The sequence below is a fragment of the Chengkuizengella marina genome (genome assembly GCF_009910845.1).
Taxonomy (GTDB): domain Bacteria; phylum Bacillota; class Bacilli; order Paenibacillales; family KCTC-33759; genus Chengkuizengella; species Chengkuizengella marina.
Map to the genome: position 1 here is coordinate 115,343 of NZ_SIJB01000027.1, position 57,665 is coordinate 173,007.

Sequence of the window (57,665 nt, forward strand, 5' to 3'; positions counted from 1 at the left end):
TAAGCTTCTTTAATCAGTTCAAGATCAGGTTCTTTTAAGTATGCAGATGCCTTTTCAATTAATTGCTCGATGCCCATTAACTTACCTTCCTATTCTCAAGGATTTTCTATCATTATGCCTCTCAATCTTGCTTACGTCAACTATTCTCCATTATGTTTCATAAGAAATAGTTATAATTACAAGAACAAGTTTTACTAATACTTTAATAAAAATAGGTTACAAAATATGGATAATAGATATATGAGAATTATCTTTGTAAGCATAGTAGGCAATTTTTAAATTTTTTTGTAAAATATAATTCATATGAAAAAGTTAATTTTGGAAATACTTATTTTAATCCAATTTAACATTAGACTTAACTTTAAAAATGAGGTGCATTATGGAACATCAGTTTGAACTAGTATTACTATTGCTCGCTATTGCAGCAGGGATCACTGCATTAGCAAAAAAATTAAAAGCTCCTTATCCTATTGCTTTAGTTATTGTGGGAGCTATTTTAGGTTTGGTACATATTCCAGGATTAGAAGAACTAAAAGGTTTTATTGTTGAAGACGAGATTTTTACTTTTGTTATTGTATCAATATTTTTACCTACTTTATTAGGGGAAGCTACATTAAAATTGCCTTTTTCACATCTGAGAGAAAATAAAACGCCAATATTAGCTATGGCATTATTCGGTACATTAGTTACATATACAGTAATCGGATTTTTAGCCGTTTATATACTGGGATTGGAACTAAAAGTGGCCTTTATATTTGCAGCACTTATGGCAGCAACAGACCCTGTCAGTGTACTTTCTATTTTTAAAAGTATGGGGGTAAACCATCGGTTAGCAACGATTATTGAAGGTGAGAGTTTAATTAACGATGGTGTAGCCTATGTTCTATTTAAAATCAGTTTGACAACATTTATTTTTGCTGGATTTACAGAACTGGGGCAAGGATTAATAGAGTTTTTCAAAACTTCACTAGGAGGATTAGCCATTGGTCTACTCTTAGCCTATTTATTTTCAAAAATACTTCGCTACTTTGATGATTATCCACTGGAAATTGTTTTTTCTATGATTTTATTTTATAGTTCATTTTTCATTGCAGAAATTTTCCATTTTTCTGGAGTAATTTCCGTTGTTGCTGCTGGACTTGTGTTTGGAAATTACGGAGCAAAGATTGGAATGAGCCCTACCACAAAATTGAATATTAAAACATTTTGGGATGTACTTGCGCTTATTGCCAACTCTTTAGTTTTTTTAATGGTTGGTTTAGAAATTGCCAACATTGATATAACAGAGAAATGGATGATGATTTTATTAGCCATTCTTATCGTTTTAATTGGGAGAAGTATTGCAATTTATGGAAGCCTGGCTTTCACTCGTCATATCCCACTTGCATGGAAACATGTATTTAACTGGGGTGGTTTGAAAGGTTCATTATCCATCGCTCTAGCTTTGAGTTTACCTGTTTCCTTTGCAGGTCGAGAAGACATCTTAGTCCTCACCTTTGGAGTTGTATTGTTTTCACTTGTAGTACAAGGTTTAACAATAAAACCACTAGTGAATGTTTTAGGAGTAACAAAAACAAAAGAAAGCAGCCTCTCCTATGAAAAAACACTATCTGAAATCCATCAAGCAACAGCTGGAAGAAGAGCCATAGAAGAAATGAAAGATGAAGCAACTATTTCTCCACTGATCTTTAATAAGTTAGATGATGATTATCAAAAAAAATTAAATAAATTGCATAAAGAGCTTGAAAACCTATATAACAAATTCCCAAGATTACAAGAAGATCAACTGGTCAGCGCAAGAAAAAAATCTCTGTATGCTGAATATGAGGCTGTTGAAGAGCTAGCTAAGCAGCATCTCATTTCTTCTGAAACAGCTGAAGAAGAATACAAGAAAATTATTGACCTTTTGGAACAAGATAAAGAGGAAACAGATTAATTCTAATTAGAAAACATATAATTAAAAACCCGTCCAATATTATAGTGCTAATTTTGGACGGGTTCTATTTTTTGCACCAGTTCATCCATGAACTGGGAAACTTTAAGTATACAGTTCACTTTTTGGGGCATTCATATTAATATTGCATCAAAGAGAACATATCAATATCTTTTAATTTATCTTTTCCATTTAAATAAGTCAGTTCTATCATAAACGCTGCACCAACCACTTTTCCCCCCAATTGTTCCACTAAATCGATGGAAGTGGCAATAGTCCCACCTGTAGCCAATAAATCGTCAGCGATTAAAACCTTTTGGCCGGGTTGTATAGCATCATTGTGCATAGCTAACTTATCATTACCATATTCTAAACTATAATTTGCTTCAATCGTTTCACCAGGTAATTTACCACTTTTTCTTATCGGTATAAAACCAACTCCCATTGCATACGCCAATGGTGCGCCTACTACAAAGCCACGTGCTTCTGGACCTGCTATTAAATCAATTTCAAGATGTTTTACCATGTCTCTTATAGAATCAATCACTTGATGATATACTTGACCATTTTTTAATATTGTAGTTATGTCTTTAAAACGAATGCCTTCCTGAGGAAAATTCTCAATCACTCGAACATGTTCTTTAAAATCCATTTTACTTCCTCCTAAATTGTTCACTCACGTTTGTATTTGATTTAAAATCCACTGTGTCATTTCATAAGTTGTAGAGTATTCAAAAATTTTTTCGATTTCAGACTGATGCCACCTTTGTTTGTATAAACTGGATGAGTCAAGACTACTTTTTTGTGGTGATTTTAAACAACGATAGGAAGCACCTTCCTTTCGAATGAAAGATAATTCTTCAAATACACCAATCATAAATTGTATCATATCTTTTGATAAACTTGAACGTTTGCTTAAATTTTCCAAGAATAGCCGGTCATTAATCTCCCAACTATTTTTATTTAGTAACGAAACATATATATTTTTAAAAGCTTCTCTTGATGGCAGTCCTTTTAAGGCACTATTATTTCTATTTTTATGAACTACATATATTCGTTGAATAGATTGATATTTTTTGAACACAGATTCAATTAAATGAATTTGATTTGGGATAGAATATACAACAAAATCTGTCACCTGAATATTTGTATTCAACCTTGTTAAATTACTTTTTAACTGAACTAAATTTCCATCATCATTTAAAGTATAAAAGAACTCCGCAGCTTGCATATGCTCATCAAAATCTGCTATGTGATCTTCAGTATCTAACAATACGGCCAGCTGCACATTGTCCTTACTTTTTAATTGCCGGATGCTCTTCGTAAATTTATCAACTTGATGATTTCTCCAATCAAAAACTTGACGATTTGGGATACGGATATCTTTTATAAATAATTGCGGTTTTCTCATTCCATTCCATTCATTAATAGATAATTCTCCAATTACATCTACTTTTGCTTCCGTAGATATATATTGATCCAAATCTCCTTTTCCAAATCCTATAGCTTCCATTGAACAACTAACTTCGTTAAACACTTGAGATAAAACTAACTTTAAGTGTTGCTTTTCTTTGCCAAGTCTATTTTTTTGAAGAATGTGTAAATCTTTTAAAACTAAATTTGGAGATGGATTACCTGATCCATATGGTGCAAACATAGACTCCATTTTTTCGATTAATGGAATTGTAATCTCTTGTAATTCACTTTCTATATCAGCTTGAATCTCAGGTATAAAATCTTCCTCTGTCAACCAGTTCACCGCTAATTCATTCAGTTGAGTCCTTAATTGTAATATATTTTTTTCTTGCATGGACAAACCAGCTGCTGCTTCATGTCCGCCAAAATGATCTAACAATGGTTCACAACTAGATAAAGCTTTATATATATTAAATCCAGCAATCGAACGTGCAGATCCTTTTGCTATACCTGTTTCTTTATCAACATGAAGTACTATAACAGGTCGATAGTATTTTTCTAATATTTTAGAGGCAACAATACCAATTACACCGATATTCCATCCCTCATTTGCCACTACAATAACATTTTGAGAATTAGATTCCAGTGTTTTTTCTATTTTATTTAGTGCTTCAGCTGTTATTTGATTTACTAATGATTGGCGTTCTTTATTTAAAATATCTAACTCATATGCTAAATTCTGTGCTTCATCTTCACTACTAGCCGTTAAAAGCTTTACAACGTCCTCAGCGTGCTGTAATCTGCCGCCTGCATTAATTCGAGGACCAAGTGCAAAACCGATGTGCATACTAGATAGATTTGACGAATCTACCTCTGCAACATCTAATAATGCTCTTAATCCAACAATAGATGTATTTTTCATTTTTTCTATACCAAGTTTTACGATTAAACGATTCTCATCTGCTAATGGCATTAAATCAGCTACGGTACCAATTGAAGCTATTTCTAAAAATTCATCAGGTATATGTCCAAGCAAAGCATGCCCTAATTTTAAAGCCACACCTACACCAGCCAATTGTTTAAATGGGTATTGGCAATGAGATATTTTTGGGTTAATAATCGCAAGAGCATCAGGTAATATTTCAGGAGGTTCATGATGATCTGTAACAAGCACATCCAACCCCAGTTCATTTGCGTAGTGAATTTGATCCACTGCACTTATTCCGTTATCTACTGTAATAACTAGAGATATACCTTCTTTGTGGGCCTTTTGAATAGCCTCCACATTTAACCCATACCCCTCACTGAATCGATCAGGTATATAGTAATCAAAGTCAGCATTCAATTTTGAAAGTAAAAAGTACATTAAAGTTGTACTACTCACTCCATCGGCATCATAATCACCATAGATTCTAATCTTTTCGCCTGCTTGAATTGCTTTTTTTATTCTTGCCGTTGTTTCTTTCATCCCAGTCATTAAAAAGGGATCATGAAACATTTGATTATCTGTTTTTAAAAAGTTTTCTGCTTGTTGTTTACTTTGAATTCCTCTCACAACAAGTAGTTTTGCTATAAGCAGTGGAATAGCTAAATCTGAGCTTAGCTGATCAATTAATTCTTGATTTGTATCTTCTGGTAATATCCATTTAGACTTTGATTGAAGCATGTTATTCTCCTAACAATTGTATAGGGTATCATTACATTACAAATAAAATTACACTATTAATGTAATATGTTTGAGAAACCGTTTGGATCAGAATCCACATTATTTTTGTAAGGGTACCCAGGATCATAAGGATTCACATGTACAAACACATCTGATACATTACTATGTTGCTTTATCAGCCTTTTCTTTACCATTTTACCTATTTTGTGACCATCAAGAACAGATATTTTTGGATTTACACTGAGTTTCACATCAACAATAACATAATAACCATGTTCTCTTGCTCTAAGTTCATTAATAGCAAGTACACCAGGTACAGCTTCGATTGTTTTGTGTAATCCCTCTGTATCTTCTTGATGAAGCACATGGTCCATTGTATTATGTATGGATTCTTTTATCAATCTGTATCCCATAATAAATACTAAAATAGCAACAAAAATCCCAGCAATTGGATCTAAATAATACATCCACGAGTAATTAAAATAATCACCGATAAGAGCTCCTGATATTCCGATTAAAACAGCAATGGATGAAAATACGTCTGAACGATGCTCCCATGCATTTGCAATCAATGCCTGACTAGAAAGCTTTTTTCCTAAACGATATTTATATTGAAACATCAACTCTTTTAATAAAATGGAAAATAGTATGGCATATATTGCATACGTTGCTGGAGCTGTCTCAACTCCATTATAAATGGATTTCACTGCGCTAATACCAACTTCAATGCTAACTAAAATTAATAAAAGTGAAACTATAATCGCAGCGATAGGCTCCGCTTTGCCATGTCCATATGGATGGTCTTTATCAGGTGGTAATTTTGCAGCTTTTAATCCAACTAAGACGGCGAAAGAACCTGCAATATCGGATGCAGAATGAACTGCATCCGCAATTAATGCTTTACTATTTGCTGTTATACCAATCGTACCTTTAACGATGACTAAGATTAAATTCCCTACGATTCCAACCCAAGCTGCAAATTCAGCTTTATTAAATCGTCGATCTACAGACAATGAGTTCACTCCTCGAATTAATAAATCACATTTGAAATTATATTTAAGAGTTCAATACTTCCGCTTTTTTCTTTTTAAGGGACTTACTTTTTAGAATTAACCATAACTGACTTGCAATAAAAATAGAGGAATATGCCCCACTAATTAAGCCGATTAACATGGCAAGAGAAAATAACTTAATGGACTCACTTCCAAAAATAAATAAACATATGGCTGCAAATACAACCGTTAATGCCGTATTAATTGACCTTGTTAAAGTTTGTCTAATACTAGTGTTTACCATACTTGACAAATCATTAAAGTTTTTGATTTTAAACTTCTGTAAGTTTTCACGAATACGGTCAAAAATAACAATCGTATCATTGATGGAGTAACCAATAATCGTCAAAATTGCAGCGACAAAAGGTAAATTGACTTCCAATTGAAAAATTGAAAAAATACTGATGACAATGAAAGCATCATGAAGTAAGGCTACAACTGCAGTGAGTGCAAACCTCCATTCAAAACGAATACTAACATATATAATAATTCCAATACTTGCAATGGCTACAGCATAAATCGCCTTTAAACCTAATTCTTTAGCAATTTCAGCATCCACTGTGTTTTCTTCGTACGATATCTGATCTTCCCCATATTCCATTTGGAACCCAGAAATGATTTCAATCCTCTCATTTTCTTCCAATACTTCTTCAAAACGGAAATTCACTCGATTATTCGAGTCTCCTGCAACTGTAATTGTCGAAGCCTCTAATCCAGCTTCTTGTATGATCTGCTCTGCTTTTTCTTTTGTAGTGGAGTTGTCACCCAAAAGTACATCTAACGTTGTACCTGATTTGAAATCAACTCCATAATTTAAATTAAATATAAGTAGAGCTAAAAGCCCTAATAACGTAATAGTAATAGAAATACTAAAAAACTTTTTTCTATTCTTCACAAAATCAAAGTCTCTAAAGTTCACTGATATCTGCCTCCTTTACACCGTAATAAACCGGCTTTTTAGCAATGTTGGCACGAATTAATAGATGTAAAAGCAGTCTGGAGAAGAATACATTTGTTATAATACTAACCAAAATACTTAAAATCAGAGTCAATGCAAAACCTTGTATCGACCCAGTTCCGATATAATATAAAACTAATCCAGCTAATATCGTTGTAATGTTTGCATCCATTATCGTACGTAATGAATTTCTAGAACCTGCTCTTAAAGATGACAAGATACTCTTTCCACTTCTAATTTCTTCTCTAATTCTTTCGTATGTAATGATATTGGCATCCACTGCCATACCAATTCCTAATACAAAAGCAGCAATTCCAGGTAATGTTAAAGTTGCATTCATCCAGTAAAAGACAAGCAATAACATCCATGTATAAACGGTTAATGTAACACAAGCAATAATTCCTGGCAATCTATAAAAACCAAGCATAAATATCAGTATAACAACGAAACCAATGATTCCTGCTGTAATCGTTTGCTGCAATGATAATTCCCCTAAGGAAGCTCCTACACTTTGTGTGTATTTTTCTGTTAAGTTCACAGGTAACGCACCTAAGTTAATTATACCTGCTAATTCTTCAGCTTCATCAAAAGTATAAGCACCTTCAATCTGTGCAACACCATTAGAAATTATTACGCCTACACGTGGTGTCGAAATCTCTTCGTCGTCTAAATATATCGCCAATATATTATTTGGATAGCTGTAACTACTTAACCTTTGAGTAATGGATTTAAATTTCTCTGCATCCTTCACCTCAATAGTTACATAAGGCTGCTTAGTGGTTTGTTCAAATGCAACCTTTGCTGCCCCTTCTACAAAGTCGCTTCCATTCATTTCTACTTTACAAAATTCAGATGGATCTTCACAGCCATCATTACTTCTGAACGTTAGTTCAGCAGGTTTTTTCATTATTTGTCTTACTTCTTCTTGATTTTCAACCCCTGCTAAACGCACTCTAATTCGATCTTGACCTTCAGGATAAATCTCAGGTTCACTAATTCCTTGTGCATCTGCACGTAGCTGAAGACTTCTAGCTGCCTCACGTAATAGCTCCTGATCCATAACTTGAGATTCATCAACCGGTTCAGCTGTATACAATATTTCAAAACCGCCTTTTAAATCTAAACCAAGTTTAACATTATTTACGATTCCCGGGCTCGTCCAAACCATGACCACAATTGTGGTGATTACAATCAGTATGAAAGCAATCAGTCTTTTTGTATGTACCACTACCATTTCTCCCTTCAAAACTCAGTAGTCCTATTATACCTACCCCAAATTATTGAGTCAATTCTCCATGGAATTCACTATCTTACATCTTTATATGCATTCATGGTTAACCAATTCATAAAATGGGTTACCTTTAAAGTTAAGATATCATTTACAATTTTATGTAAATTAGGAATTCCTTCTTTTTTGTATTTATTACTAATGCATTCCCATATTTCATGACCAGTTACATGATCGTATCCTATCATTCTAAATTCTTCTGCTTTACTTAAACATAATTCCTCAATCGTTTGACTTAATTCATTCTCATCCAACTCATGTACTTTATTCTTATTGTATGAATCTTCTTTAATTTCAGATTGAAAAGAATTTGATTGTTCACTAAGATCATCTTCAATAATGAAATTTCCTTCATCTTCAGCTTCCCATAATTTTCTATCCATTTGATTCATTCCTCCCCAGTTGTAAGCTTAAGTTATTATTTCGATAAACCCCACCTGAATCCTCCCAAACAAAACTTTTTCATCACAAAATCATATTCTCTGCATGAGCTAGGACATGTTGTGCATATCCATTATATATAACTTTGTCCAAATTACATAATGAAGAAGGAAGAAGGTATCCATTGTGACTAAGCAATCATTTATTAAAGGGACTATGATTCTATTAGCAGCAGGGATGATAAATCGCATATTAGGATTTGTTCCAAGAATTATGTTACCAAGAATTATTGGAGCCGAAGGTATTGGTTTATATCAAATGGGATATCCTTTTCTCATTGTGATTATCACAATTGTAACAGGCGGTATTCCATTAGCCATTGCTAAACTTGTGGCTGAGTCAGAATCTAAAGGAGAAAGAGAGCGCTCAAAAAGTATTTTATTCGTCTCTCTTTGTTTAACAATAACTTTAAGTACATTTTTTACATTATTTTGTTTCATTGCCTCACCATGGATTACAAATAACCTTCTTACAGATGAACGGGTATTTTATACTTTCTTATCGATGAGCCCAATTATTTTATTTGTTAGTATTTCTGCAGTATTTCGAGGATATTTTCAAGGGCTGCATAACATGATACCTACCGCAGTCTCATCCATAACTGAAACCATCGTTCGTTCGATTACAATGCTTTTATTTTCTTATATTGTTTTACCCTATGGTGTAGAATATGCAGCAGCAGCGGCTATGATTGGGGTTGTGCTTGGAGAGTTAGCTGGGATGTGTATTTTACTTGTCAAATATAAAAATAGTCAAAATAGAAGGAGCCATGTTTTTGAAAATAATAAAACCAAATTTAGTAAAAATCAAAAAGATCATTTTGCTAATTTAAAAACAATGGTACGTATTTCTGTACCTGTTACTGCCAGTAAACTTGTAGGCTCTGGAGCATATTTTCTAGAATCTATAATGATCGTGCAAAGTTTAGCTATCGCTGGTATTGCTACAAAAGTTGCTACTGCACAATATGGAATGTTACAAGGGATGGTTATTCCTATCCTATTGCTTCCCAGTGCACTTACCTATTCACTTTCAGTCTCTCTTGTCCCATCACTTTCTGAGGCCGCTGCGAAAGGTGACATGAAAACCATACATAAAAGATTACATCAATCTTTAAGGCTTGCGTTAGTCACAGGTGCTCCTTTTATCATTATCATGTATTTTCTAGCAGATCCTTTATGCGCCTTCTTATACGGTGAAAATAATGAGGTCGGTGCCATGCTTAAAATGATGGCTCCTGCAGCTATATTTATATATTTTCAAGCTCCATTACAAGCTACATTACAGGCATTAAACAAAGCTGGCACTGCATTATTAAATACCTTTATTGGTGCTTCAATAAAATTAACCCTGATATATGTCTTGGCAGCTAAATTAGAAATGGGTATTTTGGGAGCACTTATTGCCATTAGTATAAATATCATGTTAGTTACTTTACTTCATTTAAGAAGTGTGATGAATTATTTAAAATTTTATATGAAATTTTTAGATTTTATAAAAGTAGGTGTAGGTGGTTTCGCAATGAGTATTATGATTTTAATTATGGTGCAACAGCCGTGGATTGAATCAAATCTAGCCCAATTTTTATTGACTTGTACATTGAGCATTCTCACTTATCTGTTAGTTATTATTTGGTTGAAACTCATAGACCGGTATGATTTAGTAAGAATCCCTTGGATTGGCAAATATTTTTCAAAATAAGTTAGTTATTCATCTTTTTCCTTTCTGTCAACAAACAATTCATTACGATGATTAATACTGCAAAAGAAGACTTCTTTGAAATCAAAAACCCCTTGCTCCTGAAGTTTATTTTTAAGCCAAAACCTTGTTTTATTTATTTTTTCTAGATGATCATCCTGCACCTTACCGTCCATAATTAATGGAACCGGCAAACCTTCATATCTAATATTTACAGTATGATCTTTGTTGGAATTAAGATTCTCTTTTTTAATAACACTCAAATTTCCATTTGTTTCTAATATGGCAAACTCAACATCTCTCATATCCGTAATGTTTTTGTGACGTAACTGTAACAATAAATCATCAAGATTATATCTTTGATTTTTCATCGCTTTTCGATTTAATCTTCCATTTTTTATAATCATACTGGGAGTCCCATCTAACCATTGCCTTAATTTTTCACTTTTCAAACTAATGAAGGCAGTTAGTATTTGAATCATCAATAAAATAATCATAGGTAAGATACCTTCTAACATGGGTCTATCCGTATCTTCAATAACTATGACAGCTATTTCTGCAATCATGATGGATACTACTAAGTCAATGACAGATAATTTCCCAATTTCCCTCTTTCCCATGATTCTCATAACGATGACTACGACTATATAAATTAAGGTTGTTCTTATTGTAATCCCCCAAATATCCATTGAACCTGCCTCCTTTAAAAGCAAACTCACAAAAGTGAAGTGAAGCATGGACCCTAAGTCATTATGGAATAGAAAATTTTTCTATATTAATATGTCGGATCTAAATAAGGTTCTTCAATTCAATGGTATTGTAGCCGCTTCATAACTTTGTCATACAGGATAACACTTTATTAATTGTTGGTAGTAATTCCAAAACATTCCCTTGCTCAATAAAATACGCATGGAGGTAACTTTTTTCTTCCCAAAAAGAATTCTTTAATTCAAAAAAATGGTATGTACAGATCTTGGAATATTATGAATTTTTTCAAATAATATCAGTACTAATTTTAAGTGCTTGACCATAAAATGTGTTAAGTGTTTCCATTCTGGAGGTGAATTATTTTGAATAAAACGACACAAATGAAACCATTCTCCCCCATGTTATCTGGTATTTTTTATGCATTTGTGGCACTGGCAATCTTAACATTAATCACATCCATTATTCTTAAATTCAGCAGCATGAAGGAAAGTTCATTAGATACATATGTGTATCTCATTCATGGTCTATCTCTATTTATAGGTGGGTTTATTTCTGGAAGGGGAAAAGGGACTAAAGGTTGGTATTATGGTGGTTTATTAGGAACTGTGTATTGTATTTTAATACTAATGATCAGCTTTTTAGGATTTGACTCTTTAATACTAACTACAAAATCGATGATGTTTTTGGTATTATCTTTCCTCTTAGGAGCTATTGGTGGGATTTTTGGAGTTAATTTCAGAAAGTAAGAACACTTTTTTACATCCTCCTTATTATATGCTATAATTAACAGTTGCTGATTGTGTTTATAACGTATGTAAGGAGGGGGAAAAGTTGACTATTGAATCGATGACAGAAGTATATATATATATCTTTTTAACTATAGTGGTATTATTCGTATATCTCTATCCTAAAAATCCTTTAACTCCCGCTCTTGTATCATTAAAACAATTTTTTACTTCGTGGAAAATGATACTTCACTTTGTTGCAATAGCATTCATTTTGTTTTTAAATAAAATTGAATTGACGATTGAAGAAAAAATGAGATTAAATTATGACCTTACCCCTCTGTTTCATAGATGGGAAGGAGATATAGTATATACAATTCAGAACTTCTTTCACAATGATTTGCTTACTAATGTTGTAGTTTATTTTTACGTTGTGGTATTTACTTCATTAATCATCGCTTCCTTTTTAGTTTATTTAAATGAAAAAGATAATAAACTGTTTTATACTTTTTGTTATGCTATCATGCTTAACTACGGGATTGCGATTCCATTTTACTTATTTTTTCCTATTAATGAAGTTTGGGCACATGAACCTGCAGGCGTACAATTTCTAATGCTAGACGTTTTTCCTACGTTTGAAACTGAATATAGAGCTTTATCGGGATTAAATAACTGTTTCCCAAGTTTGCACACTTCCATTTCCGTAACTCTTTCTTTAATCGCTTTAAAATCAAACAATTTTAGATGGAAGACAATTGTTCTTATCAGTGCAGGTATTATTATATTCTCTATATTTTATTTAGGGATTCATTGGATAACGGATATGATTGGTGGCGTATTACTTGCATTTTTTGCTTCTTATACCGCACAACGTATCGCTGACGGAAGGTTTAAACTCGGAAAAAGTAAAACAGAGCAATATGCTCAAAACAACCGTTCAGATGAAACTGTTGAACAATAAAATAAATAGCCCTATTTTTAATAGTGGTGACATATTATATGTTAAAAAAAGCAAGGACTCGGGAAGAAACCCAATCCTTGCTTTTTTAATTTTTATCATTTAATCCGTTTTTACACCATTAACTGCTGAACGGTCAAATGTCATTTTTGTAGCATCATTTATTTGGAGAACTACCATATCATCTGTAATTTCAAAGATTGTACCATGAATACCACCAATTGTAATAACTTTATCGCCTTTTTTTAAATCTCCCAACATTAAGTTACGAGCTTTTTGCTTTTTTTGTTGTGGTCTAATTAACAAGAAATAAAACACTGCAAACATTAAGACTAATGGTAATACAAAAGTAGTAAATATACTTGGCTCTCCTGCATTTGTTGCTTCTGCTAATAACATATATTACCCTCCCTTCAAAATCCTTTATCATTATTATGTAGGCCATACTGAACAAAAAATTCCTCTTTGAAATCCAACAACCTGTCTTCAGCTATTGCTTGTCTGACATTTTTCATCAATTCAATTAAAAAGTGCAGATTATGATAAGTTGTTAAACGAATTCCAAAGATTTCATTTGCTTTTAACAAATGTCGTATGTATGCACGTGAATAATGAGTGCAGGTGTAACAAGAACAATTTGGATCGAGTGGTCCAAAGTCCTTTTCAAACTTGGCATTTCGTATAACTAATCGGCCTTCACTAGTCATCGTAGTACCATTTCGAGCAATTCTTGTAGGTAAGACACAGTCAAACATATCCATCCCACGAATTGTCCCTTCTAATAAAGCATCTGGAGAACCAACTCCCATTAAGTAACGAGGCTTTTGAGTTGGAAGATGTGGTACTGTAAATTCCAATGCCTCATACATTAAATGTTTGGGTTCACCAACACTTAGTCCACCAATAGCATAACCTAGAAAATCAAAAGAAGTCAACTGTTCTGCACTTTGTTTTCTAAGGTCTTCATACATACCACCTTGAACGATACCAAATAAAGCTTGCTCATCTTTTTTTTGATGAGCTTGAATACAACGTTCTGCCCATCTCGTGGTCCGTTCCAAAGATTTTTTTACATACTCATAATCTGCTGGATAAGGTGGACATTCATCAAATGCCATGATAATGTCTGCTCCAAGCGCATTTTGAATTTCAATCGACTTTTCAGGAGAAATGAACAATTTATCACCGTTAAGATGAGAACGAAACTCAACACCTTCCTCGGTGATTTTTCTCATTTCACTTAAACTAAAAACTTGAAATCCCCCACTATCTGTTAATATGGGGCGATCCCAGTTCATAAAAGTATGTAACCCACCTGCTTCTTTCACAATTTCGTGACCTGGTCTTAAAAATAAATGATATGTATTGCTTAAAATAATTTGAGCCTCCATTTGTTTCAATTCCTCAGGGCTCATTGTTTTTACAGTGGCTAGTGTGCCAACCGGCATAAAAATGGGTGTATCTATTGTTCCATGCGGAGTATGGATTTTACCTAACCGTGCACCAGACTGTTTACATGTTTTTATCAGTTCATATTTTAATGGCATTATTAACTATAGTCCTCTCTTACTTTAATAAATAAACATGGCATCTCCAAAACTAAAAAAACGATACTCTTTTTGAATAGCCTGTTCATATGCTCGCAACACTTTTTTTCTTCCAGCAAATGCACTAATCAACATTAGCAACGTGGATTTAGGCAAATGAAAATTAGTCAACAAAGCATTGACTAACTTCAACTCATATCCAGGGTATATAAATATATCTGTCCAACCGTTACATGCTTTAAATTCTCCTAATTTTTGGTGAATGGCTACAGTTTCTAATGTTCTAACCACAGTAGTACCAACTCCAATAATCCTTCCACCACTTTTTACAGAGTCATTTAACGTTCTTGCACAATCTTCACTCATTTCATAATATTCCGAATGCATTTTATGATCTTGGATCTCCTCTACAGAAACGGGTCTAAAGGTTCCAAGACCAACGTGCAATGTAACATAAGTAATCGTAACACCTTTATCTTTGATTTTGTTTAAATACGATTCGGTAAAATGCAGACCTGCTGTTGGGGCTGCTGCTGAACCTTCTTCTTTGGCAAAAACCGTCTGATAACGATCTCTATCTTCTAATTGTTCCTTTATGTATGGGGGCAGGGGCATATGACCTAGTTGATCTAAGAGTTCAGGAAATATGCCTTTATAAGTAAATTTTAAAACTCTCTGACCCATTTCACTTTCTTCCTGAACTTCAGCAGATAAGAGAGGGTTATCCAATGTACCGAACTCAATAATCGATCCCTTTTTCAATCTTTTTGCTGGTTTAACTAAAGCTTCCCATCGATCATTTGCTAAATTTTTTAACAATAAAACTTCTGCTTTTGCACCCGTATGTTTTTTAATTCCAAAAAGCCTAGCAGGGATTACTTTTGTATTATTCAGCACAAGTGTATCATTCGGCTGTAAAAATTCAATGAAATCTTCAAACTGTTTGTGTTCTACATCTCCTGAAATCTTATCTAATGTTAATAAGCGAGATTTGGTTCTGTTCACTAATGGTGTCTGAGCAATTAAGTGTTCTGGTAAATCAAAATTATATAAATTTACATTCATGATTATTAATCAACCTTTTCGATGTTAACATCCTTATAGTAGTATTTCAGTATTTCTTGGTAATCATACCCTACAAATTCAGCTAGCTGTCTAGCACCCCATTGGGACATACCTAAACCATGACCATATCCATAACCAATTATACGAAACTGTGGTTCTTCTGTTAGCACACGGATATGATTGTCTCCATTTAATACAATAAAATCTGTATCGGTCTTTTCAGAAGTTGATCCTGAATCTATTACATGTAATCTTTCGTCTGAATCAGGAAACTCAATTGTATTCCCATTCACACCTAATACAGTATAATTGTTCGTTTGATCAATTTCAAATCTAGTACTTCTTACACTACTTAAAGCAGTACGATATCGATCTGGATAACTTACTTCTATTACTGTACCATTTGCTTCTATCTCTAAAACTCTCCCTGAAGGTCCTCGATCTGTAATTTCCAATGATTTCAGCTCTCCAGTGATGACGTTGTTTGAAGTATTGTTTATACTCTCAAGTAATTCATCAGCAGAATAAGGTTTAGTTATCCATCTATATGAATTGGACTCTATTACTTGTTCAAGTAAAATTAATTGATCTCCAGTACTTACTTTTGCAATTGGAGCATTGATATCATTATTTACAAAAGGTGCCTGTCTTACATTAATTTGATTATCGGTGACTTTAACAATTGGAAAACCTGCTGAATTCGTTTTGCTCGTTTTACCTGTAAAGTCCGTTCTAATATACCCAATAGTTCCGTCAGCTAAGACAACGTGATCCCACAATAGAAGTCCTTCCTCTGCAATATCATCAGGACTAGGTACGCTCTCCACATAATCAATCGGGGAATACCATATTTCTGAAGGAGCAGCTGTTAAACCACCCGCATTAGAATAATAAAAAGGGATAATCAACTCTCCATTAGAAGCTTTTAAAACGATTCCCTCTGTCTCCTTGACAGCATTTGTTACATGAGTATCTTCTACACTAGATCCTTTATATGCTTGATCGTATGTAGTATCTGAAATGTGTGCGATTTCATATTTCATTCCTAGTTGTAATGCATATGTACGTGCTGCAATGGCCTGAGCTTTTAATGCTTCAGATGGCCACTCTGAACCCATTTCTGTACTTACAACACTATATAAATATTGTTCAAAAGGAAGTTCATTAACGACAGCTAAACGATCTTTATATTGGGTAATCTCTATATGACCTCTATACGAACGATTATATTTTTCTTCTATTTTTATATCTGATAAATCTGATGTAATCCATAATTTTTGTCCATTTGCATTAATAAAATAATGAGGGATGGTTGAATTTTTGTCATTTGGTGATAGTCCATTTCTAACCACTAAATATGGGGAAGCTGCTTCTATAGACTTCAATTCCAATCCAGGGAACGAACTTGTGATCTCATTCCTTATATCGGTTAAATCACTTTGATCTACTGCTTCTCCTACCCATACTGAATACATTAATTCGCCTTTATTATTTTCTTCGTATACTAAATAGCTGTCTATTCCTACTCCAGATAAATCAGAAATGAGGTTCTCTGCATCTTTTTTACGATCGTATGAAGCTGCACTCAAATAGTTTGGACCAGTAATTATAATGTCAGACTGATTTAGAGATTTTTCTAAGGATGACTTGATACTTTTTGCTTCACTTATACTAGCATAGGTACCCGCATACACTTGATATCTCGTATTTCCATCTCTATTCAACTTAAAAATAAACCCTGTACCATCTTCAACTTTTTCACTTAATAAAGCCGCTTCATTAAAATCACTAGTTTCTTTTATTTTAAGCATATACTGGTCTAAACTAACTTTTACTTTTTCAGAAACATCCTCAGAAACCCATTTTTTTATACCAGTAGAAGCCTTAATCCCAACCTCTAACCCACCATTAGCAACTAATGTGGCACTTGGTTTAGTATGTAATGATTGTATCATTAAAGCAACGCGAATATCTTCTTTTATACTTTTGGCTGCATGCGCTTTTCCGGAAAATTGGAATAATATAGTCGAAAAAAACATAACGAAAACAAGCCCAAACTTCATTCCTTTTCCTGTTCGAATAAGTGACATAAATTATACGATCCCCCTGTAAAATGCTAATATTTTTTAAAGTTTCTATTCTATTAATTTAGACTCCCTTTACTATTAAAAGTTTCATATACAAAAATAAAAAATAACAAAAACCTTTCGAATAAAGAATAAGACCCCCTCCAACGTGGGCCTTAAATACTTTCTATTTAGATCATCATCGTTTAATACTCTATTGTCCTGGCATTGCAATCCCCAAATGTTTGTATGCAAGTGGTGTAACTACTCTTCCACGAGGAGTTCGTTGTAAAAAGCCTATTTGCAATAAGTAAGGTTCATAAACATCGTCAATCGTTTGACCTTCTTCTCCAATAGTTGCAGCTATCGTTTCCAAACCTACTGGACCGCCAGCAAAATTTTTTATAATTGTTTTTAAAATTTTATGATCAATATGATCCAACCCTAAATCATCAACTTGAATATTTTTAAGTGCTGTTTGTGCTATATCAATGGTAATGATTCCGTCCCCTTTAACTTGGGCAAAGTCACGTACTCTTTTTAATAAACGATTGGCAATACGGGGTGTACCTCTTGAACGTCTAGCAATCTCATTAGCCGCTTCCCCTATAATATCAACCTCTAATATTTCAGAAGCTCTTGTAACAATATAACTCAATTCATCTATTGTATAAAACTCCAAACGACACATCACACCAAATCGATCTCGTAATGGAGATGACAGCAAACCAGCTCTTGTAGTGGCTCCAATTAGTGTAAATGGAGGCAAGTCTAAACGGACGGAACGAGCACTAGGTCCCTTTCCTATAATAATATCCAATGCAAAATCTTCCATTGCTGGATATAATACTTCCTCCACCTGCCTGTTTAGACGATGAACTTCATCTATAAAAAGCACATCCCCTTCTTGTAAATTTGTTAAAATTGCTGCTAAATCTCCGGGTCTATCAATAGCTGGACCAGATGTTACTCGGATATTAACTCCTAATTCATTGGCAATAATGTTGGAGAGTGTTGTTTTTCCTAATCCAGGAGGACCGTATAATAATACATGATCTAGTGCTTCTTTACGTAATTTAGCTGCTTCAATATATATTTTCAAATTTTCCTTGATATTTTCTTGTCCAATATATTCAGCTAAAAATCGAGGCCTTAAACTTAATTCCGCTTCTTGATCCTCCATCATAAGATTAGCTGAAATTATGCGATCATCATCCATGTTTCCCCTCCTTAACCCTCAAACAAGGATTGTAATGCTCTTTTCATAATCGTTTCTACTGTATCATTTTGATCAATATTAGTTCTTATCACTTCCCAAACTTGATCGACTTCTTTTTCTGAGTAACCTAAACCAATTAATGCTTCTTTAGCTTCCACCCAAGGTGCAGGCATAGAAACATCACTTTGATCTAACGAAACTGCTACATTATAGTCATGTGTTGAATCATTCGATACTATATGATCTAATTTATCCTTCAAATCAAGAATAACCCTTTGAGCTGTTTTTTTACCTATACCAGGAAGCTTAGTTAGAAAAGTAATGTTTTCTTGCTGAATGGAACTAATAATATTTTGAGGAGTAGCTCCGGAAAGAATTCCTACTGCAACACGTGGTCCTATTCCAGAAACATCAATCAATCTTCTAAATAAAGTTTGTTCCTCTCTTGTTTTAAATCCATATAGTAAGATAGCATCTTCTCTAACATGCTGGTGTATTAATACCTGAACCTCCTTATCAACTTGAAAAACATATGGATTTGAGCAAAAAACTCTATATCCAACACCGTTTACATCCAAAACGATGTAATCTGTTTGCATCTGCGCAACAGTTCCTCTTAAAAAATCTAACATTATAATTACATTCCTCTTCTTGTTAAATTATTTTGTAATTTGGTTTGCAAAGTGGATGAATGTGCGTGGCATATAGCAATAGCTAATGCATCGGCAACATCATCTGGTTTTGGTATTTCAGATAAGCTCAAAAACATTTTCACCATATCTTGTACTTGCTTTTTTTCTGCCTTTCCATAGCCAACAGTAGCTTGTTTGATCTGTAATGGGGTATACTCTCCGATTTCCAGCCCCTTTTGTTTACAAGCTAACATTAAAACTCCACGAGCTTGACCTACAGCAATCGCAGTAGTCACATTACGATTAAAATATAATTGTTCAATTGCAGCTGCATCTGGCTTATATTTATCAATTAATTGAATCAATGAATCATAAATATCCATTAAGCGAATGGATGGGTCGGTGTGGGCTTTTGTTTGAATGCATCCATATTGAACTGGCACTAACTGACTACCAATTTTATCCACAAAACCAAAACCTACAATGGCATATCCCGGATCAATTCCTAATATTCGCAACCTTGTCTCCCCTGTCTCTTATTTAAAAATGGTTTACCTTATAAATTACTTATGAAATATGTATGGAAGGGAACATATGTATTGATATTATTATAACAGACTTCTATTCTTGTGACACTCACTTTTCATTTTCGTTTGATTAACCTTCTATTTCAACATTCACAACTCCTTTAATGCTATGAATAACATAATAAACATCTGTTGTATATCGTTTTTCATCTACCATAATCCGAAGATCCATTAGGTATTTTCCTTCTTTTAAATCCTTTACGATCACATTTTTAATATTAATTTTTTTTGATTTGATTTCCTTTATGATTTCAGTCATGTTTTCATTGCTATCTAGGAATATCTTCAATTTCTTTTCTTTGAGTCTAAGTGTCTTTGGACCGATCCATTTTATAAGGCGAGGAACAATTTCAACTCCAAATAAAATAAATGCAACACCGATAAAACTCTCAATATAAAACCCAGCACCTACCGCGATACCTAATCCAGATGCTCCCCATAACATCGCTGCTGTTGTTAATCCACTTATCACATCATTACTTCGTCGCAAAATAACCCCCGCTCCAATAAACCCAACTCCAGTTACAATTTGTGCAGCTAAACGCATGGGATCCATCATAATTCGATCTGGTTTGTCAAAATGATATGCAGATTCAATGGAAACTATTGTTAATAAACAACTACTTACTGCTAAAACAAAACAAGTTTTTAGTCCTAGTGGCTTTCTCCTAATCTCACGTTCAATCCCGATCATAAATCCCATTGCAGATGCTAATCCTAACTTTAACCATATTTCCATCATTTTCATCACTTCTCCCTATCTTTGCAGGAATGATCTAATACATAATGGTTTAGATTAAGTATATTATATGGTAAGAACATTGAATTATCATTTAAATTTTTAATTCATTTGAGAATCATTCTAAAAACACATATAATATTCTTTAGAGAATCATGAAAAAGGGGGAGAACATATGAAAAATGTTGTGATTCATAAGGTAGTCAAATTAGTTTTTACTGAAGACCACCTTAAAGGGTATTGGAATAAACAAAATAGTGACTTAACGTTTAATTCTTTAACAAATGAACAACTGATCAGCCTTGCAAAAAAAATGATGAAAAACACATCACATAGCATGTTAGAGCAACATATTGTGGGACGTGATTGGCGTACTGAAGAAGAAACAAAAGGGAAGTTGTTAGAAGAAGATGATTCAGTAAATGATGAACATATCGAAATTATTGAAACATCTGTACCAGGTTCAAAATCAAAAAAACTGCTAATTGATCGCTTATTAAAAGTAGATTGTAAGCAATGTGAATTTTCATATTTTATTTCAGATTTAAATGCAGACACATCAAAATTAACTTGTCCATCTTGCAGTGGCGAAGTCATTGCAGATAACTAACAATTTATATTCACTAGAGGGAGTTGGGATCGTTGCACGAAGAAGTAATATCAGAAGTAAGTAATTTTCAATATTGGGCTGCCATTGCCATTTTTTTATTTGCATATGCTTTTATAATATCTGAAAAAATCAATCGAGCCGTCATTGCATTATTTGGTGCTGGATTAATGATTGTACTTGGAATTGTAGATTTGGAGCTTGCATTTACTCATCATATTGAATGGGATACGATTACTTTATTAATTGGTATGATGATACTTGTAGGTATCACTAGTAAGTCAGGTGTATTCCAGTATGTGGCTATCAAAACAGCAAAAGTAGCAAAAGGAAATCCAATCACTATCTTACTTTACCTTTCTTTATTAACAGCTGTTGGTTCCGCATTTTTAGATAATGTAACTACTGTTCTTTTAATTGTTCCTGTTACATTCTCAATTACAAGGATTTTAAATGTAAATCCAGTTCCATTCTTAATATCGGAAATTTTGTTTTCCAATATCGGAGGAACAGCAACCCTTGTAGGAGATCCTCCAAACATTATGATTGGTTCAGCCAATCCTCATTTAACTTTCAATAAATTTATCATTAACCTTGCACCTGTTGTATTAGTCATCATGGCTGTTACAATAATCATTATTTACTTTTTATATCGCAAACAAGTTAAAACAAGTCAGGAAATGATTGACAAGTTAATGAGTTTAGATGAAAGAACATATATTAAAGATGCAGTATTAATGAAAAAGTCTGTAGCAGTGCTACTTCTAACCATTCTTGGATTTATGCTTCATAATGTGCTTCATCTTGAAGCTGCTGTTATTGCCATGGCAGGTGCTACACTGCTTATGTTAATTGGAGTAAAAGAACACGACTTAGAAGAGGTTTTTGAATCTGTAGAATGGGTAACCATTTTCTTCTTTGTTGGATTATTTACATTAGTCGGTGGTCTTATTGATATTGGCTTAATTGGATCTTTAGCTCAAAAAGCGTTGGATGTAACTGGTGGAGATATCCCTTTCGCTGCCTATTTAATTCTTTGGATTTCAGGTGTTGCTTCCGCGACAATAGATAATATACCTTTTGTTGCCACGATGATCCCTTTATTGCAGGATATGGCAGTTGGGATGGGTCTGAGCGCAGATTCACCACAGTTTGAGGTGTTATGGTGGTCATTAGCATTAGGAGCTTGTTTAGGAGGAAATGGTACTTTAATAGGAGCATCAGCAAATGTCATTGTAGCTGGTATGGCCTCTCGTGAAGGAAAAGGGTTTAGTTATATAAAGTTTTTATTAATTGGGGCTCCAATTACACTTGTTTCCCTCATAATAGCACACTTATATTTGTTTTTATTCTTCCTATAAAACATAAGCTAACAAAAATAAATCCATGTGGAAGTTTCTAAACAGTCCTAAAAAAAGAGATAGACAATAAATGTCTATCTCTTTTTCAAACTAAATATTTTATCTTTTTATTGATCAACTGCAGTAAACTCACTAAATGTTGAAAGGATGCTGTTATAATCCTCAAAATCTTTAATTCTAATTCCTTCAACTAATTGCTGTACAGTACCTACTGGTAAACTGCTTTCCAAATGTTCAATGTCCAATTGGAAAAAAGTTCTAAGCACGTTGTCATGTATAGGTAAACCATCAAATAATGTTAATTTCCCATCCTCACTGACGCCAAAATAGGCACTTTCCTTGCATTTTGGTGAAAGGTCCTCAATAGATTCTGAAAATACAATGCTGCCTTCTTCAGTAAATTCAAAAGTATATTGCGGGTTATTTTGATACAATTCTAAAATTTCTTGACTATTTAAACTTCCTAGTGATTTCACTTCTTCTCCACAAACATACACTTTTTTAATGATCACTTCTCTTTTTTGAGAATCTGTGATTAAAAGCTCTAATGAACCCTCATTCTGAATTTGATCCATTTTGTCATCATTAGAAAAACCATTCAAAAATGTAGTTTTTATATCTGTTTGTTCCTCATTTAATAAAATGTACACTGATATAGTACCGAACATAATGATAAATGTTGCAAACGTCAGCCATTTTTTCTTCAAACGTAGTTGTTTTTTTAATTGTTTTAGAAATTTAGTAATATTCACATTAATCGCCTTCTTTAACAATTAGAGTTTTTTCCTATTCTAACCATTTAAAGAAGAGTTTATACTACTTATATCGATTACAAGTTTATCCATGGTTTGTTTTTTTTTGATTTTGATATTCGAGAACTGTTTTTTACTGATTTTCGTTTGGTAGATTTTTTAATTTTAGCTTTTGACGGTTCCTTTTGTGCATGTTTTTCATTTGTTAAGCTGTTTGTTGTTCTTACTTTACTTTCCTTTAATTTCTTATCTGCTGACTCTTTATTAGAAGCTTTTTTTTCTGTCAGATTTGCACTTTTATTTGCAGTTTTATTTAAGACATGTTGCTCCATAGGTCTTTGATAATTTGGGTTATTCATTGAGTATTCATGTGCTGGTATGAAATGATGTGTATTTACAAATGACATATATGGATTAATTACTTGTGGTTGTTGTTCTGGATTTGTAACTTGAGAATATGAATTCCACCAAGGATTAGATACTTGTTCATAAGACATTTGGTTCTGCAATTGCTGATGATTCATTGCATCGTAAGGCGTTTGAGGTTGAAATAATTTGTTGTTGTTCTGTTCAAATTGAAATTGTTTATTTTTAAATGATTTTGTTTCTATTTCATTTAATTCTGGAACTGGTGGGACATCGTAAAAATGCCCTACTTCTGTAGCAGGAACGTTAAATTCATCAAATAAATCTTTGTGTTTTCCTGTTGGAACAGTTTGATTAGATGCTTTTTTATTCACCTGACTTGTTTTAACTTCATTTTGATTGTGTCTTTGAAACTTAAGTTGTTTAGTTCTAGAAGGGATTTTTAATTTTTGGCCAGGTTCTAATTCATACCCTCTAGATAAGGATGAATTTATTTGAAGCACTTTATTTATATCAACTTCATACTTTTTACATAACTGTTCCAACGTCTCTCCCTTTTTGATAATGTGAATTTTCACTTTCCGTACCTCCTTCATACAAACATATTAGTACAGTGTATGCAAGAAATAGGCATTTGACATCTAAAACAACCTACAAAAATAAAGAAATCTTTTATAAACAAATAACCATCCGATAAAACCTCATCGAATGGTTATAATAAAATCATTTATAAACCTGAACGCCATCTTTATTTACAATTTTTCTAAATTCCTTTAACAAATGCATCGTAATAGGTCCCGCTTTACCCTCACCAATAATACGACCATCAACCTCTCGTGTAGCGATTACTTCTGCAGCTGTACCGGTTAGAAATACTTCATCTGCAACATATACATCATGAAGTGTGAAAGGTTGCTCTTTAACAACATATCCATGTTGATTACAAATATCAATGATTGCTGCTCGTGTGATGCCTTCAAGAGCACCAATGTAAGATGGTGGGGTTATAATCATTCCATCTTTTACAATAAATATATTATCACCAGAACCCTCTGCAACAAAGCCATCTGAATTCAACATCAGTGCTTCCCCAACACCTGCTAAATTGGCCTGAATCTTTACTAAAACATTGTTTAAATAATTTAAAGACTTTATTTTTGGATTCATAGCATCTGGAATATTTCTACGTGTCGAAACAGAAACAATTTTTAATCCATTTACATAATCTTCTTCAGAATAAATGGATAGTTGTTCCACAATAATAATGACATTTGCAACTGGACATCTGCGAGGATCTAAACCTAAATCGCCAGTACCTCTTGAAATGACTAGTCTGATATATCCATCGATAATTTCATTTTTTTTCACAGCTTCAATCAAAGCTTCCTGCATTTCATCATAAGATAATGGAATTTCCAACATAATGGATTTTGCTCCATCATACAATCGATCCATATGTTCTTTACACTTGAATATATTCCCCTCATAGACACGGATACCTTCAAAAATACCATCACCGTATAAATAACCATGATCATAGACTGATATTTTAGCGTCCTCTTTGTTTACAAATTCCCCATTTAAATAAATCCACTGTGCCATAAATCATACACCTCCAATTAATCGTTCACATATGAAAAACTAGGAAAGCATCCTAATGTACGTACTTTACACCCAATCGCTTCTATTTCTTCAATTGCAGCAGGCAATAAAACAGAATTCAGACTTTCTTCAATCTCAATATAAAAATAATAATTTCCTAATTTTTTTTTAGTCGGTCTGGATTCGATTCTAGATAAGTTAATCCTCCTCCAAGCAAATGCAGATAATACTTGATGTAAAGCACCTGGGTAATCTTCAGGTAATGTAACTAGTATACTTGTTTTTATATGTTTTGTTTTTTTAATTTCAGTTAATGCTTCTTTACCAACTAACATGAATCGAGTAAAATTATGGTCATGTTCATGAATATGTTTTGATAATACATTTAAACCATACTTTTGAGCCGCTAATTCAGTCCCAATGGCTGCATACCCTTTATTAGGGTTGTTTTTTACAATTCTAACCCCCTCAGCTGTACTTACATATTCAAACTCAACATCTGGTAGATGTGATCTAAGGTACTGTTTACATTGAGCAATTGCTACTGGATGGGAGAATACCTTTTTAATATTTGAAAAATCAGATCCCAGTTCCTTTGCATCCCCAATTAAATTTTGTTTTGATGGATAAGTCCACTCTGCTTGAATAGGTAAATCTACTTCATGAACTAGCCAGTCCATATGAAGGCTTACAGAACCTTCAATCGTATTTTCAATAGGAATTACACTATAATTTGTTTTTCCAGATTCAGTGGCTAAAAAAACATCAGATATTAATTTAAACGGTACTAGTTCAACTGTAATATCAGAAAAAAAATACCTAGAACTCTCTTCACTTACGGTACCCTCTGGACCTAAAAATGCAATCTGTTTCATGATTTAGATTCTCCTTTTATAGATGTTTCTTCTTTTAATTTCTCAATACAAAAAGGATAGGAGTTTTGTTGTGTTAAAACCTGAACACCCTCTTGAGATGGATTTAACCACAGTGTTTTAACAGCAATATTCTCACTTTTAAAATGATTGATTACAAACTCTTCTAGGTTTATTTTTTCACTGCTTTTTCTATCTACTAAAACCAACAGCGTTGGTCCTGCACCACTTAAAGCAGCGCCTAGGGCACCATGTTGTACTGCTTGATCCAATATCGTTTTCATACCTGGTATAAGAGAAGCTCGGTGAGGTTGATGCAATTTGTCTTTCATAGCATGCTGAATAAGCTCTAATTTACCTGTACATAATGCTGCAACAAGTAAAGAAGAATGACTTACGTTATAAACAGCATGTTGAAAAGGGATCTGATCTGGTAAAATATTTCTTGATTTTTCTGTGGCTAATTCAAATTCAGGTATAACAGCTAATAATTCTAATCGAGGATTAGGTTCAATACATATATATTCAGCCCTTACCCCATTCCAATTGGAAACAATGATACCACCAAATAGCGAAGCTCCTACATTGTCAGGATGATTTTCAATAGACGTCGCCATTTGAAACAATTCATCTTCTGATAAAGGATTATCAATTAAGGCATTGGCAGAAACTAATGCACCTACAATAGCTGTTGCACTGCTGCCTAAACCTCTTGTTAATGGAATATCACTATACATACTAATTTCTAGATTCTCTTGCTTAACCCCTGCTTTAAGAAAAACTCTTTGCGCAACTTGATAAACCAAATTGCTTTTATCTTTAGCAACACTATTAAGATTCTCGCCATGTAAATGAATTTTTGTTTCATCAGAAAAACCCATTTCAATCCAAGTATACAAATCTAGTGCCATACCAATTGAATCAAAACCTGGACCCAAATTAGCTGTGCTAGCAGGAATTTTCACACATATTTTCTTTTTTTTCATTCTTGTCGAACCTTTTGTTTTGTTAATTTTGATATAGCATCCATCACAGCTTCTTCAGTATCATTCACAATATGTGGTTGAGCATTCACACTATCAATTGCCGTATTTGGATCTTTAAGTCCATTTCCTGTAAGTACACATACAACAGTTTCATCTGTTGAAAAATACCCTAGCTTGTGTAGTTTGATTACACCTGCAACTGATGCTGCAGAAGCTGGTTCACAAAATACACCTTCCTTACCAGCAAGTTGTTTATATGCATCCAAAATCTCATCATCAGTAACATAGTCGATCTGCCCTTTAGATTCTTCAGCTGCATTTACGGCGCCTTTCCAACTAGCTGGATTTCCAATGCGGATTGCTGTTGCAATTGTTTCTGGATCCTTAATCGGCTCACCCTTCACAATGGCCATAGAACCTTCAGCTTCAAATCCAATCATTTTAGGCAATGATTTAGACTTGCCTTTTTCATAGTATTCTTTAAAACCTTTCCAGTAAGCCGTAATATTTCCTGCATTTCCAACCGGAATTGCTAATACATCAGGTGCTTTTTCCAATTGCTTACAAACTTCGAAAGCTGCTGTTTTTTGTCCTTCAATTCGATATGGATTTACTGAATTGACCAGCGTAATTGGATGTTTTGAAGTAATTTCCCTTACTATTTCTAGTGCACGATCAAAATTTCCTTCTATAGCAATAACTTTCGCACCGTAAATTATTGCTTGTGCTAGTTTTCCTAGTGCAATATTATTATTAGGGATGATGACAATGCAATTTAATCCAGCTCTTGCTGCATAGGCTGCAGCGGCTGCAGATGTATTTCCAGTGGATGCACACATAATCGTCTGACTGCCTTCTTCCTTGGCTTTTGCAACTGCCATAACCATCCCACGATCTTTAAATGAACCTGTTGGATTTAATCCTTCGTATTTTAGATATAAGTTTAACCTTAATTCTTTGGATAATTGATCTGCACGAATTAAAGGTGTGTTTCCTTCATGAAGTGTGATCAAAGGTGTATTTTTACTAATAGGTAAAAATTCTTTATGTGTCTTTAGTAATCCCTCATATTTCATTAATATAGCTCCTTTAATTTTTAGAAGTTGTTCATATTTTATCCTTCAACACGGTAGATGCTTTTTATTTCATGTATAACATCCATGTCTTTAAAATCAATCAGTACTTTCTCCATACTTTCCATATTTGCATCGTGTGTGACAATGATAATTTCAGCTGCTTGTAAATCTGGATTTGGCTGCTGCACCACAGATTCTAAACTCACTTCATATTTAGTAAATACCTGCGTGATTTGTGCTAAAACCCCTGCCTTATCTGCAACATAAAGTCGAATAAAGTTTTTATATACAACTTGATCTAGTGGTTTTATCTTTTTTTCTTTATATGAAGAAATAGTGGGTTTAGAGCCATTCACTTGAAGCACTGAATTTTTAGCTACGGCAATCAAATCCGCTACTACAGAAGTGGCTGTTGGCATTTCCCCTGCACCAGGTCCATAAAACATCGTTTCTCCAACCGCTTCTCCATAAACATATACTGCATTATACACGCCATTCACATTTGCCAAGGGGTGTGACTTTTTCACTAGAGTCGGTTGTACACTTAAATAGATTAAATCATCCTTACGTTCTGCGATCCCTAGTAATTTAATCTCGTATCCTAAGTGGGAGCTATAACGAATATCCTCAGCGGAAACATCAGTGATACCTTTAATTTCTACATCTTCTACGGTGATATATGTGTGAAATCCTAACGTACCTAATATCGTCATTTTGTATGCTGCATCAAATCCACCAACATCTGAAGTTGGATCTGCTTCAGCATATCCTAATTCTTGTGCTTCTTTTAACACATCTTCGTATGATGCACCTTCAAGACTCATTTTACTTAATATATAATTCGTTGTGCCATTTACAATTCCCATGATTTTTGTAATTCTATCAGATGATAATCCTTCTACAATCGTTCTTAGTATCGGAATGCCTCCAGCAACACTTGCTTCATAGAATACATCACAACCATGTTCCTCAGCTTTTGCTAATATCTCATGACCGTGTTGTGCCATTAAATCTTTATTCGCTGTAATGACATGTTTACCTTGTTCAAGCGCTGCTATGATATAGTTTTTTGTTAATTCTACTCCACCCATGACTTCAATAATAATATCAATATTTTTATCTTCAAGAACTTCCCAAGGGTCTTCTGTAATTTTATGAGGATCTATATGAATATCTCTCAATTTATTTTTATTTTGAACTAATATTTTCTCTATTTCAATAGAAGAGCCAATCTGTCTTTTAATATCATCTTGATGACCCTCTACAATTCTAACAACACCTGTGCCAACAGTGCCTAATCCTAATAATCCTATTTTAAAAGGTTTCATTATTTTCCCCCTATTATCAATTTCATCCTTGCCCAATCACTTGCACACGTTTAACACCTTCAAACTCCAAAGATTCCAACAAATCAGAAAAATTTTCACCTATAGATGAAGTATCTACCGACATCACTACATTCGCCATACCTTGAAGTGGAATCGTCTGGTTAATGGTTAGCACATTACCTTTAAAATCAGCAACCAAAGCTATTACTTTGGATAAAACACCTGAACGATGATGTAAGTCCATTGATATCGTAACAATGCTTTCAGTTTGTAGTTTATTTAAAGGAAATATACCATCTTTATATTTATAAAATGCACTCCGACTTAAGCCTACTTTTTCTACAGCTTGATGGATGGTTTTTACCTCCCCATTTGCAAGGAGTTCTTTCGTTTGTATTGTTTTTATCAATGATTCAGGCAATATATTTTCTTTTACTAAATAAAACTTCTCCATACGTCCCCCTGTTAAAGACTTATGTTTTTCTATAGTGGACATTATATATGAATACTAGCAATAAAACAATAGTGAATATACCCCAAAATGTGAAATGTAGCATTGATGCATAATCCTATTACTTTTCGAGAGACCCCAGACAAATCAAGGATTCATGGATAAGCTGATCCCAGAAATGGACATGGCGTATCAGCAAAAAAACATCTTAGAATTTTCTAAGATGTTAAGATCATTGTTTATGTATTATTTTTGGATGTATTTGAGTAGGTTACTCTTTTTCTACGAATTCAAATTCATATTCTCCAATGCGAATAGTTTGACCGTCTTTGGCTCCCTTTTCTCGTAAAGCCTGATCTATTCCCATATTACGCAAAGTTCTTGAAAAGCGCATCACTGAGTCATATGTCCCGAATTGTGTTTTCTTCAGCATTTTATTAATACGTTCACCTTCAATAATAAACACATCATTTTCTCTCCGAATCGTAAACGGTTCTTTTTCACTCTGATCCTCAATCGTATATATTTTTCTATCCTCAATTTCAGATACTTCTTCAACGATGGGTTGTTTTGGTATAGCATCTAACACATCTACGGTTTTATATAATAATTCTTGAACACCTTTTCCAGAAACTGCCGAAACCTCAAAAACATCTAGTTCGCCGTGATGTTCATATAATTGTTCACGGAATTTCTTTAAGTTATCCTCAGATTCAGGTATGTCCATTTTATTAGCTACGATAATTTGTGGAAGCTCTTTTAATTTCTCACTATATTGATAAAGTTCTGAATTAATTTTCACCCAATCCTCATAAGGATCTCTACCTTCAGAAGCGGACATATCTACAACATGTAAAATGATTCTAGTTCTTTCAATATGCCTTAAAAATTCATGTCCTAATCCTGTACCTTCATGCGCCCCTTCAATGAGACCAGGAAGATCAGCTAACACAAAACTTTTGCCTTCACCAACATCAACTACACCTAAGTTAGGTGTTAATGTTGTAAAATGATAAGAAGCTATTTTCGGTTTAGCAGAAGTTACTCTAGATAAAAAAGTGGATTTACCTACACTTGGAAATCCTACCAGTCCAACGTCAGCCATGACTTTTAATTCCAATACAATCCAACGCTCTTGTCCTTCTTCCCCATTTTCTGCAATGTATGGAGCAGGATTGCTCGACGTTGCAAAACGAACATTACCGTGACCACCTTTCCCTCCTTTAGCGATAATCACTTCTTGTCCATGAGTCGTTAAGTCTGCTAATACTTCATTTGTATCATCATCATGAACTACTGTACCTGGAGGAACTCTAACGATCATATCATCAGCATTTGCCCCCTGCTGCTTTTTTATCTTCCCTTTTTCTCCACGCTTTGCTTTAAAATGTCGTTGATATTTAAAATCAACTAATGTCCTAAGACCCTCATCTACTTTTAAGATCACATCTCCCCCATTACCACCGTCGCCACCTGCTGGTCCACCTTCAGGAACATATTTTTCACGGCGAAATGAAATCATACCATCTCCACCGTCACCACCTTTCACGTATACTTTTGCTTTATCTACAAACATAAAAACACCTCTATTATGTATTTAATCAAATTGGAGCTCAATTGAAATCCATTTTTCGTTCATTTCTTGTTTTACCTTCACATCTATAAACTTCGTAACAATGAGTTCTAAGTCTTTTTTAAATTGTGGTAACTTGATTTTTCCTACAAATTCAAAAGCAATATGCAGTTTTTGTTTTTCTTCAAAAAAGTCAATCGTCAGTTCATTATCAGTATCATATGTATTTTCTGCATATTTCTCAAACAAATTCAACAAATCAATCAATAAAAAAGCATGATCTTTTAGTTTATCAGTGAACTTTTCAGGAGAGTTCAAGCTTTCCTCAACTTTAAATTGATATGACTTACTTTTGGTTTTCATTTTTAATAAGAAAAATTCTAGATAAGGAACATTTAATTTTGTGATATTTCTTTCATGTTGAATACTATGCTTTAATTTTTCCACAATAAATATTAATTTATCAAACTTTTTGAGTTTGATATATCCAAATATAAGTTGAAGCTCATTCATTAAGTCATGTTGATAATGATGAATAAAATTCAAAGTCTCACTTATCGATTGATTCTTATCATATGACCTCTGCTTTTTTGTAACAAAAAAATGAATGATAATAATTATGACTGTAATCATGATGAGGATTCGAGTTAACCAACCAGTTGATGTAACAAAAATAATGACTAATAATAACAATACCAAAAGCTCAGTAATGAGACTTATTCGTTTCCAATTTCCCATTAGACAATCCCCGTTTATATCATCATTTATTTTCAATCAAACAAAAATCCTAGCGCATTCTATACGCCAGGATTATGTTTAGTGTTATTTATTAAGCTTCTACTGCTGTTGGATATACACTCACTTTTTTACGATCGCGTCCCCAACGTTCAAATTTAACTACTCCATCAACTTTAGAGAATAAAGTATCATCAGAACCAATACCTACATTGTTTCCAGGATGAATTTTTGTCCCACGTTGACGAACAAGGATATTACCAGCTCTAACAGCCTGACCATCAGCACGTTTAGCACCTAAACGCTTTGAAATACTGTCACGACCATTTTTTGTAGAACCTACTCCCTTTTTAGAAGCAAATAACTGAAGATCTAACTTCAACATAGTATCTACCTCCCCTACACGAGTTTATTAATAATGTTTACATAATCTTCATAAGATTCCTGAATAGACTCCAACATGACAACCATGGATTCAAGAAGCAACTGAATTTGTTTAGAGGTTTCCTCATTCTTAATGATTGGTATCTTCACCTCGAGAAAACCACTATTATCCATTGTCGTAGGTGACTTTATTCTTAATAATGACTCCATCGAATTTACAGTTCCAACGGTGACCGTTGATACACCTGCACAAACGATATCTTCGCCTGATTCAGCATATTCAGCATGTCCATCTACAAGATATCTGACAATTTTTTTCTCGTGGTCTCTTTCAATGGTTACCGTAATCATTTGATTCCTCTTATGCTTGAATTTTTTCGATTACTACTTTTGTATAAGGCTGACGATGACCTTGTTTACGATGGTAGTTTTTCTTAGGCTTATATTTGTAAACAGTAATTTTCTTACCTTTACCGTGTCTCTCCACTTTTCCAGTTACACTTGCTCCAGAAACTGTAGGAGTACCTACCACTAATCCTGCATCGTTTGAAACAGCTAATACCGTGTTAAAAGTTACTGATTCTTCTGCATTTGCATCTAACTTCTCAATATAAAGCTCATCGCCTTCTTGAACTTTGTATTGTTTACCACCAGTTTCAATAATTGCGTACATTTGTCGCACCTCCTCATGTCTCAGACTCGCCAAATAAAAGGTGATACAAACGTTGGATTAAGAACCATTATTGTATACTTTCATAACCTTGTTTGAGCGGTTATAACATGTGTCATAAGCACACATCATTCAGATGTTATCATACTTACAGTAATATTGCAACAGGAGACTTTTTTAATAACCTTTATAATATACGATTACATTTAGGGCAAACTTTCACAGGAGAGTTGTTCATATTTCTTGCTTTTTTTCTTGTCATCTCAAATAATCCAAGTTTCGTCCATCCCATTACTGTCGTTTTCGTACGATCATACTGTATAGCATTTTCTAATTTCTTAGTAATTTCATCTCTATGGGTTTGAATTTCCATATCAATAAAATCAATAATAATAATCCCGCCAATATCTCTTAACCTTAATAATCTAACAATTTTCTCCACAGCTTCTAAATTTGTTTCAAACACAGTCTGCTCCAAATCAACCTTACCGGTATATTTTCCAGTATTTACATCAATCACAGTTAAAGCTTCTGTCTCATCAACAACGATGTACCCCCCATTATCTAACCATATTTTTGATTTATAAAATTGTTCGATTTGTTTTTGTATATCAAAAGACTCAAATATAGGATCAGAATTAGACTCATAAAGTTTAACTCGGTCAGAAAGGGATGGTGAAATGTTATGAACAAACTGTTTAATAACTTCGGCTTTTTGAACATCATCAATGATAATTTCCTGCACTTCCGTTGTAAATAGATCTCTAACAATTCGCAACGAAATGCCAAGTTCTTGATATAACTCAGCAGGTGCAGTAGAGGATTCAAATCTGCTCTCAATTTCCTTCCAAATTTCTCTAATCTCAATGATATCTTTATTTAAAGTATCCTTACTGGCATTCTCTGTAACTGTCCGTAATATAAGGCCTTCTTCATTGATTCTAATCGCTTCTCCAATAGACTTCAAACGTTCTCTTTCATCGTTGGATTCAATTTTGCGGGAAACAGCTACGTAGTTACCAGAAGGCACATATACTACATAGCGGCCTGGCATATTATAATGCGTCGTAATTTTAGCACCTTTTTTCCCTAATGGCTCCTTGTAAATTTGAACCATAATTTCTTGTCCAACATGAATCAGTTCTTGAATAGATGGTTTATTTTTAGGTTTTTGTTCTAAATTAATAGGTAATAAATCGTCACGATATAAAAAAGCATTTTTTCCTTTTCCAATATCAACAAATGCCGCCTCCATACCAGGTAAAACATTTACTACCTTGCCTTTATATACGTTTCCAACGGATTGCTTGTCCATTGTCTCTTCAACATAATACTCAATCAATTGCCCGTCTAGTGTATATGCAACTTCAGTTACATCCTTTTCATAGTGAATAACGATTCTCTTCATTATTACACTCCCAAATCGTAAAAACTTTTTTTCTATCTTTTATTTTACACAATTTATCCCTAAAAAGTGAAATGTTAAATGATCAAATAAACTCAACCTTTCAATCTAGGATTTACAAGGTAGGTTTGTATGATATGCTTTTCTGGTATAACTGCTTGAATTTGTCCAAAGTCATTTAATACATAAATAATATGCATTTGATCACGTTTGAAACATCTAACAATTTCTGATATTGAACTTGATGGTTTTGCATAAATTGCCTTTGTTTTTTCATTGCTAACTTTCATTTTTGCAAATGTCAATTCTCGATTAACTAGGAATCGAATAAAGTAATAGGGTATATTACGAAAAGAATACCAGTTTGAATATAATAAAAAAAAGCCAATGATTAATAGATTTAAATGTACACCTGAGTTAAATATGTCCATACAAGCATAAACAATAATTGAAATACTCATGAACAGACTATTCCATGCACAATATTTTAAAGAATTATGGTAACTCATCTTATAACTGAGTAATGCCTGAACAATTTTACCTCCATCCAATGGTAAGATAGGTAATAAATTAAACAAGGCGATCATTAAATTAGCGTGTATAAAATACTCAGCCCATACCAAATCAATCATTTCAGTTCTTTGCATGAAATAAACAAAGCCAATCATCCAACAATTTTGAAGTGGACCAGCAACTGCAACAATGATTTCTTCCTTAGCAGAGGTATTCCGGTGTGTTTCTACTTCAGCTACTCCCCCAAACGGGAGCAGTTGTACAGATTTTACATCCCATCCAAAATTTTTCGCGGCTACTACATGCCCCATTTCATGTATAAAAACAATGGCAAACAAAGTGATTAATTCTCCAATATTACCAGATAAAATTGAAGTTAACATGACTAAAATAAACAACGGGTGGAATCTGTATCGTGTACCATAAATGTTAATCAAAATGAATCACTTCCGCAGGATCAATAAATTGATTATCCTTTCTTAAAGCAAAATATAAAATCCCTGCCTCGTCATTTTGCAATTCTGAAACAACACCAATTTGGTCTCCACCTTCTACCCAATCGTTTACCTGTAGTGAGGAATAAGTAACATATCCATATATGGATTGAAGCTTGTTTATATGCTGAATTACTATGGTTAAACCTGTAAACTCTGTGTTTTCAACAGAAATAACTCTCCCTTGATCTAATGCAATAATAGGTTCGTTTTTCCTCGTTTTAATTGTAACACCTGACTTTGTAGACTCAAAAGCCGAGATAATTTTTCCATTAGCAGGATGGTGTATATTTTTAATTTGAGATGTATTTACTTTTTCTGCTGGTATCGTATTTTTATCAGAGTTAAAGGTTGGGATGAAAGAGGGGTATCCTTCAAATATTTGGTCATAAAATGTTAATAATGCTTTATTATCAAGCGCATCTTCATTCATAACCTGAGTAATGAATACTTTTCCTTTCTCTGCCCATGGTGTTTCTAATTGAAATAATAACCAGATCATAACAAATAACAGAAAACTAATAGAGAAAGTATTCATGAAATATTTTTGAAGGAAACTTTCTTCTCTATCATATTGTTTCAAATGTGCCCATGGATCTTTCCTATTTTTCCACATAAATTCAGGATCATCTAATTTTTGCTCTACGAACTCTTGAGGATATCTCGTATTCATTTCATGATTGTTATTCAGAGGTTTATTATGTTTTTGAATAAGTTCATTTACACGCTGATTTCTTCTTTGTTTTACGCTTTTATTAATTTTCATATTTGTTCACCCCAAAAGGCTAGTCCATTATTTTATGATTAATGTTTATGATTATTATGTAATGGTTAGAACCCACAATAAAAAAACCATATAAAAGCTAATGCCTTCATACGGTTTATTTTAAAAAATGTCTAACATTCAATATTCCTCATCATACATCCATGGGCTATCTTGATGAACCTTAATACTCATCACAATGCCTATACTCATCATGTTTATTAACAATGAACTACCTCCATAACTAATGAAGGGCAGAGTTATTCCAGTTAGTGGCATTAACCCGATTAACATCCCAACGTTTTCAAAAATTTGGAAAATGAACATAGAAGTAATACCAACAATAATATATGCACCTGCTCGATCATTAGAGTGTATAGCAATAATAATCAATCGATAGATTAATAAGAAATATAATAAAAGTAACAATGACGACCCAATAAAACCAAATTCCTCTCCTACAATAGCGAAAATAGAATCTGAGTAATCATAAGGTACTTTAACAATTCCTTTGGAATAGCCTTCTCCCAGTAATCCACCTGATCCAATGGCCATGATCGCTTGGTCTTGATGAAAAGTATCACTAGCTGTTTCTGGAAACAAAATAGCATCTATTCGTTCTGTCCAATGACCTTTGCCATTTTCACTAAAAAATGTGACGATTGGATCGTGAAAAGTTTTGTATATATGATAGGAGGCAAATGTTATTGCAGATATAAGCAAAATACTAATTAGTACATAAGTATATTTTAAATTACCAATCCAAAGCATACCTATAAAAATTACAATATATATAATTGCGTTACCTAAGTCAGGTTGCATGATTACAAAAGTGAAAGGAATTAAAACAATTAAACTAATTGGGACTAAATCATTAACAATAGTTAAAGGTTCGCCATCTCGCTTTTTCAGCAAATATGCAATCATAATAATTAATGTAATTTTAACCAATTCTGCAGGTTGAAAATCAACAATGATTAGGTCATACCAACCTCTTGCTCCATTTTTTATTTTCCCAAAAAAAATAAGTCCAATTAACAAGAGGATGCCAAACCCATAAATATAATATGCTCTTTTAATCAATAGGCGGTAGTCTATTAAAGAAAAAAAAGTCATCGTTATGAAACCTAATAAAAAAAGTTGTACATGCTTTGTAACTTGCCGTGGTAAATCAGAACTATTAATTAATAGAGTTCCAACTACCATAAATAAAATCAATATTAAAATAACGATCCAATCTAATTGTTTCAGCTTCGTTAGCACTTCATGCTCATCCTATCCCCATGATCTTTTTAAGTTTATAAAATACACCTTTTTTTCTTTCTAACGCCATTAATGGAACGGAATCCCCTAATATACGACGGGCAATATTTCGATATGCAACAGCCGCATTTGAAGTTGGATTCATGACCGTAGGTTCTCCAATGTTTCCTGATTTTATCACTTGTTGGTCGTCTGGAACAACACCTAATAAATCAATTGCAAGTATCGAACAAACTTCATCAATATCCATCATATCCCCAGACTTCATCATATTTGGACGAACACGATTAATAATCAATTTTGGATTTTTAATATCAGAAGCCTCCAATAAACCAATTACTCGATCTGCATCTCTTACAGAAGACATTTCTGGAGTAGATACGACAATGGCTTTATCTGCTCCTGCAACAGCATTTCTGAATCCTCCTTCAATACCAGCAGGGCAATCTATAATGATATACTCAAAATCTGGCTTTAAAGAATCCACTATTTTTTTCACATCTTCTGGTTGCACAGCGTCTTTATCCTTCGTTTGAGCGGCTGGAAGAAAATATAATTCTTCAAACCGTTTATCTTTTACTAATGCCTGAGCGATTCTACAGGTTCCTTCAACTACATCCACCAAATCATAAATAATTCTATTCTCCAAACCCATCACTACATCTAAATTCCTTAATCCGATATCTGTATCCAATAAACATACTTTTTTCCCTAACATGGCTAAGGCAGTTCCGATATTAGCTGAACTTGTAGTTTTACCAACTCCACCTTTTCCTGAAGTAATAACGATCGCTTCTCCCATTTGATAATCACCTCCGCTAGAATTGTAATGCATCAGGACGAACTTTATGAAGTTCACTTATCTTTCCAATTTGCATATGATCATCCTCCAAAAAAGCAAATTCCATATATGCACCTTCATCTGCAGATTCATCAGGTGATCTACTGACTATATTTGCAATTCTTAATTGAGTTGGTTTCATATATGAAGCTGCTATTATTGCTTCTTTGTTGCCTGTATTCGTTTTACCAGCATGTGCAAGACCTCTAAGAGATCCCATGACATAAATATCACCAGTAGAAGATATCAATCCTCCTGGATTCACATCACCCATAAAAAGAACTGGTGTCTCATAGTGAACTGATTGTCCAGAACGAATAATACCTTTGATTATTTTTAAGTCATGATTTTCCTCTTTTATATCTTTTTGATTAGATTCCATGGATTGAATTAATAAATTCCCATGATTACTAACTAACTTTTTTATTTTTTCTTCTTGTTCAACATTTAAATCTCTATTACCTAATTTAATATGCACATTAATAGTGGGACCAGATAGTATTTGTTGATGTGTTTTTTCAAGTTTATACTGCAACTCACTGAGTAGTACAGGAAATTCGCAATGATCATTAAATAAAAATATAAGACCATCTTTATTCCCTTTTATCGTCACGTGTTCCTTTGTTGCAGTCATATATACCCTTCCCCCTTAACTATATAAAATTCGATATAATAAATTAATCTCCTTCTCCATATTCTTTTGATGTAAACTATCCCTTTTGCTTAAAAGATATTCGAACTACAAAAGAACGAAATGGCAAATATATCATCATTGAAAATATTACATTGACATACAAACTAGGTAAAATTTGTTGGGAGATTACCCATATGTATGATTCATTTGTAAGTTTAAATAAATAGTAAATTCCGTAAATGGTACTATCCAATAATATTAAAGAAAGCATAACAACTAAAGTAAACATAAAAAAACCTAGAAAAGAACGCTTAATTGTATAGGATATTAAGTAAACAATAAATCCAATGCTAAAAGCATATAAGCCAAACAATTGATTATAGTAAATCAAATCGTAAAAAAATCCAATACTAAAAGCTAATATAATTGCAAATGATCTCTGAACATAAAAGCAAGTATATAAAATAAGGATAAAAGTAAAATGCGGCGTTACGTGTAAACGTTCATCCCAAGTTAACGGTAACCATTGCACTATAGTTCCTTCAATTAAAAAAAACATAAAGAGAATAAAACCAATCCAAGTGCGAAGCATATCACACCTCACATTCCAGGTTTTTCAACTACAAAAACTTCCCTTAAGTTATCGAATTTAGCGGATGGTGCAATTTTTGCAATATGTGTTAGACCATAATCCCCCACTTCTCTTGACAAAACTGTACCAATTTCGATGCCTTCTGGAAATAACTTACCTAAGCCTGATGTTATAATGATATCCCCTTCTTTTAAGGTATCATTTTGATTAATCTGGCTCATTATTAATACATTTTCATTCTCGTCATAACTTTGAATAATGCCAAAAGATTGATCGCTTCCTAAAACAGTTGCAGAAATACCAATACTATTATTAAACTGGTCATTTAAATCTGTCAATAACTGCACTGTTGAAAATAAAGGATTTACTTCACTAATTCTACCTATTAAACCATCCGTAGTAGTGACAAGCATATTTAATTTCATGCCATGTTTTGAACCCAAATTAATCGTAATTGTATCATTAAAAGCGTCTGGATTTACAGCAACAACATGGGCAATATGAAATTTATAATTATTTAATTCCTTTTGTTCTTCAGTAAATTGAAGCATTTCTGTCAATCTCTTATTTTCTTCTTCTAAAGTGTTTAGCTTAGCCCTATCCCTTGCATATTGAGAAAGTGTTAATTTTAATGTTTTATTTTCTTCATGAATAACTCTCAAATCTCCAATATTCTCAAAAAAACCCGCTATATATCCAGCGGGCCTATATATTAAGCCTTGCATCCACGATACAGAGTCTTTTAAAAACTTTTCAGGCCAAATTAAGTTATCTCTCTTTTCAATCGAACTAATTCCCATAAGTGCTGTAAAAAAAATGAGACCTAGCAATAATAAGAAAAGTTTTTTGTTTCCAAAGAGCTTAAACAAACGAACACCTTCTATTCATTCAACAATTATCTTTTATTGCGACTTTTATTTTTTTTATCTCTACTAAATAAATGTATTTCCTCTAAAGCTCTACCCGTACCAATAGCAACACAATCAAGAGGGTTATCAGCCACAATCACTGGCATACCTGTTTCCTGAGTTAATTTCTTGTCTAAATTCCTCAACAAACCGCCACCACCAGTTAATATAATACCACGATCCATTATATCTGCTGCAAGCTCAGGAGGGCATTTTTCTAATGTTCCTTTTACTGCATCGATTATTTTGTCAACGGTGTCCTTCAAAGCTTTTGTAACTTCATTTGCTGAAATCTCTATTGTTTTAGGCAAACCTGTAATCAAATCACGTCCACGTATCTCCATTGATTCAGATTTTTCTGCTTCAGTTGCAGATCCAATCTCCACCTTAATAGCCTCGGCTGTTCTTTCACCTATCATTAAATTATATTTTCTTTTAATATATTGTGTTATGGAATCATCCATCTCATCCCCAGCTACTCTAACTGAACGATCGGTTACAATTCCACCTAGGGAGATTACGGCTACTTCAGTTGTTCCACCGCCAATATCTACAACCATACTGCCTGTTGGTTCCCACACTGGTAAATCTGCACCAATTGCTGCTGCAAATGGTTCCTCAATTGTATATGCGTCTTTTGCACCGGCTTGACGTGCTGCATCTTCTACTGCTCTTTTTTCAACTGCTGTTACTCCTGATGGAACACAAATCATGACATTAGGGTGTTTAGGAAACAAAAACCTTTGTTTTTGAGCTCTCTTCATAAATGCTTTAATCATTGCAGCAGTCGTTTCAAAATCAGCAATGACTCCATCTTTCATTGGGCGTTCTGCTTTAATACTTCCAGGTGTTCTACCTAGCATTTTTTTTGCTGCGTCCCCAACTTCAACAATCGTTTTAGATTCCGTATGTACAGCAACAACAGAAGGTTCCCTTACAACAATCCCCTTCCCCTTTAAATAAACAAGTGTATTTGCTGTACCCAAATCAATCCCTAAGTCTTTAACAAAGCTGCCAAACATGCCAAAAATCCCCTTCCTAATTTCCAATTACTCAATGAATTATCATAAATTTTCTAGTTTTGTTTATAATAAACGAAAATGAATTTATTTGAAACTTATATCATTGTATTACATAAGTCCTCTTTCTTTCAAACTAATAAAACTTTGATCACCAATAATTAGATGATCAAGAACCTCTATTCCGATCACCTGCCCAGCTTCTAATAACCGATTTGTTATTTCAATATCCTCTGGACTAGGGGTTGGATCACCACTTGGGTGATTGTGAACACAAATAATGGATGCACTGCTTCTTTTGATAGCTGCACGGAAAACTTCTCTTGGGTGAACGATGGATGCATTTAAACTACCCATGGAAAGTGTTTCTTGTGCAATTAGCTGATTCTTTGTGTTTAAAAACAAACAAATAAAGTGTTCCTTCTTTAAGTATCGTAAATCTTCCATTATATATTTTGCAGCGTCTCCTGGAGATTTAATGGTAATATAATGTTCTAATTTGCTTTTTGCTAATCTTCTGCCCAGTTCAATTCCAGCTTGAATTTGTAAAGCTTTTGCTGGACCTATCCCTTTCATTTCAATGAATTGCTCTGTACTTGCATCAACTAATTGACGTAATCCTCCAAGTTTTTTTAGCAATTTTTGAGCTAGTGTTATTGCAGATTCATCATAAGAACCTGTTCTTAACAGTATGGCTATGATCTCTGAATCAGTTAAAACGTGTGCTCCGTATTGAAGCATGCGTTCACGAGGTCTATCATTTTCTGGTACGTCACTCAGAATTTGTGACAAATGTGACATATCCTAAGCCCTCCCTTTTAGACATTTTTATTAATACACACTGAAATTTCTATATAAAAATGTACATGTCGTGAGGGATATGCATACAAAAAACGAATTCGCACCTCCATAACAGAACTTGATTTGTACAATTTCTTTTAAATTATATTACTTCAATTCCAAACTCACCTAACATATCACTTAGCAAGGAAAGGGATAAACCAACCACATTAAAATATGACCCCTCTATAGAATCCACTATGGTTGCACCAAGACCTTGTATCGCATACGCACCAGCTTTATCCATAGGTTCCCCAGTATTAACATAACGTTCAATCTGTTCTATCTGTAGAGACTTCATATGTACTATCGTCTTTTGAGATTCAACAATTCTTTTCCCTGAGTCTGAATCTATGCAAGTTATACCACTATATACTTCATGTTTGGTGCCTTGAAGCTGAAGTAACATTGAAATCGCATCGTTTTTATCTTTCGGTTTCCCAAATATTTGTTCATCTTTTACAACAATTGTATCTGCTCCAATAATAATTCCATGTTTATTCTTAGATTGTATTTTTTCAAACACAGCTGCTGCTTTTTTTGTAGATAAAACTTCCACTATTTCAACAGGTGTTAATTTCTCAGTTAGCGTTTCATCAACATCATTCACACATATTGTGTAGGGTAAGTTCAAAGAACGAATCAATTGTTGTCTTCGAGGTGAAGAAGAGGCTAAGATTAGTTGTGAATTTTTCAAAATTTTTAATCCCCTTCAAACATCATAATTTACGATATAACCAAAAAGCTAAGGTTAATCCCAAGATGTTTGCAATATTTAGTTTAACCTGGAAATTTAAATCATATGATAAAAAACCTAAATTTGCTGAAGGTTCCCATGTGATTTGTGAGGATTTAGTTAAAAAGAATAATGCAGGCACGGGTTCTAAAAGTTGAGCAATAATTGACCCAGTTAACAATCCTATCAACAAAAAAATAATTAAAACAAAACTATTTTTTTTCACCACACTCCTACCTCCAAAACTTGTAACTTGCACTTTTATCTATGATTCTATTTATCTTCTTCTCTATTCTATTATACGAGTTAAGAGTAATTAACACAATCTATGAAAAAAAACTTTACATTCCTTATTTTACCTTTTTACATTCCACTCTTTTCCTATTAGAATATAAAATAGGGAGGAATTTAGCTTGATGGAAAAATGTAAACACACTATTATTTTCTTGATGATTCTTTTTGTGGTTTTTCCAAATTATGCTCAAGCTTTGAAAGTGGTCATAGATGCAGGACATGGTGGGAAAGATCCTGGTGCTTTGGGTGTTAATGGATTGAAGGAAAAGGATGTTAATCTAGACATCTCATTAAAAGTACGAAATATTTTAGAAGAACGTGGGCATGAAGTTATTTTAACCAGGGAAAGTGATATATACATAAGTTTGCAAGACAGAGTTAAATTTACAAATCAACAAAATGCAGATTTATTTGTATCAATTCATGCAAATGCTCATCACGATCCTTCCGTTAAAGGCAGCCTGGTAATCTACTATAATAATCAATATCCAGATGAGGATTACCCTGCTAGTAAAGCTATGTCTACTTTAACACCCTATAGTAGGACACTGGCACAATCCGTACTAAATGAACTGATAGGCGAAGCCGGGACGAAAGACCTCGGTTTAATGTCCAAAGCTGTTTATGTCGCTCGCATGGGCTCAATTCCAAGTATTTTAGTAGAAACAGCTTTTTTAAGTAATGAAGAAGATGCTGCTAAATTATTTGAAGAAAGTGAAAGACAAAAAATGGCCATAGGGATTGCTAACGGTGTTGAAACATTTGTACCTATTACTTTTTGGGATGCTTTGGATCACTGGGCGATAACTTCTATCATTCGACTTCAGGATAATGATCTAATCTATGGATATAACAATAGTTATGAGCCAAATAGATCATTAACCAGAGCGGAATTTTTAGCGATGATGGATCGTATTTTTTACTTTACAAGTGACAAATCTCCTGAAAATGAGCAAGAAACACATGAACCACTTGATAATTTGAGCGATGATCAAAACACTCCTATTTCAGAAGAAGAGACAGAATCAACTCAAGAAAATGACTTATCAGATCAAGACAATCGTAATCATGAGCAAAATAATTCAAACACAGATTTAAATGAAACCAATGAAAAAGAATCAACTTCAGTTTTATCAAGTAAGTTTGATTCTAATAAACAAACAAAAATAGAAACAAATGACTTTAAAGACCTATCCACTGATCATTGGGCTTTTGAAATCATTCAAGAAGCAGTGAATAAAGGATACATTCTAGGGTATCCAGATGAAACAATTCGACCGAATGAACCCATTTCAAGAGCTGAGGTTTCGGTCATATTTAATCGTATATGGAATGAAAATGAAATGACAGCAACTGAAGAAACGTTTTCATATGAAGATGTATCCGAGGAAAAGTGGTACGCTGAGTCTATTTATCTGTTAAAGGAACTTTCTCTTTTAAATGGAATAACCGAAAGCACCTTTGGACCTGAACGTAATATGACTCGTGCTGAATTAGCTGTTATGGTAGATAGATTTTTGTACTAATAAAAGCTCGCCGATGGCGAGCTTATTTTTTGATTTTATTTAAATAAGTTTTCACTTAGGAGAGAAAAATTAAAGAGATACAGATATCCTTTGTAGTAGATCCTTTTGCAAAATTGTATATTGCATTAAAGCAGTTTGGGTCTGCCAAAGTAATGAAGAGGATGGATTTTTCTGATAGTCCTCTAAAGAAATCATAGCAGTACTTAATGCACTATTCATTTTTTCAAACGTAGATTTAACTTCTTCTGGAAATCCGTTATTCATTTGTGGGATTAATCCTGCCCAAGTTTGATGGAGGCCTTTAATCGTCTCGAGAGAGCTATTTTCAAAGGGCGAAAAAGATTGATCCTTTAAATGTATTAAAGTTAACTCACTAATCGTATGAACAAGATTTGATCCTTGAGAAAAATAAGATTGGACAAGCTCTGCATCATTCCCATTATTCCATTTCATTTGTTGTATTGAAGGTATTTCATATGATTTAATATAAACTTCTAAATCTTCCTGCTGTAATTTATAACTCAGTAATAGTGCATCATCTCGATTTGTTGTCATTCCTGCAAAAACATAGTAGTTATCGTTTAATTCACTTACAGCAGCGAATCCATTGTTTGATAAGCCAGCTATTGCTTCCTCTGCTCCTTCCAAACTACTGAACACACCATTTTGAAGCATATAATAAGATTGAAGTGGTAAATTTAATGAAATTGTTCCATTTAAATTTACTACTGGCTGAGGACTAGACATGTTATTATTCTCATTTTCAATTACTTCATCAGATTCTGTGGGTGAGGTAGAGTCGATTTGTGATTGATTTAATTCACTAGCCGATTGTGGATTTTCAGAGAAAAAAGATAATACAAAAAACCCAAATGCAATTCCTACAATAATAGCTCCCGTGAAAGAGGTGATGATTTTAAACCAAGGTCTCTTTGTTTTTTTGAAATACCCATAGTGGTTTCTATTTTGATATGGGTTTTTTTGATATTCATTTGAGTATTTAGGATGTGAATCAAATCTTTCCAATAAGTCATCTTCACGATCTTTACCACGATGTTTATTATTAAAACCATTATTATTATCTTGATCTTGATACGTATCTGTTTCACGTATAAGCTGTTCTAATCTAGCAGTTTCAGCATCAAATGGGCTGCTCCATGCACCATAATCCGTTGTAAATTGATTTAATGGCTGTGAATCTAGGATAGAATCAGAAAGTTCATCTATAGTCTCTGTTTTATCTGATTTCTCTAACACCTTAAACTCATTTTTATTTAAGGATATAATCTCTTTTTGAGTTTCATTTTTCTTATTTATTTGATTTCCTTCCTTGTCAAAGCGATAGGTTAATCTTGCTTTATCCAAAACATATTCCCTCCTTGTCCAAACATTGTATATGAAAAGAATATGATAAAAATAGGAATAATATGATTAATTCAATGAATAATGAAGTTATTATTCTTAAACAAAAAATGTGTAAATCACAATTTTCAATGAATACGATTTATATGATTCAAAAATATATTACACGTGTCTATTAAAGATTGTACGCGTGGTATAGGTGGAAATTGATTGTTTAATGCACATACTGAGCATTTGTACAAATCATCTATTTCATATTGTTTAAAAAATACTCCTTTTAAAGGGTTTTCTGTAGTAAGCTGTATGACTTCATTCGTTTTACGAATACTAAATGAATCAAGAGGGATAGATAAACCTCTGCCATCTGTTTTAATATAACTTTCTTTTAAAGTCCACAAATCAAAAAAATAATTTAATTTTTGAGGTTCTTCTTTTGTTAATAAATCCACTACTTCCTGTTTTGAAAAAAAACGATCAGCGATTCCATAGTCGATTGAAGCAATTAGCTCTACGTCAATACCAATAATTGAACGATCGATTGCACAAGTCACCCAATCACCTGAGTGCGAAACATTAAAATGAAGTTGTGGAATTTTCATTACTTTTGGCTTGCCGTAGCTATTTTTTTCAAATACGATTTCATGGTTTTTAATATGTGTTAAATTCATAATTTCAGTTCGAATTAAAATTTCACCTAATAATGACCGATAAGCATCCTTTTTATTTCTAAATTTATTTAATTTATTTTGTTTTTCTTTAGTTAGATTTTTTAATAAATCAATATATAAACTATGTTCAATCTCTGAATCTACTTTCACAGCAATAATTTCCATTCTTTATACCTCATATCTTAAGTTTCATATCATTTTATTATATCTAAAAAGTTGGAAAATAAATACGATATGCTTTAAAATATATGGATGAGGTGATTTAATCATGATGAAATTATTCTGTTTTCCATACGCAGGTGGCAGCTCTGCTATATATAACAAATGGAAAAGATACTTTAATAACCAATCTATTGAAATCGTTCCAATTGAATTAGCTGGTAGAGGAACTAGAATGGGAGAACCTTTATACGACAATTTAAATGAAGCTGTCGAGGATGTTTATAAATGGATAAGTAAACAGATAGACTCTACACCATACGCTCTATTTGGACATAGTATGGGAAGCAAAATTGCTTATGAATTGTATTATAAGTTAATAAATCTGAATCATAATGAACCAGAAATGATCTTCTTTTCAGGAAGCTCAGCCCCACATTCTAAAAAAACGGACAAACAACAAGTTCATTTATTACCAAATGATGAATTTAAAAGAGAAGTGCTTGATCTAGGCGGAACTTCTGAGGAAATTTTTGATAATAGACAATTAGCAGAGCTCTTTGTTCCTATTATTAGAGAGGATTATAAAATTGTAGAAACATATCAATATAAGGAAAAACAAAATAAAATTAATTGTAAAACAGTGGTATTGTATGGGTTGCAAGATAAATACATAGATATTATTAAGGAATGGGATGAACTTACTGATTTGCCCTCAACCTACCATTTCATAAATGGAGGACATTTCTTTATCCAAGAAAATATAGAAAAAACAATAGAGGCTGTTAAAAGTCATTTATTTATAAATAACCCTCAAAGATAATAAACATCACTTACATAACTTAAATTGTGCTAGTAATCTAAAAAAACCATTCGGACTGTCTCAGAATTAAATTTTGAGACAGTCCTTTTTCTATTAAATTTAATTGATTTTAACAATTTCAAATTATGTCCAGCATAATGATGGATAAAGTGTTTTCAAAAGGATTTACTCTATTTTTTCTCCTTCAATTACAACATATTTTTTGAAATTTTCAAATAATTTAGTAGCATGTTTTCCAGGCTTACCTAAACCTATTACTCTTCCGTCTACTTTAACTACCGAAATGATTTCCGCAGCCGTTCCAGTCATAAAAACTTCTTCGGCAGTATATACATCGTATCTAGTGATTAACCCCTCTTCAACGTTATATCCGTATTCTCTTGCTAGATCAATCACAGTATTTCGAGTAATTCCTTCTAAAGCACCTTGAGAACATGGGGGGGTGATTAACTTGTCATTTTTATAAATAAATAAATTTTGAGTTGTACTTTCAGCAACATATCCTTCTGTATTTAAGATCAAACCATCTTGCATTCCAGCAAGTTTTGCCTCTATTTTTACTAATATATTATTTAAATAATTTAAAGACTTTACTTGTGGTGGTAAAGTATCTGCACGATTCCTCCTAGTTGGTACTGTAAGCACTTCCACTCCATTATCATAAAATTCACTAGAAAAAGCATTGAATTTCTCTGTTATAACAATCAATTGTGGATTCATACAAACAAATGGATCTAAGTTATAACGATCCCCTACTCCTCTAGACACAATTATTCGTATATACGCTGTATCTAAATGATTTTTCTTTAAAGTCTCAATTACAATATTTTTAATTTCATCATGTGTGTAGGGTATACTTATTAATAAGGAATGCGCTGAATCAAATAAGCGTCCAATATGTTCTTTTAGTTTAAAAACATTTCCATTGTAGGCTCTTATTCCTTCAAACACCCCATCTCCGAATAAATATCCTCTATCAAATACGGAAACTTTAGCATCCTCCCTATGTACATAAGTTCCATTCATAAAAATCCAATCACTCATTATATCTTCCTCCCTAAACGTTATAAATTGCCTCGCTTTTCTTGTTCTCTCTCTACTGCTTCAAAAAGTGCCTTTATATTCCCATTGCCAAATCCACGTGAGCCTTTACGTTGAATGACTTCAAAAAATAATGTAGGTCTATCTTGTATAGGTTGTGCAAAAATTTGAAGCAGATATCCTTCATCATCTTTATCCACTAAAATTTTATATTTTTGTAATTCTTCTATGGATTCATCAATTTTTCCAACTCGTTTTGGAAGCATTTGATAATAAGTTTCAGGTGTATATAAAAAATCTATCCCGTTTTCATTCATTTTTTTAACCGTTTCCAGAATATCATCTGTAAGTAAGGCAATATGTTGAATACCAGGTCCTTTATTGTATTCTAAAAATTCTTCTATTTGAGATTTTTTATCTCCTTCTGCTGGCTCCACAATCGGGAGTTTAACCTGTTCCGTACCATTCTGCATCACTTTTGTCATCAGTGCAGAATTGGAGGAACTAACCTCATCTTTTTTAAATGCTTTAAGTAGTTTAAAACCAAAGACATTATCATAAAAACTTACCCACGCAGGCATGTTATCTACACAGATGGCTAGATGGTCAATGCGAGAAATACCATTATTCTCTTGGAAACTACCATTGTCTATTGATTTATAACCTGGGAAAAATACTCCTCTATAATCTTTTTTTTCTACAATTGTATGAGTGAGATCACCCAAAGTTCCAACAATCGCTTTTTTTACAGTGCCATATTTATCGCTTTCTTCATAAGGGGGTTGAATACTTCTTGCTCCATTAGACACTGCATTTTCATATATTTCATCTACATCATTTACACGAAATGCGATATCTTTTACTCCATCTCCTCTTTTTTTAACAAATTGTGAAATAGGATGTTCATTAAAATGTGAGCTGCTTACTACAATGCAAGTATTTCCTTTTTTTAATACATAGGATGTACGATCACGATCCCCTGTTTCTAAACCACTATATGCTACGATTTTCAAACCTAAAATTCTACTATAAAAATAAGCAGATTGTTTTGCATTACCTACATAAAGCTCTATATAATCAATATCTTCTATCTCTTGTTTATTGAGCTTATTTATAATTGATATCATATTTTCTCTCATACTGATCGCTCTCCTTATTTTTTAAAAATTTTACTAGGATTCATAATATTATTAGGATCAAAAAGTGACTTTATTTGTCGCATGTATGATACTGAATTTCCATGTTGTTTGTACATATATTCAATCTTCCCAAGGCCAATACCATGTTCTCCACTACAAGTTCCTCCATTTTTCAATGCATAATCAACAATTTGTTCATTTATTTTTTTATAGAGGCCCACTTCACTCTTATTTTCTGGATCTACTGAAAAAACGGCATGAAAGTTTCCATCACCCACATGACCTAAAATCGCACATTCAATATTAGAATGATCCATGATCTTTCTTGTTTCTTTAATTGCATTTGGCAAAACAGTTAATGGTACACACACATCTGTTGTCATCAGTTTTTTTTCAGGATTCAATGATTTGATTGCAAAGGCTACTTCGTGCCTAATCTCCCATAAATTCTCCCTTTCTAAATCATTCGTAGCTAATTGAATATTTAAACAACCTTCTTCAATCAAAATCTCTTTTGCAAGCTCATAATCATGATGAACTATGTCTTCGTTTCCACCCAACTCCAGAAATAAATAGGGGGCAATTGAAAAGTTTCTTGATTTGTATCGATTGATCGCTTCAATCGTCCTTTCATCTATCAATTCAACCCTTTCAATCGATAAATCTCTTTTTTTCATATTCACTACTGCATTCGATGCTGAAATTAAATCTGTAAACTCCACCAATGCTGTTAGTTTATATTTAGGGATATTATAAACACGTAAAGTGATCTCGGTAAAAACCCCCAGCGTAGCTTCAGAACCTACAAATAGATTTGTTAGATTATATCCAGAAGAAGATTTAAGATACTGCCCCCCTACGTTCAACTCTTCACCATTTGCTAAAATAATTTGCATTCCTAATACTTGATCTTTCATAGATCCATACCTGACACTATTTGTACCACTTGCATTAGTAGAGACCATTCCACCAATGGAAGCATCTATTGCTGGATCTATTGGGAAATGTAAAAGATGTTCTTTTAAAGAATCATTTAATTGAACTCTAGTTACCCCAGGCTCTACTTTGACAAGAAAATTATCAGGTTGTAATTCAGTGATTTTATTCATTCTTGTCATATTCATAGATATCCCACCTTCTATAGGAATTACCTGGCCTTCTACACTGGTACCCAAACCAAAGGGGACAACAGGTATTTTATTTTCATTTGCATATTTTAATATTTTTATAACATCAACCTTATTTTCCGGAAAGACTACAACCTCTGGTAAATGAGAAGGGTGGTATGATGATTGATCCTTACTATGATCCAATAGAATATTTAACTTTTGACTAACATGATTTTCATTTTTAAAAAATTGATAAAGATCTTGATATAAGTTCATTTGTTTTACCCCTATTCATTGTGATCATTTTGATAATTCACTTCAATCTCTGATTCTAGTTCTCCAAATTTCACTTGAACTATCAGGTTTTCTCCTGTTTTAAATGTCACAAAACCTTTAGAATCAACAAAACCTTTATCTTTGTTCAAAACGTTGTAGATCGCTAAATGTCTTCCTGAAAAGACCATACCGTTATCCATTTCTATGATCGGATTGATTTCCACGATCCCCTCTTCTTCTAATTGTGAATGGGTTAGATAATGATTAATAAAACCTTTTATAAAATTAACTTTCAGATCCATTTTTACAGCTATCGTTGGTGGTTTTTGACCCTTAAATAAAATCAAGGCGTTTTTCACTCTCTTTTCCCAAGCCAATTCATTGTGTAATGCACCCTCTTCTAAGTAATAAAATAAATCTCTTCCATAGATAAAACCTTGTTTTTCTAACTGATCAATGTAATGTGCCTCATAAGGCTCTTCTACATTCCCCATATCAAACCATATTTTTAGTTCTGGTTTTGCTTTATTCTTAAGATCTTCGTAAATCGCTCGCTCACCTACCCACAAAGAAGGAGATAGGGCTCCAACCATAGAAAATACATCAGGATGTGTATAGGCTGACCATAAGGCATGAACAGCGCCTAAAGACGAACCTATGATGGCTCTATTTTCTTTGGTAGGAATCGTTCTAAATTGTTCATCTATACAAGGAATTATCGTGTTGATTAAAAACTCAGCATATGCTTTAGCCTTTGAGCCATCCGTATTTAAAAATCTATCATTGTATGGTATATATTCTTTGGCACGATGTTCGTTGCCGTTATAAATCCCTACAACGATCATTTCCTCGACAAGCCCTCTTTCGGTTAATTCCTTCAGTGTTTGATCTACTTTCCAGCCTATGGATTCCACGGTGTCAGCAAACACGCTCTGTCCATCGTGCATATAAACGACTGGATATCTTTTATTAGTTGAAGCATAGGAATCAGGTAAATAGATTTGTAGATTTCGCCCTTCTACTTCTAACGTAAATACTTCCGTTCTAGGTTTTTCAGCTATAAAATTGTCATTTTCCATTAAGTTTTCTATTCTTTTCGCAAGCTGTTCAATCGTTGGGTATGAAAATATGTCACGTAAGGTCATCGGTACCTTCATTTCATTTTGCAATTTAGCTATCAAAGACATTGCTTTTAATGAATGTCCTCCTAATTCAAAGAAATGTTCTTGAATACCGATCGAATCTACTCCAAGCACTTCTTCCCATAGATAAACCAACTGAATCTCAATATCATTTCTTGCGGCAACATACTGTACACCTGAATGGTTTCCTTCTGGTTCAGGTAATGCATTTCGATTCAGCTTCCCATTTGCAGTGAGTGGAAGTTTTTCTAGTTGTATAAAATACGAAGGAATCATATAGTTTGGCAATTTTTGTACTAAATAAGTCTTCACTTCAGATATATCCAGTTCTTGATCCGAAACAAAATACCCGCATATTATTTTTTCACCATTTTTCTGTTCTCGAACTATAACAGCGACTTCTTGAATCGCTGGATAGGTAAGTAGATGACTTTCTATCTCTCCAAGTTCAATTCTATAACCTCTTATTTTCACTTGGTGATCTATACGACCTAAAAATTCGATATTACCATCAAATAACCACCGAGCTAAGTCTCCTGTTTTATATGCTTTAACACCTTGTTTTTGTTTAAGAGGATGATTTACAAAAGATTTTTTCGTTTTTTCCAGATCATTTAAATAACCTTCTGCTAAACATTCACCTGAGATATAAATTTCACCTGGAACACCAATAGGGACCAAATTCTGATGTTTATCCAGTATAGAGATATGTGTATTTGAGATAGGTTGACCAATTGGGATTTTGTTTCCTTCTAATCCTGTCACTTGGTAATAGATGCACCCGATACTTGCTTCAGTTGGACCGTATAAATTAGAGATTTGGATCGTGCCAAACCTTTTTTGAAAAGTATAAATGGTTGAAGAAGTAATTTCTTCCCCTCCAATAATGATACTTTTTAATGAAGATAACTTATGATGAAGACTCTCATTGTGCTCTAACTGTTCTACAATCATGTTAAATACAGATGGTACAAAATCTGTTAATGTTACTCCATACTTCTCAATCGTTGAGGAAACATCTTCTGCAGTCAAATTCATAGATTTAGATGGCATTACCGTTTTCCCACCATTGATCAACGGCCAGAACAACTGCCACACAGCACTGTCATATACATGATTTGTTGTTTGTAATACAGATTGTGAGGACGACTGCTCAAAGTAATCATTCATCCAACTAAACCGATTCGTAATTCCTTTATGCGGAACCTTCACCCCTTTTGGTTTCCCAGTCGAACCAGAAGTATAAATCACATAAATGATATCATCTGGATGCATATTGAAATCTGGATTCACAGGTTCCTCACATAATTTATTCTGATCAACAAGTATACAAGGCACATCAAAATGCTCTTGTTGTAAATATGACTCTTTATTCAATAATAAAACCTTACTTTTTAATTCATTAAGAATATGACTGCTTCTCTCAATTGGCCAATTCATATCCAAAGGAACAAAAGCTGCACCTGTCTTCATCACTGCAAACAATGAAATTAAAAGCTCTATACTTCGATCCATAAGTATAGGAACAAAGGAACCCTTACCTACATCGTAGGATTGTAATGTCTTCGCTAAACCGTTTGCTTTTTCATTTAATTCCAAGTAATTTATACTTTCATCTTCATATTGGCCTGCTAAGGAATGCGGCGTCTTTTTCACTTGTTCCTCTATCCATCGATGGATCATATTATGTTTTGGATAATGAACTTCTGTATCATTGAACTCCACTAACAATTGATGTTTTTCTGACTCAGACAAGATATTTAACTCACGTAAAGTCATTTCTGGCTGCTCTACTATCTTCTCTATCAAATATCTCAAATGCGTAATCATTCGTTCAATCGTTTCTTTCTTAAATAGTTTCGTACAATAATCTATACTCAAGATGAGCTCCCCGTTACTTTCAGTTGCTGTAAGTGTAAGGTCAAATTTAGAAATCCTATTTTCTATTGGATACGGCCCAAAACTTAGATTTTCTATGGTTATTTCCTGCATCTCTACATTCAATACATTAAATAACACACTGAACAATGGATTTCGACTTGTATCTCTTGTTAAGTTTAGCTTGTCAATCAATTCTTCTAACGGATAACTCTCGTTTTCCATCGCCTGTAACGTCGTTTCTTTGACTTCTGCTAAGAAAGATTGAAACGTTTTATACCCTTTAGGTACGTTTCGTATTGCTACCGTATTTACAAACATTCCTATTATAGACTCAACATCCGCATGATTTCTCCCAGCCACAGGTGAACCGACAATAATATCTTCTTGTCCTGCATATTTGGATAACAAAGTCATATAAGCTGCTAGCAACACCATATAAAGCGTTGTGTTCGTTTCTTGCGCCAACTTATTTATTTTTTGAGTTAAATTCTTATTCCAATAAAATTCAAACGTCTCTCCTTCGAAGCTTTGCATCGCAGGTCGAGGGTAATCTGTTGGTAATTCCAATACAGGGATATCACCTTCAAATTGTGCTAACCAGTACTGCTCTTGTTTTTGCATCTCTTCCGTTGCTTGCAGACCCTGCTGCCACTCTGCAACATCTTTATATTGAATCCGTAGATCAGCCAATTTGTTTCCTTCATAAAGCTGAATAAAATCTTGAATGAAAATATTCATAGACACACCATCGGAAATGATATGATGCATATCTAAGAACACTAGGTGCTCATCTTGAGTTATTTCTATTAAATTCACTCTCAATAAGGGTGCCTGACTTAAGTCAAAAGGCTTTATAAAACTTGATACCAGTGATTCTAATTCGTATTTCTCTTTTTTATCATAACGAACCTCAAACTCTATTTCTGAATGAATACGTTGAGCAGGTTCTTCTTCTACCATTTCAAAAGAAGTTCTCAAACTTTCATGGCGAGAAATCAAAGCTTTAATTGCTTTTTCAAATCGTACTCGATCAAACTCTCCTTTAACTGTCAACACCGAAGGCATATTATAACTTATTTCAGCACCTTCTAACTGTTGTAATACATACAACCTTTTTTGAGCAGAAGAAACTGGGTACAGCTCTTTTATTTTGGCCTGTGGAATCGAACTGTGCTTCCTTTGTTTTAACTGCTGAAACTGTTTCGTTAATTGCTCAATAGTTGGATATGCAAATATATCTTTCAAAGTCACGGTAACTTGCATTTCCCTTTGAATCTTAGAGACTAAGTACATCGCTTTTAATGAATGTCCTCCGAATTCAAAGAAATTGTCCTGAACACCGATTGAATCAATTCCCAGCACTTCTTTCCATAAACCAACAAGCTGCCTCTCTATTTCCGTTCTTGGTGCAGTATGCTCTACACTTGAATGGGTTTGTTCTGGATCAGGTAAAGCATGTCGATCTACTTTTCCATTTTTTGTTAAAGGCATGTAATCTAATTGTACCAAGAAGGATGGAACCATATACTCTGGAAAAGAGTTTAATAAATACCCTCTTACTTCTTTTGGTTTTAAATCATTCGATGCCACATAGTATGCACATAAGAATTTACTTCCCTGCGTATCCTCTTCTTTTACAATCACAATGACTTCTTTGATTTGCTCATGGCTTAAGAAATGGGCTTCAACTTCTCCTAATTCAACACGGTATCCACGTATTTTCACTTGATGATCCATACGGCCCATGTATTCAATATTACCATCCGGCAACCATCTTGCTAGATCCCCCGTTTTGTACATTCTCTTTCCTCTCGTAAATGGATGCTTTACGAATCTTTCAGCTGTAAGATCAGGTCGATTCAGATACCCTCTTGCTAGGGAATCTCCGGCAATATACAAATCTCCAATGATTCCAACCGGTTGTAAGTTGTGATATTCATCCATAATCATCAACTCTGTGTTGGATATTCCTTTTCCGATCGGTGGAACAGATGAGACATTCTCACCTGTGATCGTATAGGCTGTCACCACATGTGTCTCAGCCGGACCATAATGATTATGAACTACAACAGAATGTTGTCCTAGATGCATTTTTAACTCATCCGATATTAATAGTTGCTCTCCAGCGGTAATGACATGTGAAACAGATGCAGGCAATTGAGTCAAAATATCTGAATCTGATGAGATAAACTTCAACAAGGCTGTAGGTAGTATTACAACATTTACTTGTTCTTCAAGAATAAAGTTAAACAGTAAATCCGTATCTTTTTTCATTTCTTCCCCAACTATATATAGTTCTCCCCCTGCTAGTAAAGTTGAGAACATTTCCTGATAACATGCGTCAAAACTTAATGTAGCGTATTGCAGCACTTTACTATTAAATGGTATTTGTGTATGATCCAATTCATAATAGACTAAGTTCACTAATGTTCGATGTTCTAACATGACCCCTTTGGGTTGACCTGTTGAACCTGAGGTGTAAATAACATAGAGTAAATCATCTCCACTTGATGGTAAACCTAAATTAATTGTCTCCTCAAGTTCAAGGCTTGGATCATTCATAATAATGATATGACCATCAAAAGAAACACTTTCAATCCACTCTTTATCGGTTACCATGATGTTCATTTCACTATTTTGCAACATATAATTTTTTCTTTCTTCTGGGTAATGAGGATCAATTGGTAAAAAAGCTCCTCCTGCTTTTAAGATGCCTAATATTCCGATGACCATCTCCAAGGAACGTTCCATCATTAGACCTACCACTTCATCTTTT

55 protein-coding genes and 1 other annotated feature (1 of these 56 cut by a window edge) are annotated in these 57,665 nt (G+C 33.5%); of the genes, 8 read left to right on the forward strand and 47 right to left on the reverse strand.

Annotated features, from left to right (window positions below):
• Window positions 1–77, reverse strand: partial view of a RelA/SpoT family protein gene (locus tag ERL59_RS12415; protein WP_160646541.1) — the 5' portion only. 2,092 nt of this gene lie to the left of the window's left edge; 77 of the gene's 2,169 nt are visible here — the first part of the coding sequence; the start codon lies at window positions 75–77; its stop codon lies beyond the left edge, outside the window.
• 302 nt (window positions 78–379) lie between these two features.
• On the opposite strand from ERL59_RS12415, the gene ERL59_RS12420 reads away from it, so the two are divergent.
• Window positions 380–1,936, forward strand: coding sequence for a Na+/H+ antiporter (locus tag ERL59_RS12420; RefSeq protein ID WP_160646542.1), 1,557 nt, complete (start codon window positions 380–382; stop codon window positions 1,934–1,936).
• A gap of 136 nt (window positions 1,937–2,072) precedes the next feature.
• Here the strand turns inward: ERL59_RS12420 and ERL59_RS12425 are convergent, their stop codons facing one another.
• The 6 genes from ERL59_RS12425 to ERL59_RS21435 all read right to left on the reverse strand — a co-directional run bounded on the left by ERL59_RS12425 (window position 2,073) and on the right by ERL59_RS21435 (window position 8,696).
• A complete protein-coding gene (locus ERL59_RS12425) occupies window positions 2,073–2,585 on the reverse strand; it encodes an adenine phosphoribosyltransferase (protein WP_160646543.1) in 513 nt (170 codons plus the stop codon).
• A gap of 24 nt (window positions 2,586–2,609) precedes the next feature.
• Window positions 2,610–5,015: a single-stranded-DNA-specific exonuclease RecJ gene (gene recJ / locus ERL59_RS12430; protein WP_160646544.1), complete on the reverse strand. Its 2,406-nt coding sequence runs from the start codon at window positions 5,013–5,015 to the stop codon at window positions 2,610–2,612.
• Between the two features lie 56 nt (window positions 5,016–5,071).
• Window positions 5,072–6,028 carry a cation diffusion facilitator family transporter gene (locus ERL59_RS12435; protein ID WP_160646545.1) on the reverse strand — a complete coding sequence of 319 codons (957 nt, stop codon included), beginning with the start codon at window positions 6,026–6,028 and terminating at the stop codon, window positions 5,072–5,074.
• Window positions 6,029–6,071: 43 nt separating this feature from the next.
• Complete coding sequence (gene secF, locus ERL59_RS12440; RefSeq protein WP_160646546.1) at window positions 6,072–6,986, reverse strand: protein translocase subunit SecF; 915 nt, start codon at window positions 6,984–6,986, stop codon at window positions 6,072–6,074.
• On the reverse strand, window positions 6,976–8,193 hold the full coding sequence (gene secD, locus ERL59_RS12445; protein ID WP_201763555.1) for a protein translocase subunit SecD: 1,218 nt from the start codon (window positions 8,191–8,193) through the stop codon (window positions 6,976–6,978). The genes secF and secD overlap by 11 nt, the downstream gene beginning before the upstream one ends.
• 137 nt (window positions 8,194–8,330) lie before the next feature.
• Entirely contained in the window at window positions 8,331–8,696 is a 366-nt protein-coding gene (locus ERL59_RS21435) for a post-transcriptional regulator (protein WP_201763549.1), read from the reverse strand.
• 184 nt (window positions 8,697–8,880) lie between these two features.
• On the opposite strand from ERL59_RS21435, the gene spoVB reads away from it, so the two are divergent.
• Complete coding sequence (gene spoVB / locus ERL59_RS12455) at window positions 8,881–10,455, forward strand: stage V sporulation protein B (protein ID WP_160646548.1); 1,575 nt, start codon at window positions 8,881–8,883, stop codon at window positions 10,453–10,455.
• A gap of 5 nt (window positions 10,456–10,460) precedes the next feature.
• Here spoVB and ERL59_RS12460 read toward each other — a convergent pair whose 3' ends face one another.
• Window positions 10,461–11,141 (reverse strand): DUF421 domain-containing protein, encoded by a 681-nt coding sequence (locus tag ERL59_RS12460; protein WP_160646549.1) that lies wholly within the window; start codon window positions 11,139–11,141, stop codon window positions 10,461–10,463.
• Window positions 11,142–11,522: 381 nt separating this feature from the next.
• Here ERL59_RS12460 and ERL59_RS12465 point away from each other — a divergent pair, with 381 nt between their 5' ends.
• Together ERL59_RS12465 and ERL59_RS12470 are read left to right on the forward strand one after the other, a co-directional pair.
• Entirely contained in the window at window positions 11,523–11,906 is a 384-nt protein-coding gene (locus ERL59_RS12465) for a TIGR04086 family membrane protein (RefSeq protein ID WP_160646550.1), read from the forward strand.
• Between the two features lie 85 nt (window positions 11,907–11,991).
• Complete coding sequence (locus ERL59_RS12470; protein WP_235929877.1) at window positions 11,992–12,846, forward strand: phosphatase PAP2 family protein; 855 nt, start codon at window positions 11,992–11,994, stop codon at window positions 12,844–12,846.
• 99 nt (window positions 12,847–12,945) lie between these two features.
• Here the strand turns inward: ERL59_RS12470 and yajC are convergent, their stop codons facing one another.
• From yajC to ERL59_RS12510, 8 genes are all read right to left on the reverse strand, one after another.
• Window positions 12,946–13,242 (reverse strand): preprotein translocase subunit YajC, encoded by a 297-nt coding sequence (gene yajC / locus ERL59_RS12475; RefSeq protein ID WP_160646551.1) that lies wholly within the window; start codon window positions 13,240–13,242, stop codon window positions 12,946–12,948.
• 14 nt (window positions 13,243–13,256) lie between these two features.
• On the reverse strand, window positions 13,257–14,390 hold the full coding sequence (gene tgt, locus ERL59_RS12480) for a tRNA guanosine(34) transglycosylase Tgt (protein ID WP_160646552.1): 1,134 nt from the start codon (window positions 14,388–14,390) through the stop codon (window positions 13,257–13,259).
• Between the two features lie 24 nt (window positions 14,391–14,414).
• A complete protein-coding gene (gene queA, locus ERL59_RS12485) occupies window positions 14,415–15,455 on the reverse strand; it encodes a tRNA preQ1(34) S-adenosylmethionine ribosyltransferase-isomerase QueA (protein WP_160646553.1) in 1,041 nt (346 codons plus the stop codon).
• 5 nt (window positions 15,456–15,460) lie between these two features.
• On the reverse strand, window positions 15,461–17,545 hold the full coding sequence (locus ERL59_RS12490) for a SpoIID/LytB domain-containing protein (RefSeq protein ID WP_160646554.1): 2,085 nt from the start codon (window positions 17,543–17,545) through the stop codon (window positions 15,461–15,463).
• Window positions 17,546–17,735: 190 nt separating this feature from the next.
• On the reverse strand, window positions 17,736–18,740 hold the full coding sequence (ruvB, locus tag ERL59_RS12495) for a Holliday junction branch migration DNA helicase RuvB (protein ID WP_160646555.1): 1,005 nt from the start codon (window positions 18,738–18,740) through the stop codon (window positions 17,736–17,738).
• Between the two features lie 11 nt (window positions 18,741–18,751).
• Complete coding sequence (gene ruvA, locus ERL59_RS12500) at window positions 18,752–19,372, reverse strand: Holliday junction branch migration protein RuvA (RefSeq protein WP_160646556.1); 621 nt, start codon at window positions 19,370–19,372, stop codon at window positions 18,752–18,754.
• Window positions 19,373–19,377: 5 nt separating this feature from the next.
• Window positions 19,378–19,890, reverse strand: coding sequence for a crossover junction endodeoxyribonuclease RuvC (gene ruvC, locus ERL59_RS12505; RefSeq protein WP_160646557.1), 513 nt, complete (start codon window positions 19,888–19,890; stop codon window positions 19,378–19,380).
• A gap of 139 nt (window positions 19,891–20,029) precedes the next feature.
• Window positions 20,030–20,701 (reverse strand): MgtC/SapB family protein, encoded by a 672-nt coding sequence (locus ERL59_RS12510; RefSeq protein ID WP_160646558.1) that lies wholly within the window; start codon window positions 20,699–20,701, stop codon window positions 20,030–20,032.
• A 172-nt stretch (window positions 20,702–20,873) separates the two neighbouring features.
• Here ERL59_RS12510 and ERL59_RS12515 point away from each other — a divergent pair, with 172 nt between their 5' ends.
• Both ERL59_RS12515 and ERL59_RS12520 read left to right on the forward strand, forming a co-directional pair.
• A complete protein-coding gene (locus ERL59_RS12515; RefSeq protein ID WP_160646559.1) occupies window positions 20,874–21,308 on the forward strand; it encodes a hypothetical protein in 435 nt (144 codons plus the stop codon).
• Window positions 21,309–21,340: 32 nt separating this feature from the next.
• Window positions 21,341–22,666 (forward strand): ArsB/NhaD family transporter, encoded by a 1,326-nt coding sequence (locus tag ERL59_RS12520; protein WP_160646560.1) that lies wholly within the window; start codon window positions 21,341–21,343, stop codon window positions 22,664–22,666.
• 107 nt (window positions 22,667–22,773) lie between these two features.
• Here the strand turns inward: ERL59_RS12520 and ERL59_RS12525 are convergent, their stop codons facing one another.
• The 25 genes from ERL59_RS12525 to ERL59_RS12645 all read right to left on the reverse strand — a co-directional run bounded on the left by ERL59_RS12525 (window position 22,774) and on the right by ERL59_RS12645 (window position 43,695).
• Window positions 22,774–23,418, reverse strand: coding sequence for a BofC C-terminal domain-containing protein (locus ERL59_RS12525; RefSeq protein WP_160646561.1), 645 nt, complete (start codon window positions 23,416–23,418; stop codon window positions 22,774–22,776).
• 77 nt (window positions 23,419–23,495) lie between these two features.
• Entirely contained in the window at window positions 23,496–24,362 is an 867-nt protein-coding gene (locus ERL59_RS12530) for a LysM peptidoglycan-binding domain-containing protein (RefSeq protein ID WP_160646562.1), read from the reverse strand.
• 145 nt (window positions 24,363–24,507) lie between these two features.
• Window positions 24,508–25,386 (reverse strand): branched-chain-amino-acid transaminase, encoded by an 879-nt coding sequence (gene ilvE, locus ERL59_RS12535; RefSeq protein ID WP_160646563.1) that lies wholly within the window; start codon window positions 25,384–25,386, stop codon window positions 24,508–24,510.
• A gap of 17 nt (window positions 25,387–25,403) precedes the next feature.
• Window positions 25,404–26,261 (reverse strand): prephenate dehydratase, encoded by an 858-nt coding sequence (gene pheA, locus ERL59_RS12540; RefSeq protein ID WP_160646564.1) that lies wholly within the window; start codon window positions 26,259–26,261, stop codon window positions 25,404–25,406.
• Entirely contained in the window at window positions 26,258–27,244 is a 987-nt protein-coding gene (gene thrB, locus ERL59_RS12545) for a homoserine kinase (RefSeq protein WP_160646565.1), read from the reverse strand. Before thrB ends, pheA begins: the two co-directional genes overlap by 4 nt.
• Window positions 27,241–28,320, reverse strand: coding sequence for a threonine synthase (thrC, locus tag ERL59_RS12550; protein ID WP_160646566.1), 1,080 nt, complete (start codon window positions 28,318–28,320; stop codon window positions 27,241–27,243). Before thrC ends, thrB begins: the two co-directional genes overlap by 4 nt.
• A 38-nt stretch (window positions 28,321–28,358) precedes the next feature.
• Window positions 28,359–29,648, reverse strand: coding sequence for a homoserine dehydrogenase (locus tag ERL59_RS12555; RefSeq protein WP_160646567.1), 1,290 nt, complete (start codon window positions 29,646–29,648; stop codon window positions 28,359–28,361).
• Between the two features lie 22 nt (window positions 29,649–29,670).
• Window positions 29,671–30,102: an ACT domain-containing protein gene (locus ERL59_RS12560; protein ID WP_160646568.1), complete on the reverse strand. Its 432-nt coding sequence runs from the start codon at window positions 30,100–30,102 to the stop codon at window positions 29,671–29,673.
• A 268-nt stretch (window positions 30,103–30,370) separates the two neighbouring features.
• Window positions 30,371–31,675: a GTPase ObgE gene (gene obgE / locus ERL59_RS12565; protein WP_160646569.1), complete on the reverse strand. Its 1,305-nt coding sequence runs from the start codon at window positions 31,673–31,675 to the stop codon at window positions 30,371–30,373.
• A gap of 21 nt (window positions 31,676–31,696) precedes the next feature.
• On the reverse strand, window positions 31,697–32,410 hold the full coding sequence (locus ERL59_RS12570; RefSeq protein ID WP_160646570.1) for a Spo0B domain-containing protein: 714 nt from the start codon (window positions 32,408–32,410) through the stop codon (window positions 31,697–31,699).
• A 91-nt stretch (window positions 32,411–32,501) separates the two neighbouring features.
• Entirely contained in the window at window positions 32,502–32,792 is a 291-nt protein-coding gene (gene rpmA / locus ERL59_RS12575; protein ID WP_160646571.1) for a 50S ribosomal protein L27, read from the reverse strand.
• Window positions 32,793–32,806: 14 nt separating this feature from the next.
• A complete protein-coding gene (locus ERL59_RS12580; RefSeq protein WP_160646572.1) occupies window positions 32,807–33,142 on the reverse strand; it encodes a ribosomal-processing cysteine protease Prp in 336 nt (111 codons plus the stop codon).
• A 10-nt stretch (window positions 33,143–33,152) separates the two neighbouring features.
• Window positions 33,153–33,464 (reverse strand): 50S ribosomal protein L21, encoded by a 312-nt coding sequence (gene rplU / locus ERL59_RS12585; RefSeq protein ID WP_160646573.1) that lies wholly within the window; start codon window positions 33,462–33,464, stop codon window positions 33,153–33,155.
• 12 nt (window positions 33,465–33,476) lie between these two features.
• Window positions 33,477–33,576: a sequence feature (ribosomal protein L21 leader region), on the reverse strand.
• Window positions 33,577–33,648: 72 nt separating this feature from the next.
• On the reverse strand, window positions 33,649–34,869 hold the full coding sequence (locus ERL59_RS12590) for an Rne/Rng family ribonuclease (protein WP_160646574.1): 1,221 nt from the start codon (window positions 34,867–34,869) through the stop codon (window positions 33,649–33,651).
• A gap of 92 nt (window positions 34,870–34,961) precedes the next feature.
• Window positions 34,962–35,816: a M50 family metallopeptidase gene (locus tag ERL59_RS12595; RefSeq protein WP_160646575.1), complete on the reverse strand. Its 855-nt coding sequence runs from the start codon at window positions 35,814–35,816 to the stop codon at window positions 34,962–34,964.
• On the reverse strand, window positions 35,809–36,639 hold the full coding sequence (locus tag ERL59_RS12600) for a M23 family metallopeptidase (protein ID WP_160646576.1): 831 nt from the start codon (window positions 36,637–36,639) through the stop codon (window positions 35,809–35,811). Before ERL59_RS12600 ends, ERL59_RS12595 begins: the two co-directional genes overlap by 8 nt.
• A gap of 138 nt (window positions 36,640–36,777) precedes the next feature.
• Window positions 36,778–37,899, reverse strand: coding sequence for an FtsW/RodA/SpoVE family cell cycle protein (locus ERL59_RS12605; RefSeq protein WP_160646577.1), 1,122 nt, complete (start codon window positions 37,897–37,899; stop codon window positions 36,778–36,780).
• 7 nt (window positions 37,900–37,906) lie between these two features.
• The gene (minD, locus tag ERL59_RS12610; RefSeq protein WP_160646578.1) at window positions 37,907–38,701 is read right to left on the reverse strand and encodes a septum site-determining protein MinD; all 795 of its coding nucleotides are present in this window, start codon (window positions 38,699–38,701) and stop codon (window positions 37,907–37,909) included.
• A 16-nt stretch (window positions 38,702–38,717) separates the two neighbouring features.
• Complete coding sequence (locus ERL59_RS12615; protein WP_160646579.1) at window positions 38,718–39,374, reverse strand: septum site-determining protein MinC; 657 nt, start codon at window positions 39,372–39,374, stop codon at window positions 38,718–38,720.
• Window positions 39,375–39,450: 76 nt separating this feature from the next.
• Window positions 39,451–39,966 (reverse strand): rod shape-determining protein MreD, encoded by a 516-nt coding sequence (gene mreD / locus ERL59_RS12620; protein WP_160646580.1) that lies wholly within the window; start codon window positions 39,964–39,966, stop codon window positions 39,451–39,453.
• A gap of 8 nt (window positions 39,967–39,974) precedes the next feature.
• Window positions 39,975–40,835: a rod shape-determining protein MreC gene (gene mreC / locus ERL59_RS12625; protein WP_160646581.1), complete on the reverse strand. Its 861-nt coding sequence runs from the start codon at window positions 40,833–40,835 to the stop codon at window positions 39,975–39,977.
• Between the two features lie 26 nt (window positions 40,836–40,861).
• Window positions 40,862–41,896, reverse strand: coding sequence for a rod shape-determining protein (locus ERL59_RS12630; protein WP_160646582.1), 1,035 nt, complete (start codon window positions 41,894–41,896; stop codon window positions 40,862–40,864).
• A gap of 108 nt (window positions 41,897–42,004) precedes the next feature.
• Window positions 42,005–42,694: a RadC family protein gene (gene radC, locus ERL59_RS12635; RefSeq protein ID WP_160646583.1), complete on the reverse strand. Its 690-nt coding sequence runs from the start codon at window positions 42,692–42,694 to the stop codon at window positions 42,005–42,007.
• A 142-nt stretch (window positions 42,695–42,836) separates the two neighbouring features.
• Window positions 42,837–43,430, reverse strand: coding sequence for a Maf family protein (locus ERL59_RS12640; protein ID WP_201763550.1), 594 nt, complete (start codon window positions 43,428–43,430; stop codon window positions 42,837–42,839).
• Window positions 43,431–43,452: 22 nt separating this feature from the next.
• A complete protein-coding gene (locus ERL59_RS12645) occupies window positions 43,453–43,695 on the reverse strand; it encodes a DUF4321 domain-containing protein (RefSeq protein ID WP_160646584.1) in 243 nt (80 codons plus the stop codon).
• Window positions 43,696–43,885: 190 nt separating this feature from the next.
• Here ERL59_RS12645 and ERL59_RS12650 point away from each other — a divergent pair, with 190 nt between their 5' ends.
• Entirely contained in the window at window positions 43,886–45,289 is a 1,404-nt protein-coding gene (locus tag ERL59_RS12650) for an N-acetylmuramoyl-L-alanine amidase (RefSeq protein ID WP_160646585.1), read from the forward strand.
• A 69-nt stretch (window positions 45,290–45,358) separates the two neighbouring features.
• On the opposite strand, the gene ERL59_RS12655 is transcribed toward ERL59_RS12650, so the two are convergent.
• Both ERL59_RS12655 and ERL59_RS12660 read right to left on the reverse strand, forming a co-directional pair.
• On the reverse strand, window positions 45,359–46,654 hold the full coding sequence (locus ERL59_RS12655) for a hypothetical protein (RefSeq protein WP_160646586.1): 1,296 nt from the start codon (window positions 46,652–46,654) through the stop codon (window positions 45,359–45,361).
• A gap of 125 nt (window positions 46,655–46,779) precedes the next feature.
• Window positions 46,780–47,484, reverse strand: coding sequence for a 4'-phosphopantetheinyl transferase family protein (locus tag ERL59_RS12660; RefSeq protein WP_160646587.1), 705 nt, complete (start codon window positions 47,482–47,484; stop codon window positions 46,780–46,782).
• 103 nt (window positions 47,485–47,587) lie between these two features.
• Between ERL59_RS12660 and ERL59_RS12665 the strand changes: the two genes are divergently transcribed.
• Window positions 47,588–48,301, forward strand: a complete 714-nt coding sequence (locus tag ERL59_RS12665) for a thioesterase II family protein (RefSeq protein ID WP_160646588.1) — start codon at window positions 47,588–47,590, stop codon at window positions 48,299–48,301.
• A gap of 165 nt (window positions 48,302–48,466) precedes the next feature.
• Here ERL59_RS12665 and ilvE (ERL59_RS12670) read toward each other — a convergent pair whose 3' ends face one another.
• From ilvE (ERL59_RS12670) to ERL59_RS12685, 4 genes are read right to left on the reverse strand one after another with little or no spacing between them, the layout of a single operon-like run.
• The gene (ilvE, locus tag ERL59_RS12670) at window positions 48,467–49,348 is read right to left on the reverse strand and encodes a branched-chain-amino-acid transaminase (RefSeq protein WP_160646601.1); all 882 of its coding nucleotides are present in this window, start codon (window positions 49,346–49,348) and stop codon (window positions 48,467–48,469) included.
• A gap of 17 nt (window positions 49,349–49,365) precedes the next feature.
• Entirely contained in the window at window positions 49,366–50,481 is a 1,116-nt protein-coding gene (hppD, locus tag ERL59_RS12675; protein WP_160646589.1) for a 4-hydroxyphenylpyruvate dioxygenase, read from the reverse strand.
• Between the two features lie 14 nt (window positions 50,482–50,495).
• The gene (locus ERL59_RS12680; RefSeq protein ID WP_160646590.1) at window positions 50,496–51,866 is read right to left on the reverse strand and encodes an FAD-binding oxidoreductase; all 1,371 of its coding nucleotides are present in this window, start codon (window positions 51,864–51,866) and stop codon (window positions 50,496–50,498) included.
• Between the two features lie 11 nt (window positions 51,867–51,877).
• The gene (locus ERL59_RS12685) at window positions 51,878–57,655 is read right to left on the reverse strand and encodes a non-ribosomal peptide synthetase (RefSeq protein ID WP_328699948.1); all 5,778 of its coding nucleotides are present in this window, start codon (window positions 57,653–57,655) and stop codon (window positions 51,878–51,880) included.
• Window positions 57,656–57,665: the final 10 nt, after the last annotated feature.

What these genes read in the sequence shown, in the direction of transcription:
- ERL59_RS12555 (WP_160646567.1), bottom strand. Translation starts at nt 29,648, where the DNA reads ATGAAACCTTTTAAAATAGGATTATTAGGATTAGGCACTGTTGGCACA.
- ruvA (WP_160646556.1), bottom strand. Translation starts at nt 19,372, where the DNA reads ATGTTAGATTTTTTAAGAGGAACTGTTGCGCAGATGCAAACAGATTAC.
- ERL59_RS12425 (WP_160646543.1), bottom strand. Translation starts at nt 2,585, where the DNA reads ATGGATTTTAAAGAACATGTTCGAGTGATTGAGAATTTTCCTCAGGAA.
- ERL59_RS12650 (WP_160646585.1), top strand. Translation starts at nt 43,886, where the DNA reads ATGGAAAAATGTAAACACACTATTATTTTCTTGATGATTCTTTTTGTG.
- ERL59_RS12515 (WP_160646559.1), top strand. Translation starts at nt 20,874, where the DNA reads ATGAAAAATGTTGTGATTCATAAGGTAGTCAAATTAGTTTTTACTGAA.
- ruvB (WP_160646555.1), bottom strand. Translation starts at nt 18,740, where the DNA reads ATGGATGATGATCGCATAATTTCAGCTAATCTTATGATGGAGGATCAA.
- rpmA (WP_160646571.1), bottom strand. Translation starts at nt 32,792, where the DNA reads ATGTTGAAGTTAGATCTTCAGTTATTTGCTTCTAAAAAGGGAGTAGGT.
- ERL59_RS12490 (WP_160646554.1), bottom strand. Translation starts at nt 17,545, where the DNA reads ATGTCACTTATTCGAACAGGAAAAGGAATGAAGTTTGGGCTTGTTTTC.
- ERL59_RS12665 (WP_160646588.1), top strand. Translation starts at nt 47,588, where the DNA reads ATGATGAAATTATTCTGTTTTCCATACGCAGGTGGCAGCTCTGCTATA.
- tgt (WP_160646552.1), bottom strand. Translation starts at nt 14,390, where the DNA reads ATGCCATTAAAATATGAACTGATAAAAACATGTAAACAGTCTGGTGCA.
- hppD (WP_160646589.1), bottom strand. Translation starts at nt 50,481, where the DNA reads ATGAGAGAAAATATGATATCAATTATAAATAAGCTCAATAAACAAGAG.
- ERL59_RS12510 (WP_160646558.1), bottom strand. Translation starts at nt 20,701, where the DNA reads ATGATGGAAATATGGTTAAAGTTAGGATTAGCATCTGCAATGGGATTT.
- minD (WP_160646578.1), bottom strand. Translation starts at nt 38,701, where the DNA reads ATGGGAGAAGCGATCGTTATTACTTCAGGAAAAGGTGGAGTTGGTAAA.
- rplU (WP_160646573.1), bottom strand. Translation starts at nt 33,464, where the DNA reads ATGTACGCAATTATTGAAACTGGTGGTAAACAATACAAAGTTCAAGAA.
- thrC (WP_160646566.1), bottom strand. Translation starts at nt 28,320, where the DNA reads ATGAAATATGAGGGATTACTAAAGACACATAAAGAATTTTTACCTATT.
- ERL59_RS12420 (WP_160646542.1), top strand. Translation starts at nt 380, where the DNA reads ATGGAACATCAGTTTGAACTAGTATTACTATTGCTCGCTATTGCAGCA.
- ERL59_RS12680 (WP_160646590.1), bottom strand. Translation starts at nt 51,866, where the DNA reads ATGAACTTATATCAAGATCTTTATCAATTTTTTAAAAATGAAAATCAT.
- queA (WP_160646553.1), bottom strand. Translation starts at nt 15,455, where the DNA reads ATGAATGTAAATTTATATAATTTTGATTTACCAGAACACTTAATTGCT.
- ERL59_RS12600 (WP_160646576.1), bottom strand. Translation starts at nt 36,639, where the DNA reads ATGAAAATTAATAAAAGCGTAAAACAAAGAAGAAATCAGCGTGTAAAT.
- ERL59_RS12630 (WP_160646582.1), bottom strand. Translation starts at nt 41,896, where the DNA reads ATGTTTGGCAGCTTTGTTAAAGACTTAGGGATTGATTTGGGTACAGCA.
- yajC (WP_160646551.1), bottom strand. Translation starts at nt 13,242, where the DNA reads ATGTTATTAGCAGAAGCAACAAATGCAGGAGAGCCAAGTATATTTACT.
- ilvE (WP_160646563.1), bottom strand. Translation starts at nt 25,386, where the DNA reads ATGGCACAGTGGATTTATTTAAATGGGGAATTTGTAAACAAAGAGGAC.
- secD (WP_201763555.1), bottom strand. Translation starts at nt 8,193, where the DNA reads ATGGTTTGGACGAGCCCGGGAATCGTAAATAATGTTAAACTTGGTTTA.
- thrB (WP_160646565.1), bottom strand. Translation starts at nt 27,244, where the DNA reads ATGAAAAAAAAGAAAATATGTGTGAAAATTCCTGCTAGCACAGCTAAT.
- ERL59_RS12615 (WP_160646579.1), bottom strand. Translation starts at nt 39,374, where the DNA reads ATGACTGCAACAAAGGAACACGTGACGATAAAAGGGAATAAAGATGGT.
- ERL59_RS12560 (WP_160646568.1), bottom strand. Translation starts at nt 30,102, where the DNA reads ATGGAGAAGTTTTATTTAGTAAAAGAAAATATATTGCCTGAATCATTG.
- pheA (WP_160646564.1), bottom strand. Translation starts at nt 26,261, where the DNA reads ATGAAACAGATTGCATTTTTAGGTCCAGAGGGTACCGTAAGTGAAGAG.
- ERL59_RS12660 (WP_160646587.1), bottom strand. Translation starts at nt 47,484, where the DNA reads ATGGAAATTATTGCTGTGAAAGTAGATTCAGAGATTGAACATAGTTTA.
- radC (WP_160646583.1), bottom strand. Translation starts at nt 42,694, where the DNA reads ATGTCACATTTGTCACAAATTCTGAGTGACGTACCAGAAAATGATAGA.
- obgE (WP_160646569.1), bottom strand. Translation starts at nt 31,675, where the DNA reads ATGTTTGTAGATAAAGCAAAAGTATACGTGAAAGGTGGTGACGGTGGA.
- ERL59_RS12580 (WP_160646572.1), bottom strand. Translation starts at nt 33,142, where the DNA reads ATGATTACGGTAACCATTGAAAGAGACCACGAGAAAAAAATTGTCAGA.
- ERL59_RS12590 (WP_160646574.1), bottom strand. Translation starts at nt 34,869, where the DNA reads ATGAAGAGAATCGTTATTCACTATGAAAAGGATGTAACTGAAGTTGCA.
- mreD (WP_160646580.1), bottom strand. Translation starts at nt 39,966, where the DNA reads ATGCTTCGCACTTGGATTGGTTTTATTCTCTTTATGTTTTTTTTAATT.
- recJ (WP_160646544.1), bottom strand. Translation starts at nt 5,015, where the DNA reads ATGCTTCAATCAAAGTCTAAATGGATATTACCAGAAGATACAAATCAA.
- ERL59_RS21435 (WP_201763549.1), bottom strand. Translation starts at nt 8,696, where the DNA reads ATGGATAGAAAATTATGGGAAGCTGAAGATGAAGGAAATTTCATTATT.
- ERL59_RS12460 (WP_160646549.1), bottom strand. Translation starts at nt 11,141, where the DNA reads ATGGATATTTGGGGGATTACAATAAGAACAACCTTAATTTATATAGTC.
- ERL59_RS12570 (WP_160646570.1), bottom strand. Translation starts at nt 32,410, where the DNA reads ATGGGAAATTGGAAACGAATAAGTCTCATTACTGAGCTTTTGGTATTG.